General features: G+C 56.1%; 54 protein-coding genes and 1 pseudogene (1 of these 55 only partly in view). 31 read left to right on the forward strand and 24 right to left on the reverse strand.

The features are described from left to right. Positions 1–831, forward strand: the 3' portion of a protein-coding gene (locus SK50_RS04750; protein ID WP_048229129.1) for an isovaleryl-CoA dehydrogenase. 792 nt of this gene lie to the left of the window's left edge; the window shows 831 of its 1623 coding nt (coding positions 793–1623); the start codon falls outside the window, past its left edge; its stop codon occupies positions 829–831. Here the strand turns inward: SK50_RS04750 and SK50_RS04755 are convergent. The 3 genes from SK50_RS04755 to bsmA form a co-directional block, all read right to left on the reverse strand. Beyond that, positions 828–2759 (reverse strand): methyl-accepting chemotaxis protein, encoded by a 1932-nt coding sequence (locus SK50_RS04755; RefSeq protein WP_045344383.1) that lies wholly within the window; start codon positions 2757–2759, stop codon positions 828–830. The genes SK50_RS04750 and SK50_RS04755 overlap by 4 nt on opposite strands. 170 nt (positions 2760–2929) lie before the next feature. After that, positions 2930–3205 carry a DUF1471 family protease activator YjfN gene (gene yjfN, locus SK50_RS04760; protein WP_017694671.1) on the reverse strand — a complete coding sequence of 92 codons (276 nt, stop codon included), beginning with the start codon at positions 3203–3205 and terminating at the stop codon, positions 2930–2932. A 148-nt stretch (positions 3206–3353) separates the two neighbouring features. Then, a complete protein-coding gene (gene bsmA, locus SK50_RS04765; protein ID WP_048229131.1) occupies positions 3354–3683 on the reverse strand; it encodes a biofilm peroxide resistance protein BsmA in 330 nt (109 codons plus the stop codon). Positions 3684–3820: 137 nt separating this feature from the next. Here bsmA and yjfP point away from each other — a divergent pair, with 137 nt between their 5' ends. Further along, positions 3821–4543 (forward strand): esterase, encoded by a 723-nt coding sequence (gene yjfP, locus SK50_RS04770; protein WP_045344386.1) that lies wholly within the window; start codon positions 3821–3823, stop codon positions 4541–4543. Here yjfP and ulaR read toward each other — a convergent pair. Together ulaR and ulaG are read right to left on the reverse strand one after the other, a co-directional pair. Beyond that, positions 4540–5295 carry an HTH-type transcriptional regulator UlaR gene (gene ulaR / locus SK50_RS04775; RefSeq protein WP_003856014.1) on the reverse strand — a complete coding sequence of 252 codons (756 nt, stop codon included), beginning with the start codon at positions 5293–5295 and terminating at the stop codon, positions 4540–4542. The two genes, yjfP and ulaR, sit on opposite strands and share 4 nt — an antisense overlap. Before the next feature lie 110 nt (positions 5296–5405). Beyond that, complete coding sequence (ulaG, locus tag SK50_RS04780) at positions 5406–6470, reverse strand: L-ascorbate 6-phosphate lactonase (protein ID WP_033487877.1); 1065 nt, start codon at positions 6468–6470, stop codon at positions 5406–5408. 359 nt (positions 6471–6829) lie between these two features. On the opposite strand from ulaG, the gene ulaA reads away from it, so the two are divergent. The 6 genes from ulaA to SK50_RS04810 are packed head-to-tail and all read left to right on the forward strand — an operon-like array spanning position 6830 to position 11237. Further along, complete coding sequence (gene ulaA, locus SK50_RS04785) at positions 6830–8230, forward strand: PTS ascorbate transporter subunit IIC (protein ID WP_003856019.1); 1401 nt, start codon at positions 6830–6832, stop codon at positions 8228–8230. Positions 8231–8242: 12 nt separating this feature from the next. After that, the gene (ulaB, locus tag SK50_RS04790; protein ID WP_003856022.1) at positions 8243–8548 is read left to right on the forward strand and encodes a PTS ascorbate transporter subunit IIB; all 306 of its coding nucleotides are present in this window, start codon (positions 8243–8245) and stop codon (positions 8546–8548) included. Between the two features lie 9 nt (positions 8549–8557). Continuing rightward, complete coding sequence (gene ulaC / locus SK50_RS04795) at positions 8558–9025, forward strand: PTS ascorbate transporter subunit IIA (protein WP_023302961.1); 468 nt, start codon at positions 8558–8560, stop codon at positions 9023–9025. Positions 9026–9037: 12 nt separating this feature from the next. Beyond that, positions 9038–9688, forward strand: a complete 651-nt coding sequence (gene ulaD, locus SK50_RS04800) for a 3-keto-L-gulonate-6-phosphate decarboxylase UlaD (protein ID WP_017694667.1) — start codon at positions 9038–9040, stop codon at positions 9686–9688. 9 nt (positions 9689–9697) lie between these two features. Next, positions 9698–10558: an L-ribulose-5-phosphate 3-epimerase gene (locus SK50_RS04805; protein ID WP_015572478.1), complete on the forward strand. Its 861-nt coding sequence runs from the start codon at positions 9698–9700 to the stop codon at positions 10556–10558. After that, a complete protein-coding gene (locus tag SK50_RS04810; protein ID WP_017383945.1) occupies positions 10551–11237 on the forward strand; it encodes an L-ribulose-5-phosphate 4-epimerase in 687 nt (228 codons plus the stop codon). Before SK50_RS04805 ends, SK50_RS04810 begins: the two co-directional genes overlap by 8 nt. 135 nt (positions 11238–11372) lie before the next feature. On the opposite strand, the gene yjfY is transcribed toward SK50_RS04810, so the two are convergent. Then, the gene (yjfY, locus tag SK50_RS04815) at positions 11373–11648 is read right to left on the reverse strand and encodes a DUF1471 family protein YjfY (protein WP_017383944.1); all 276 of its coding nucleotides are present in this window, start codon (positions 11646–11648) and stop codon (positions 11373–11375) included. Positions 11649–11987: 339 nt separating this feature from the next. Between yjfY and rpsF the strand changes: the two genes are divergently transcribed. From rpsF to SK50_RS04840, 5 genes are all read left to right on the forward strand, one after another. Then, the gene (rpsF, locus tag SK50_RS04820; RefSeq protein WP_003856034.1) at positions 11988–12383 is read left to right on the forward strand and encodes a 30S ribosomal protein S6; all 396 of its coding nucleotides are present in this window, start codon (positions 11988–11990) and stop codon (positions 12381–12383) included. Positions 12384–12389: 6 nt separating this feature from the next. After that, a complete protein-coding gene (gene priB, locus SK50_RS04825) occupies positions 12390–12704 on the forward strand; it encodes a primosomal replication protein N (RefSeq protein ID WP_003856035.1) in 315 nt (104 codons plus the stop codon). Positions 12705–12708: 4 nt separating this feature from the next. Further along, positions 12709–12936: a 30S ribosomal protein S18 gene (gene rpsR / locus SK50_RS04830; RefSeq protein WP_000135199.1), complete on the forward strand. Its 228-nt coding sequence runs from the start codon at positions 12709–12711 to the stop codon at positions 12934–12936. A gap of 41 nt (positions 12937–12977) precedes the next feature. Next, entirely contained in the window at positions 12978–13427 is a 450-nt protein-coding gene (gene rplI / locus SK50_RS04835; protein WP_006810372.1) for a 50S ribosomal protein L9, read from the forward strand. Positions 13428–13579: 152 nt separating this feature from the next. Next, positions 13580–14509 (forward strand): DMT family transporter, encoded by a 930-nt coding sequence (locus tag SK50_RS04840; RefSeq protein WP_017383942.1) that lies wholly within the window; start codon positions 13580–13582, stop codon positions 14507–14509. Positions 14510–14555: 46 nt separating this feature from the next. Here SK50_RS04840 and SK50_RS04845 read toward each other — a convergent pair whose 3' ends face one another. Beyond that, positions 14556–15194, reverse strand: a complete 639-nt coding sequence (locus SK50_RS04845; protein WP_015572481.1) for an OapA family protein — start codon at positions 15192–15194, stop codon at positions 14556–14558. A 231-nt stretch (positions 15195–15425) separates the two neighbouring features. Here SK50_RS04845 and fklB point away from each other — a divergent pair, with 231 nt between their 5' ends. Together fklB and cycA are read left to right on the forward strand one after the other, a co-directional pair. Further along, on the forward strand, positions 15426–16046 hold the full coding sequence (gene fklB, locus SK50_RS04850; RefSeq protein ID WP_045344388.1) for an FKBP-type peptidyl-prolyl cis-trans isomerase: 621 nt from the start codon (positions 15426–15428) through the stop codon (positions 16044–16046). Between the two features lie 314 nt (positions 16047–16360). Beyond that, the gene (cycA, locus tag SK50_RS04855) at positions 16361–17770 is read left to right on the forward strand and encodes a D-serine/D-alanine/glycine transporter (protein ID WP_015572483.1); all 1410 of its coding nucleotides are present in this window, start codon (positions 16361–16363) and stop codon (positions 17768–17770) included. Between the two features lie 86 nt (positions 17771–17856). Here the strand turns inward: cycA and ytfE are convergent, their stop codons facing one another. Beyond that, positions 17857–18519: an iron-sulfur cluster repair protein YtfE gene (gene ytfE, locus SK50_RS04860; RefSeq protein ID WP_015572484.1), complete on the reverse strand. Its 663-nt coding sequence runs from the start codon at positions 18517–18519 to the stop codon at positions 17857–17859. A 245-nt stretch (positions 18520–18764) separates the two neighbouring features. On the opposite strand from ytfE, the gene SK50_RS04865 reads away from it, so the two are divergent. Next, positions 18765–20414: a methyl-accepting chemotaxis protein gene (locus SK50_RS04865; RefSeq protein ID WP_032103134.1), complete on the forward strand. Its 1650-nt coding sequence runs from the start codon at positions 18765–18767 to the stop codon at positions 20412–20414. A gap of 79 nt (positions 20415–20493) precedes the next feature. Here SK50_RS04865 and SK50_RS04870 read toward each other — a convergent pair whose 3' ends face one another. The 3 genes from SK50_RS04870 to SK50_RS04880 form a co-directional block, all read right to left on the reverse strand. Beyond that, positions 20494–21459, reverse strand: coding sequence for a DMT family transporter (locus SK50_RS04870; RefSeq protein WP_032103135.1), 966 nt, complete (start codon positions 21457–21459; stop codon positions 20494–20496). A gap of 75 nt (positions 21460–21534) precedes the next feature. Next, positions 21535–22359 carry an AraC family transcriptional regulator gene (locus SK50_RS04875; protein ID WP_017694662.1) on the reverse strand — a complete coding sequence of 275 codons (825 nt, stop codon included), beginning with the start codon at positions 22357–22359 and terminating at the stop codon, positions 21535–21537. An 81-nt stretch (positions 22360–22440) separates the two neighbouring features. Continuing rightward, entirely contained in the window at positions 22441–23289 is an 849-nt protein-coding gene (locus SK50_RS04880) for an SDR family oxidoreductase (protein WP_017383937.1), read from the reverse strand. 84 nt (positions 23290–23373) lie between these two features. Between SK50_RS04880 and SK50_RS04885 the strand changes: the two genes are divergently transcribed. Then, complete coding sequence (locus SK50_RS04885; protein ID WP_022650268.1) at positions 23374–23760, forward strand: winged helix-turn-helix transcriptional regulator; 387 nt, start codon at positions 23374–23376, stop codon at positions 23758–23760. 93 nt (positions 23761–23853) lie between these two features. Here the strand turns inward: SK50_RS04885 and SK50_RS04890 are convergent, their stop codons facing one another. Further along, positions 23854–25797, reverse strand: coding sequence for a bifunctional 2',3'-cyclic-nucleotide 2'-phosphodiesterase/3'-nucleotidase (locus tag SK50_RS04890; protein WP_045344389.1), 1944 nt, complete (start codon positions 25795–25797; stop codon positions 23854–23856). A gap of 190 nt (positions 25798–25987) precedes the next feature. Between SK50_RS04890 and cysQ the strand changes: the two genes are divergently transcribed. Further along, on the forward strand, positions 25988–26728 hold the full coding sequence (gene cysQ, locus SK50_RS04895; protein ID WP_015572488.1) for a 3'(2'),5'-bisphosphate nucleotidase CysQ: 741 nt from the start codon (positions 25988–25990) through the stop codon (positions 26726–26728). Here cysQ and SK50_RS04900 read toward each other — a convergent pair. Further along, positions 26722–27279, reverse strand: a complete 558-nt coding sequence (locus SK50_RS04900; protein WP_017694658.1) for a YtfJ family protein — start codon at positions 27277–27279, stop codon at positions 26722–26724. The genes cysQ and SK50_RS04900 overlap by 7 nt on opposite strands. 324 nt (positions 27280–27603) lie before the next feature. On the opposite strand from SK50_RS04900, the gene SK50_RS04905 reads away from it, so the two are divergent. Beyond that, positions 27604–27810, forward strand: a complete 207-nt coding sequence (locus tag SK50_RS04905) for a DUF1107 domain-containing protein (protein WP_003856054.1) — start codon at positions 27604–27606, stop codon at positions 27808–27810. A gap of 76 nt (positions 27811–27886) precedes the next feature. Here SK50_RS04905 and SK50_RS04910 read toward each other — a convergent pair whose 3' ends face one another. The 6 genes from SK50_RS04910 to SK50_RS04935 all read right to left on the reverse strand — a co-directional run bounded on the left by SK50_RS04910 (position 27887) and on the right by SK50_RS04935 (position 35479). Beyond that, a complete protein-coding gene (locus SK50_RS04910) occupies positions 27887–29224 on the reverse strand; it encodes a polyamine export protein PaeA (RefSeq protein WP_006810357.1) in 1338 nt (445 codons plus the stop codon). Positions 29225–29417: 193 nt separating this feature from the next. Beyond that, positions 29418–30962, reverse strand: coding sequence for an MFS transporter (locus SK50_RS04915; protein WP_017694657.1), 1545 nt, complete (start codon positions 30960–30962; stop codon positions 29418–29420). Between the two features lie 69 nt (positions 30963–31031). Then, positions 31032–32054 carry a Gfo/Idh/MocA family protein gene (locus SK50_RS04920; protein WP_032103138.1) on the reverse strand — a complete coding sequence of 341 codons (1023 nt, stop codon included), beginning with the start codon at positions 32052–32054 and terminating at the stop codon, positions 31032–31034. 9 nt (positions 32055–32063) lie between these two features. Beyond that, complete coding sequence (locus SK50_RS04925; protein WP_017383930.1) at positions 32064–33131, reverse strand: Gfo/Idh/MocA family protein; 1068 nt, start codon at positions 33129–33131, stop codon at positions 32064–32066. A gap of 2 nt (positions 33132–33133) precedes the next feature. Then, entirely contained in the window at positions 33134–34312 is a 1179-nt protein-coding gene (locus SK50_RS04930; RefSeq protein ID WP_023302971.1) for a Gfo/Idh/MocA family protein, read from the reverse strand. Positions 34313–34327: 15 nt separating this feature from the next. Continuing rightward, positions 34328–35479 (reverse strand): Gfo/Idh/MocA family protein, encoded by a 1152-nt coding sequence (locus SK50_RS04935; RefSeq protein ID WP_015572494.1) that lies wholly within the window; start codon positions 35477–35479, stop codon positions 34328–34330. A gap of 192 nt (positions 35480–35671) precedes the next feature. On the opposite strand from SK50_RS04935, the gene SK50_RS04940 reads away from it, so the two are divergent. Beyond that, complete coding sequence (locus SK50_RS04940; protein ID WP_023302973.1) at positions 35672–36730, forward strand: LacI family DNA-binding transcriptional regulator; 1059 nt, start codon at positions 35672–35674, stop codon at positions 36728–36730. On the opposite strand, the gene msrA is transcribed toward SK50_RS04940, so the two are convergent. Then, a complete protein-coding gene (gene msrA / locus SK50_RS04945; RefSeq protein ID WP_006810351.1) occupies positions 36731–37372 on the reverse strand; it encodes a peptide-methionine (S)-S-oxide reductase MsrA in 642 nt (213 codons plus the stop codon). 224 nt (positions 37373–37596) lie between these two features. On the opposite strand from msrA, the gene tamA reads away from it, so the two are divergent. From tamA to SK50_RS04960, 3 genes are read left to right on the forward strand one after another with little or no spacing between them, the layout of a single operon-like run. Next, positions 37597–39330, forward strand: a complete 1734-nt coding sequence (gene tamA / locus SK50_RS04950) for an autotransporter assembly complex protein TamA (protein WP_032647013.1) — start codon at positions 37597–37599, stop codon at positions 39328–39330. Beyond that, positions 39327–43103, forward strand: coding sequence for an autotransporter assembly complex protein TamB (gene tamB / locus SK50_RS04955; RefSeq protein WP_045344390.1), 3777 nt, complete (start codon positions 39327–39329; stop codon positions 43101–43103). Before tamA ends, tamB begins: the two co-directional genes overlap by 4 nt. A gap of 2 nt (positions 43104–43105) precedes the next feature. Further along, positions 43106–43450: a gamma-glutamylcyclotransferase family protein gene (locus SK50_RS04960; protein WP_017383925.1), complete on the forward strand. Its 345-nt coding sequence runs from the start codon at positions 43106–43108 to the stop codon at positions 43448–43450. A gap of 157 nt (positions 43451–43607) precedes the next feature. Here the strand turns inward: SK50_RS04960 and ppa are convergent, their stop codons facing one another. After that, on the reverse strand, positions 43608–44138 hold the full coding sequence (gene ppa, locus SK50_RS04965; protein ID WP_006810347.1) for an inorganic diphosphatase: 531 nt from the start codon (positions 44136–44138) through the stop codon (positions 43608–43610). A gap of 309 nt (positions 44139–44447) precedes the next feature. On the opposite strand from ppa, the gene ytfQ reads away from it, so the two are divergent. From ytfQ to SK50_RS04990, 5 genes and pseudogenes are all read left to right on the forward strand, one after another. After that, complete coding sequence (ytfQ, locus tag SK50_RS04970; RefSeq protein ID WP_017383924.1) at positions 44448–45404, forward strand: galactofuranose ABC transporter substrate-binding protein YtfQ; 957 nt, start codon at positions 44448–44450, stop codon at positions 45402–45404. A 103-nt stretch (positions 45405–45507) separates the two neighbouring features. Continuing rightward, positions 45508–47007, forward strand: a pseudogene (gene ytfR / locus SK50_RS04975) (galactofuranose ABC transporter, ATP-binding protein YtfR); the annotation flags it as partial. Positions 47008–47020: 13 nt separating this feature from the next. Then, positions 47021–48046 (forward strand): galactofuranose ABC transporter, ATP-binding protein YtfT, encoded by a 1026-nt coding sequence (gene ytfT, locus SK50_RS04980; protein WP_017694652.1) that lies wholly within the window; start codon positions 47021–47023, stop codon positions 48044–48046. Beyond that, on the forward strand, positions 48033–49034 hold the full coding sequence (yjfF, locus tag SK50_RS04985) for a galactofuranose ABC transporter, permease protein YjfF (RefSeq protein WP_017383921.1): 1002 nt from the start codon (positions 48033–48035) through the stop codon (positions 49032–49034). The genes ytfT and yjfF overlap by 14 nt, the downstream gene beginning before the upstream one ends. A 93-nt stretch (positions 49035–49127) precedes the next feature. Beyond that, positions 49128–50696 carry a methyl-accepting chemotaxis protein gene (locus SK50_RS04990; protein ID WP_017694651.1) on the forward strand — a complete coding sequence of 523 codons (1569 nt, stop codon included), beginning with the start codon at positions 49128–49130 and terminating at the stop codon, positions 50694–50696. Positions 50697–50733: 37 nt separating this feature from the next. On the opposite strand, the gene fbp is transcribed toward SK50_RS04990, so the two are convergent. Continuing rightward, complete coding sequence (fbp, locus tag SK50_RS04995) at positions 50734–51732, reverse strand: class 1 fructose-bisphosphatase (protein ID WP_048229133.1); 999 nt, start codon at positions 51730–51732, stop codon at positions 50734–50736. A 179-nt stretch (positions 51733–51911) separates the two neighbouring features. Between fbp and mpl the strand changes: the two genes are divergently transcribed. Beyond that, positions 51912–53285 carry a UDP-N-acetylmuramate:L-alanyl-gamma-D-glutamyl-meso-diaminopimelate ligase gene (gene mpl / locus SK50_RS05000; protein WP_017694649.1) on the forward strand — a complete coding sequence of 458 codons (1374 nt, stop codon included), beginning with the start codon at positions 51912–51914 and terminating at the stop codon, positions 53283–53285. A gap of 105 nt (positions 53286–53390) precedes the next feature. Here the strand turns inward: mpl and yjgA are convergent, their stop codons facing one another. Then, positions 53391–53942 (reverse strand): ribosome biogenesis factor YjgA, encoded by a 552-nt coding sequence (yjgA, locus tag SK50_RS05005; RefSeq protein WP_003856072.1) that lies wholly within the window; start codon positions 53940–53942, stop codon positions 53391–53393. Positions 53943–54037: 95 nt separating this feature from the next. Between yjgA and pmbA the strand changes: the two genes are divergently transcribed. Together pmbA and cybC are read left to right on the forward strand one after the other, a co-directional pair. After that, positions 54038–55390, forward strand: coding sequence for a metalloprotease PmbA (gene pmbA / locus SK50_RS05010; RefSeq protein ID WP_015572506.1), 1353 nt, complete (start codon positions 54038–54040; stop codon positions 55388–55390). A gap of 43 nt (positions 55391–55433) precedes the next feature. Next, entirely contained in the window at positions 55434–55820 is a 387-nt protein-coding gene (cybC, locus tag SK50_RS05015; protein ID WP_010427378.1) for a cytochrome b562, read from the forward strand. A 70-nt stretch (positions 55821–55890) separates the two neighbouring features. Here cybC and SK50_RS23055 read toward each other — a convergent pair whose 3' ends face one another. Further along, on the reverse strand, positions 55891–56046 hold the full coding sequence (locus SK50_RS23055; protein ID WP_017383916.1) for a Hok/Gef family protein: 156 nt from the start codon (positions 56044–56046) through the stop codon (positions 55891–55893). Positions 56047–56216: the final 170 nt, after the last annotated feature.

The raw sequence follows: 56216 nt of genomic DNA on the forward strand, positions 1-56216 counted from the left end.
TCAAATGCCAGCAGTGAGGCTGAGTTCCTTGATGCTTACGGCTGGCTGCTGGGCGAAGAGGGTGAAGGTGTCCGGCAAATTCTGAAGATGGGCGGGCTGACGCGCTTTGACTGTGCGCTTGGCAGCCACGGATTGATGCGCCGTGCGCTCTCGGTGGCGCTTTATCATGCCCATCAGCGGCAGACCTTCGGCAAAAATCTGATCGACCAGCCGTTAATGCGCGACGTGCTAAGCCGTATGGCGCTGGTGCTGGAGGGACACACGGCACTGCTGTTCCGACTCGCCAGGGCGTGGGACAACCGCACCGACCCGCAGGAGGCCGCATGGGCGCGGCTTTTCACTCCGGCGGCAAAATACAGCGTCTGCAAAGCGGGCATACCGTTTGTGGCAGAGGCAATGGAGGTGCAGGGCGGTGCAGGCTATTGCGAAGAGAGTGAACTTCCGCGGTTGTACCGTGAAATGCCCGTCAACAGCATCTGGGAAGGCTCTGGCAATATTATGTGCCTGGATGTACTGCGCGTGCTGGCGAAGCAGTCGGGCATTCTCGACCTGCTCGCCGATGATTTCGCGCAGGTCAAAGGTCAGGACAGGCACTTCGATCGCAGCTGGCGGCAGCTACAGCAGAAGCTGCGTAAACCGCAGGAAGCGCAGGGCAGGGAGATCGCGCGGCAGCTCTTTTTACTCGGGGCCGGAAGCCAGATGCTGCGGCACGCATCGCCGCCCGTGGCGCAGGCGTGGTGCCGCATGATGCTGGATACCCGAGGCGGCACGCTGATGAGCGAACAGGTGCAAAACGACCTGCTGCTGCGCGCCACGGGCCGGGTCGGTTAAGCCTTCAGCTGGAACAGGCTCACCAGCCGGGTGAGATGTGAACCCTTCTCGCGCAGCGTCTGTGCCGTCTGCTCGCTGCGCGAGATGCGATCGGCATTGATGTGCGATGCCTCACCGATGTGCGTCATCGCCAGATTCACCTGACCAATCCCCGCAGACTGCTCGCGGGAGGCGTGGTTGATCTCGGTGACAAGCTGGCTGATGTTATCGATATGAACAATGATGGTATCCATCGCCAGACGCGTCTGCTCAGACAGCGCATGGCCTTCGCTCACCTTGTTCAGCGTGTCGCCAATCAGCTGTTCAATCTCTTTTACCGCGTTGGCGCTGCGTGCGGCCAGGGCGCGCACCTCTTGCGCCACCACGGCGAAACCTTTCCCGTGCTCGCCCGCCCGCGCCGCTTCAACCGCCGCATTGAGCGCCAGGATATTGGTCTGGAAAGCGATGGACTCAATCACGCGGGTAATGTCTTCAATGCGTTTCGATGCATCACGAATATCATCCATGGTGGAAACAGCGTGGGTCACCGTCTCTCCACCCTGATGCACCGCGCGTGAGGTTTCCCCCACCAGCTGCTGAGTTTGCTCCATGTTGGCGGCATTTTGCTGCACGGTGGCGGCTAATTGCTCCATGCTGGCGGAGGTCTCCTCAACGCTGCTGGCCTGTTTGTTGATCTGTTCAGAGATCTCGCCGGTGTCTGAAGCCAGCGCGTTAGTCCCCAGATGGATTTCGCTTGCGGCCTCGCGGACCTGCAACACAATTTTTTGCAGGCCGCCCCCGATCCCGTTGATGGCATCAATCAGCTGGCCGACCTCATCCTGGCGGGTTACCGGCAGGCTGGCGCGCAGATCGCCTGCGGCATACTGCCGGGCAAGCGCGATCACTGCGCGTAGTGGGCGGGTTAGCATCCGGCGAATGAGGATAACGAACAGGCCCGCGAAGAGCGCGGATAGCACCATGCCCGCCATCAGGAAGCGATCGCGCAGCGTGGTGACGCTTGAAAGCAGTACGGCTTTATCCACTTCACCCACGATGGTCCAGTTCCAGCCCGGCAGCGGCGTGTAGGCAACTTTGAGCGTACGGCCATCTGCGCTCACGCGCTCCAGCGTGCCGGCTTTATCACTCAGAAGCTGCTGCTGTGTCGCCGTGTCCCAGTTGGGCAGTTTGCCCTCATCGCTGGCATGGAACAGATACTGTCCGCGCGTTTTGCCGCTGCTGCGATCCAGTACAAAGAAGTGGCCGCTCTCGCCCAGACGACGGTTAAGGATTTTCTCGCGCATGACGTTCCACGAATGGGTGATGTCCACGCCGACAAAGATAATCCCGATAACCTGGCCTTCCGCATTTTTAACAGGCTGGTACTGCGTGATATAGCGCTTGCCGAACAGAAGCGCGAGGCCACGATAGACCTCCCCTTTGGTGACAGCCGCAAATGCCGGGCTGGTGGTATCAAGAACGGTTCCGATGGCGCGGTCGCCATTCTCTTTGCGCAGCGACGTGGCCACGCGGATAAAATCGTTACCGCTGCGGACAAACAGCGTCGAGATGGCGCCCGTTCGGCTCAGGAAGTCATCAGAAAGCGTATTGTTTTCATGCAACTCCGTTTCGCCGCCTTTCAGCAGAGGAACGGTAAGCCCGTTTATGGTCCGGCTCTGGCTGCTGTCGCTGTTCAGCGGCTGTGGCAAAAAGGTGGTGAACAGACGGGTATAGCTTTCAACCTCTTCGCTCAGGCTGGTGTTGAACATCTCTACCATATCCACCATGCCGGTGGACTGGTTATGCAGGTCTTCAACCGCAAGATCTTCAAGCTGCTGGCTGGCGTTGTGGCTCAACAGAAAAGTGAACAGCAAAAAAAGCGTGGCGACACTTGCACCTGTTAGCAGCGATAGCTTCGTGCCCAGACCTGCCCGGCGGAAAAAGGTGATCATAAATTGCTCATTATTGAAAAGTGATGGCTGTTCAACGGCAGAGCGAAGAGAACGTTTATCTGTTTAATGTAACTGAATGTTACATATTTGTTTTTATTAAGTTTCGGGAGAGGTAAAAAATTTGCAAAAGTGAAAAGCCACTAAAATTAAGTGGCTTTTATCGGAAGGGATTATGCATAAAGAATGGCCTGCACGCGCCAGTGATTAACATGGTTATCTTCCTGCATCTGGACGATGCGATACCAGGATGCGCCCTGTTCATCGGCCTTCAGGGCGACGACACGTTCAACGTCTTGCGGACTTCCCGTGATATTATTGACGGAGATCTGACCAATCTCGTTCAGGCCCGTGACGCAATCCGCGCTGGCAAATTCGGCCGACTGCGCCGTGGTGCTCAGCAGGCCCGCTGAAAGCAATAGCGTCGTTAAAGCAAGGGTTCGTTTCATCGTCAGCTCCTTTTCACGTGTCTCCGGTATCCGCCGGGCAATCCTTCGCGAATAAACTCATTTCCATTGTTGCTGGCATGGAGTTTATTGTGGACAGGAAAATGTCTACGGACGCAAAGCAGTGTAAAAGTCGTTCAAATGATGATGCTTACTTACGGTACAAAATTCCCTGGGCGTACCACTGTCCCGTAATAATGGTTTCATCAATCATCGTGATGACGTAATAATCTGCTTTTGCGGCAACGGCCTTTGCTTCAATTGCGTCTTCTGCATCATCCGGGGAACCACGAACCATCGCGGATACGGTACTCAGGCGTTGTAATCCTTCCGTCTGATTACGACGAATTTCCTGAGGATGATCGGTAACCGGCGGCGCCGGTTCTGGCGTACCCTGCAATATGGAACATCCGCTGAGCAGTGAGACCAGCAATAAAGCCGTAAGCCTGCGCATAAACCTGTCTCTTTTCCTGATAGCCATAGTGTAGTTGTCTGCGAATTTAGTTTTGGGGGAATGTTCCCGAAGTGTTATCTGGGACGTAGATTTCGAATGAAAATATCGTGAAACCGTAATCCAGCTCTCAACATTATGAATCATTCATCAGCACAGGATCGACAATGATTGAAATTGAAACTCGCCAGCTGAGTGGGCATGAAATCATCCATGCTTTTTCGGCTGGTAAAGGTGAACAGCCGCTGCCGACGGTAGTTTTCTATCATGGCTTTCTCTCCTCGAAGCTGGTCTACAGCTATTTTGCCGTCGCGCTGGCGCAGGCCGGTTTCCGGGTGGTCATGCCTGATGCGCCGAATCATGGGGCACGCTTTACGGGCGATGAGCAGGCGCGGCTGGGGCTGTTCTGGCAAACGCTGCACGGCAATCTGACCGAGTTCGCCGGGCTGCGTGACGCGCTCTTGCAGGCCGGGCTGGTGGAGGGGAAACGGCTGGCGGTCGCAGGCGCATCAATGGGCGGAATGACGGCGCTGGGGATCATGGCCAGGCATCCGGAGGTGACGTCTGTCGCTTGCCTGATGGGATCGGGCTACTTTACGTCACTGGCAAAGACGCTGTTCCCGCCGCAGGCCCCTCAGGAGATTGAGGCCCTGTTGTCTGAATGGGACGTCAGCCATGCGCTTTCGCCGCTGGCCGATCGTCCGCTGCTTCTGTGGCATGGGGACGCCGATGACGTCGTACCGCCCGGTGAAACGTTCCGCCTGCAACAGGCGCTACAGCGCGAAGGGCTGGACAGCAATCTGACCTGCCTGTGGGGAGCAGGTGTCCGGCACCGTATTACCCCGGCCGCGCTGGAGTCAACCGTGGAATTCTTCCGTCAGCACCTTTAAACGCGCAGCACTGTGACACCCTGATCCTCCAGCTTGCTGAGGATCTCGGGGTTGGCGTTTTTGCCGGTGATCACCATGCTGATTTGCTCGGCGCGGCTGAAAAGCATGCCGGCGCGTTCACCGACCTTGCTGCTGTCGACCAGCACCACCAGTTTGCCCACTACGTTAAGCATGTTCTGTTCTGCCATTGCGGTGAGCATATCGGTTTTATACAGGCCATCCGCCGTCAGACCTTTGCCGCTGGTAAACATCCAGTGCCCGGCGTAGAGGCTGTTTTCACTGTCCTGCGGGCTAAGGGTGATGGACTGGCTCTTGTTATACTGGCCGCCCATGATCACCACGCTTTCATGTTCCTGGTCAATGAGATAGTTGGCCAGCGGCAAATAGTTGGTGATGATTTGCACCGGCTTGCCGCACATCTCACGGCCCAGCAGAAACGCCGTCGAACCGCAGTTGATCACCACGCTTTCTCCAGGATTTACCAGCTGTGATGCCGCTCTGGCAATCCGCACCTTTTCATCGTGATTCTGCGCCTGGTGGATGTTCATCGGCGTCCAGCGTGGACGCTGCTGGCTGATGGCCTCTGCACCGTTGCGGACTTTTTTCAGCTTGCCGCTCTCATCCAGCTTGTTAATGTCCCGCCGCGCGGTAGCGGGGGAGATCCCTAAACGTTCGATCACTTTCTCGACGGTGATAAACCCTGTTTGCGCCAGGAGTTCCAGTAAAATTTGATGCCGTTGCGCTTCCGTCATGAGCTATTCCGATAAGAATTGATTTGAAAAGATGATATTTGAAATAGCGTGAAATTACTAAGATAAATATGACATCGCCAGACGCAAGGTCTGGCGATTGGGCCTCAGAATCAGAGGAAGGATTTGAACGGCAGATCGGGTTCAATCGTAAAGCAATCATCGAAACCACGCGGGTAGTGGTACTCAAGATTGTCTTTATCCAGCGGCCAGGTGAACTTGCCGCCAACCTGCCAGATGAACGGCTTGAAGCCATACTTGAGGCGGTCTTTTTTCATCTCCCACAGGACGCGGATCTCTTGCGGATCGGCCTGGAAGTTTGACCAGATATCGTGGTGGAACGGGATCACCACTTTGGTGTTCAGCGCTTCGGCCATACGCAGCATGTCTGCGCTGGTCATTTTGTCGGTGATCCCGCGCGGGTTTTCACCGTAAGAGCCAAGCGCCACGTCAATCTGATGCTCGTTACCGTGCTTCGCGTAATAGTTGGAGTAGTGGGAGTCACCGCTGTGATACAGGGAACCGCCAGGCGTTTTGAACAGGTAGTTCACCGCGCGCTCATCCATCCCGTCTGGCAGTACGCCTGCGGCTTTCTGGTCGGCAGGCAGGGTGATCAGCGCGGTACGGTCAAAGGCATCCAGCGCGTGAATTTCAATGTCTTTGATTTTCACTACGTCGCCCGGCTTCATCACGATGCAGCGCTCTTTTGGCACGCCCCAGCCAATCCACAAATCCACGCAGGTCTGCGGCCCAATAAACGGTACGTCGTCCGCGCAGTTTTGTATTACCGCTGCCGCCACGTTCACGTCGATATGATCGTTGTGATCGTGGGTAGAGAGTACGGCGTCGATCTGACGAATGGCAAAAGGATCCAGCACGAAAGGCGTGGTGCGCAGGTTCGGCTGGAGCTTTTCAACGCCGGCCATACGCTGCATCTGGTGGCCTTTTTTCATCAGTGGATTGCCGTGGCTCTGTTTGCCGGTGCCGCACCAGAAATCAACACAAATGTTGGCGCCGCCTTCTGATTTCAGCCAGATCCCGGTGCAGCCCAGCCACCACATCGCAAATGTGCCAGGAGCAACCTGTTCCTGCTCGATCTCTTCGTTCAGCCAGCTACCCCACTCCGGAAAGGTACTCAGAATCCATGATTCACGGGTGATGGTTTTCACTTTACTCATCGTTTGACTCCTGGTTTTAATCAAAAGTAATCGCTATGTGACTTGTTGTGATTAATGCTGGCACTGTTTTAATCGATTTGCAATGGCTGATTTGCGGAAAATTCCCCTCGCCACCTCACAGAAAAAACTTCATGACGTTGTTAAGATAACCATTATAAATGATTAATGTATTGAAATTTAAGAATTTATTTATTTGGTTGGATTGGTAGTGAAAATCATTACTAATATCATGGAAATAAATTGCGTGATCCGTCACAAATAATCAAATGCAATCTTGTGATGATTATTTGTGATTAATAGAGTGATGACACCAACCACACAGGGATTGCCCCTCGTGTTCTCATTTTCTGGAGAGAGTTATGGAGATCCTCTACAACGTCTTTACCGTGTTCTTTAATCAGGTAATGACCAACGCCCCGCTGTTGCTGGGTATCGTGACGTGCCTGGGGTACATCCTGCTGCGCAAAAGCGTCAGCGTGATTATCAAAGGCACCATCAAAACCATCATTGGTTTTATGCTGTTGCAGGCGGGGTCTGGCATTCTGACCAGCACGTTTAAGCCGGTTGTTGCCAAAATGTCAGAGGTGTACGGCATTAACGGCGCCATCTCTGACACTTACGCGTCCATGATGGCCACCATCGATCGTATGGGGGATGCGTACAGCTGGGTTGGGTATGCGGTACTGCTCGCGCTGGCGCTGAACATCATTTACGTGCTCCTGCGCCGCATCACCGGTATTCGCACCATCATGCTCACCGGGCACATTATGTTCCAGCAGGCGGGGCTGATTGCCGTTTCTCTCTATATCTTCGGCTACCCAATGTGGACCACGGTCATCTGCACGGCAGTGCTGGTCTCGCTTTACTGGGGCATCACCTCCAACATGATGTATAAGCCAACGCAGGACGTTACGGACGGCTGTGGCTTCTCCATCGGTCACCAGCAGCAGTTTGCCTCCTGGATCGCTTACAAAGTTGCGCCGTACCTGGGCAAAAAAGAGGAGAGTGTTGAAGACCTCAAATTGCCTGGCTGGCTGAATATCTTCCACGACAACATCGTCTCCACGGCAATTGTGATGACCATCTTCTTCGGTGCCATCCTGCTCTCCTTTGGCATTGACGTGGTGCAGGCAATGGCGGGTAAAACCCACTGGACGGTCTATATCCTGCAAACCGGTTTCTCCTTCGCTGTGGCTATTTTCATCATCACCCAGGGCGTGCGTATGTTCGTCGCCGAACTGTCGGAAGCGTTTAACGGCATCTCCCAGCGTCTGATCCCTGGCGCGGTGCTGGCGATTGACTGTGCGGCTATCTATAGCTTTGCGCCAAACGCCGTCGTCTGGGGCTTTATGTGGGGCACCATCGGCCAGCTGATTGCGGTTGGCATCCTGGTGGGCTGTGGCTCCTCAATCCTGATTATTCCTGGCTTTATCCCGATGTTCTTCTCCAACGCCACCATCGGCGTATTCGCTAACCACTTCGGCGGCTGGCGCGCAGCGCTCAAAATCTGTCTGGTGATGGGCATGGTTGAAATCTTCGGGTGCGTGTGGGCGGTCAAGCTCACTGGCATGAGCGCCTGGATGGGCATGGCGGACTGGTCAATTCTGGCGCCGCCGATGATGCAGGGCTTTGCGTCCGTCGGGCTGGTCTTTATGGCCGTCATCATCCTGATTGCCCTGGCTTATATGTTCTTCGCTGGCCGTTCGCTGCGGGCTGAAGAAGATGCAGAAAAACAAACAGCAGAAGTGTCTGCTCATTAAGGAGTTTCGATTATGACCGTACGTATCCTGGCTGTGTGTGGCAATGGGCAAGGTAGCTCCATGATCATGAAGATGAAAGTGGACCAGTTTTTAACCCAGTCAAACATTGACCACACGGTGAACAGCTGCGCAGTGGGTGAATACAAAAGTGAACTGAACGGCGCGGACATCATCATCGCCTCAACGCACATTGCCGGCGAGATTAGCGTGTCGGGCAACAAATACGTGGTAGGCGTACGCAACATGCTGTCGCCTGCGGATTTCGGGCCAAAGCTGCTGGAAGTGATCAAAGAACACTTCCCACAAGACGTGAAGTAAGGATGCCACATGAAACTACGTGATTCGCTGGCAGAGAATAACTCCATCCTTTTACAGGCCGAAGCCAGCACCTGGCAGGAAGCGGTGAAGCTGGGCGTGGACCTGCTGGTTAAGGCGGACGTTGTCGAGCCGCGTTATTACCAGGCCATTCTGGATGGCGTGGCGCAGTTTGGACCCTATTTTGTGATTGCCCCGGGGCTGGCAATGCCGCATGGCCGTCCCGAAGAGGGCGTCAAGAAAACCGGTTTTGCGCTGGTGACGTTGAAAAAACCACTGGTGTTCAACCACGAAGATAACGACCCGGTCGACATTCTGATCACCATGGCGGCTGTCGATGCCAACACCCACCAGGAGGTGGGGATCATGCAGATCGTCAATCTGTTTGATGATGAAGCTAATTTTGACCGTTTACGCGCCTGTCGTACCGCGCAGGACGTGCTGGATTTAATTGATAACGCCACTGCGGCGGCCGTTTAAGAGGAATTGAAAATGTCATTACCAATGTTGCAGGTCGCGCTGGATAACCAGACTCTGTCTCACGCTTACGAAACCACCCGTCTGATTGCGGAAGAAGTGGACATCATCGAAGTCGGCACCATTCTGTGCGTGGGCGAAGGCGTTCGTGCGGTTCGTGACCTGAAGGCGCTCTATCCGCATAAAATCGTGCTGGCGGATGCCAAAATCGCCGACGCGGGCAAAATCCTCTCTCGCATGTGCTTTGAAGCCAATGCCGACTGGGTCACCGTGATCTGCTGTGCGGATATCAACACCGCGAAAGGCGCGCTGGACGTGGCGAAAGAGTTCAACGGCGACGTGCAGATTGAACTGACTGGTTTCTGGACCTGGGAGCAGGCGCAGGAGTGGCGCGAAGCGGGTATCCAGCAGGTGGTTTATCACCGTAGCCGTGATGCGCAGGCCGCAGGCGTGGCGTGGGGCGAAGCCGATATCAGCGCGATCAAACGTCTGGCCGATATGGGCTTCAAAGTGACCGTCACCGGTGGCCTGGCGCTGGAGGATCTGCCGCTGTTCCAGGGTATCCCGATTCACGTCTTTATTGCCGGTCGTAGCATTCGTGATGCTGCGTCTCCGGTGGAGGCGGCGCGTCAGTTCAAACGCTCAATCGCTCAGCTTTGGGGTTAAGGAGCGGGTATGTTGTCAAAACAGGTCCCGCTTGGCATCTATGAAAAGGCACTCCCTGCGGGGGAGTGCTGGCTGGAGCGGTTGCAGCTGGCGAAGCAGCTGGGTTTCGATTTTGTCGAAATGTCTGTGGATGAGACGGACGAGCGTCTTTCTCGCCTGGACTGGCGCCGCGACCAGCGTCTGGCGCTGGTGAGCGCCATTGCCGAAACCGGCGTGCGCGTGCCATCCATGTGCCTGAGCGCTCATCGTCGTTTTCCGCTTGGCAGCGAAGATGATGCTGTACGTGCCGAAGGGCTGGAGATCATGCGTAAAGCCATTCGCTTTGCACAGGATGTCGGCATCCGCGTGATCCAACTGGCGGGTTACGATGTTTACTATCAGGAAGCCAACGATGAAACGCGCCGTCGTTTCCGGGAGGGCCTGAAAGAGAGCGTTGAGATGGCAAGCCGTGCGCAGGTGACGCTGGCGATGGAGATCATGGATTATCCGTTGATGAACTCCATCAGCAAGGCGCTGGGCTATGCGCACTATCTGAACAACCCATGGTTCCAGCTTTATCCGGATATCGGAAACCTGTCGGCATGGGATAACGATGTACAGATGGAGCTTCAGGCGGGCATCGGGCATATCGTGGCGGTGCACGTTAAAGATACCCGTCCTGGCGTGTTTAAAAACGTACCGTTCGGCACCGGGGTGGTGGATTTCGAACGGTGCTTCCAGACGCTCAAACAGACAGGTTATTGCGGGCCTTACCTGATTGAGATGTGGAGCGAAACCGCGGACGACCCGGCGGCAGAAGTGGCGAAAGCCCGGGACTGGGTGCGCGAGCGCATGGCGCGGGCAGGGCTGATGGAGGCGGAACATGCTTAAGCTGAAACAGCAGGTCTTTGAAGCCAATATGGATCTCCCGCGCTATGGACTGGTGACGTTTACCTGGGGCAACGTAAGCGCCATCGATCGCGAGCAGGGGCTAGTGGTGATTAAGCCGAGCGGCGTGGCCTATGACGCCATGAAAGCGGACGATATGGTGGTGGTTGACCTGGAAGGACACGTCGTTGAAGGCAAATGGCGCCCTTCTTCAGATACGGCAACCCACCTGGCGCTGTATCAGCGTTACCCGTCTCTGGGTGGCGTTGTGCATACCCATTCCACGCACGCCACCGCCTGGGCACAGGCCGGGCTGGCGATCCCTGCTTTGGGTACGACGCACGCAGATTACTTCTTCGGCGATATTCCCTGCACGCGAGCGTTAACGCAGGCTGAGGTCGAAGGCGAGTACGAACTTAACACCGGCAGGGTCATTATCGAAACGCTGGGTGAGACGGAACCACTGCATACGCCGGGTATTGTGGTGTACCAGCATGGTCCGTTCTCCTGGGGTAAAGATGCGCATGATGCCGTGCATAACGCGGTGGTGATGGAAGAGGTGGCCAGAATGGCGTGGATTGCGCGCGGCATTAACCCACAGCTTCAGGGCATTGATGATTACCTGATGAACAAGCATTTCATGCGTAAGCACGGCCCGAATGCTTACTACGGGCAGAAGTGAATAAGTGCTCTGGAATACCGAAACAGTTGTAACCGGTGGTATTCCGGAGCCATTCATAAAAAAAGCCCCCGGGCAGGGGGCAAATTATATATGGCTTTGATTTTCGTTGACTTTCCTGGTGCTAGCGATAAAGCGTTACTGATAAATATCTGCACTGGCGTGCATATTACCGTTGCTGCCGGGCTCACGTGTCAGCATGACGTGATAGTATTTTGCGCCCTGCGCATCGGTTTCTTCATTAAGCGCCTGATCTGCTTCACTTTCAGTGGCGAAGTTATGATTGATGTAAATAACGCCTAAGCTCTGCACATCATCCATGTTTCTGGCCTGTTGGCTGTCTATTCTGATGGCTGCCATCGCGTTTGCACTGAGCAAAAGCGCAGCCAAAATGGCGATTGCGATTCTTTTCATGATATGCGCTCCACGACTGCGTGCTGTGATACGGGGTAATGTCTCCTTCTCTGTTCAGTGTCTCTGATTAAAGTGTAATCGCTACCCGGGTTGCGATGGGTGACCATTTCTGATGGTGTTGTTCAAAAAAACAGCGCTTCTGATGAGTGCGATTTTAAATCACCCACTTAGAACAGCTTTACCCTTTGTGCGAATTATTTGTGCAATCAGCTTGAGTTTCCTGGGGGGCGCAAGTATTATGACGCGTCAATTTTTCAGCCGACCTTTAACACGTTCCTTGCCTCCCCGGGCCTCGGCTGACCCAGACAGGAGGCTGAATAATCCGTAAGGAGCAATTCGATGCGTCATTACGAAATCGTTTTTATGGTCCACCCTGACCAGAGCGAACAGGTTCCGGGCATGATCGAGCGTTACTCTGCTGCCATCACTGGTGCAGAAGGCACGATCCACCGTCTGGAAGACTGGGGCCGCCGTCAGCTGGCTTACCCGATCAACAAACTGCACAAAGCACACTACGTTCTGATGAACGTTGAAGCTCCGCAGGAAGTGATCGATGAGCTGGAAACTACCTTCCGCTTCAACGATGCCGTTATCCGCAGCATGGTTATGCGTACCAAACACGCAGTGACCGAAGCATCTCCGATGGTTAAAGCGAAAGACGAGCGCCGTGAGCGTCGCGATGATTTCGCAAACGAAACCGCAGATGATTCTGATGCTGGGGATTCTGAAGAGTAATTTCTGATGACCAACCGTCTGGTGTTGTCCGGCACCGTGTGCAGGACCCCCCTTCGAAAGGTCAGCCCATCAGGAATTCCGCATTGCCAGTTCGTGCTTGAGCATCGTTCTGTGCAAGAGGAAGCCGGGTTTCACCGGCAGGCGTGGTGCCAAATGCCCGTGATTATTAGCGGACACGAAAACCAGGCCATTACTCACAGTTTAACGGTCGGTAGTGCAGTAATCGTTCAGGGGTTCATTTCTTGCCACAAGGCAAAGAACGGCCTGAGCAAAATGGTTCTGCATGCCGAGCAGATTGATTTGATAGATTCTGGAGACTAGCCATATGGCACGTTATTTCCGTCGTCGCAAGTTCTGCCGTTTCACCGCGGAAGGCGTTCAAGAGATCGACTATAAAGATATCGCAACGCTGAAAAACTACATCACCGAAAGCGGTAAGATTGTCCCAAGCCGTATCACCGGTACTCGTGCAAAATATCAGCGTCAGCTGGCTCGCGCTATCAAACGCGCTCGCTACCTGTCTCTGCTGCCGTACACTGATCGTCATCAGTAATCGGGCACGGTCCATTAATACGACTTTAAGAGGATAAGGTAATGCAAGTTATTCTGCTTGATAAAGTAGCAAACCTGGGCAGCCTGGGTGATCAGGTAAACGTTAAAGCGGGTTACGCTCGTAACTTCCTGGTTCCACAGGGTAAAGCTGTTCCAGCTACTAAGAAAAACGTAGAGTTTTTCGAAGCACGTCGTGCTGAACTGGAAGCCAAACTGGCTGACGTTCTGGCGGCTGCTAACGCTCGCGCTGAAGCAATCAACGCACTGGGCACCGTTACTATCGCGTCTAAAGCTGGCGACGAAGGTAAACTGTTCGGTTCCATCGGTACCCGCGATATCGCTGATGCAGTTACTGCGGCAGGCGTTAAAGTGGCTAAGAGCGAAGTTCGTATGCCGAACGGCGTTCTGCGTACCACTGGTGAGCACGAAGTTGACTTCCAGGTTCACAGCGAAGTGTTCGCTAAACTGGTTGTTAACGTAGTAGCTGAGTAATTTTTTACTCTGCTCGCGTCGAAGCGCCGGCATTGTGCCGGCGTTTTGCTTTTTAGCGTGACCCTGCGTCATCTTTTGCTCTTGTAAGGTCGCTATTCCTGACGCATTCTCTGATAATAAATTGAAACGCAATTTTATTTATGAGATTTGTCATGGATACTGCTCTGCCCACGCCCGTCTTTGCCCGTCGCAATGTGGCCTATGCCTGCGCCACGCTCTGCTGTCTGCTTTGGGGAAGCTCGTACCCGGCCATTAAAAGTGGCTACGAACTCTTTCAGATCGCGACCGATGATATCCCCTCCAAAGTCGTCTTTGCCGGATACCGTTTTCTGTTTGCCGGCGCGTTGCTGCTGCTTTTTGCCCTGGCCCAGCGAAAGCCGATTGGCAGGCTCACGCCCACGCAGTTTGGCCAGCTCACGATCCTCGGACTGACGCAGACCTCCCTCCAGTACACCTTCTTTTATATCGGCCTGGCCTACACGACCGGGGTGAACGGCTCCATCATGAATGCCACCGGGACCTTCTTCAGCGTGCTGCTGGCGCACTTTATCTACCACAACGACAAACTCAGCTATAACAAAACGCTGGGATGTGTTCTGGGCTTTGCCGGGGTTATGCTGGTGAACTTCCACAGCGGGTTAAGTGAGTTCCAGTTTGTCTGGAAAGGTGACGGATTTGTGGTGCTGGCCGCCTTTATTCTCTCTGCGGCCACGCTTTACGGGAAACGCATTTCCCAGACCGTTGACCCGACGGTGATGACTGGCTGGCAGCTGGGGATAGGCGGGGCGGCACTGGTTGCGGGAGGCTATGCCACGGGCGGGACGCTGGAGGTGCACAGCATGAAAGCCGTCGCCGTGCTGGGGTATCTGACGCTGCTCTCATCCGTGGCGTTCGCCCTGTGGAGCGCGCTGCTGAAAGTAAACCGCGTGAGTATGATTGCCCCGTTCAACTTTGTCATACCTGTAGCAGGGACGGTGCTCTCCGCCATCTTCCTCGGCGAAAACATTCTGGACATCAAATACGCGATTGCGCTGGTGCTGGTCTGCTCGGGGATCTGGTGGGTGAATAAACGGCGTGCCTGAGAACAAAAGTGCCGGGTGGCGGCATCGCCTTACCCGGCCTGGGCCATTAACGTGCTCTGATGAAACTGCCGTCCGGCTGACGGGTAAACAGTACCTGCTGCCCGTTTCCGGTATCGATCGTTAACCCGGTCACCACCCCGCTGGCATTCTGGCGGATCTGCACCATCTGACCATTTTGCAGGTTGCTGAGCGGTTTGCCTGCCCCCTCGACTTGCGCCATGGCATACACATCCGTTGCTGGCAGATTGTGGTCGCGGAACAGCTGGGCAAGAGTTTTCCCAGGCTCTACGCGATACGAACGCCACTGCTGCTCAATGCCGGTGGGCTGTTGCGCCTGTGGCTCTGAAGGGGCGGCGGCCTGCTCCTGATCTTCCTGAACCGGTTCAGGTTCAACCGGCGCAACCTGGCCCGGATCGTTAGACGGTGTGACCAGCTGCGTCTGCATCGGCTGTGAATCAGGCTGCGGCTGGCTTTGCGACTGGATATCCAGCTCAGCATTCCGGCTGACCGGCGCGGTATCAACGTTGTCACTGCCGGAAGGAAGCAGGAAGCCGATGACGATCAGCAACGCGCCGATAATAATGCCTCTGCGGTGCAAAGGCGGCAGCGGGTCCATGATGCGAAAGTTATCCGGCGCATGCCAGATTTTCGCCAGGGTAGGTTTCAGTTCAAATCGCCCGGGCATCGCTCTCCTCCTGCTCCGCGTCTTTTTATCCTGTCCTGAGAAGTGTAGTTTGCTAACTGCCTGATGGGCGTAACAAAGCCAGCTTTCGTGACATATATTAGGGAAAATCCTGACGGCTACTATTGTTTCCGTTTCGTCGCAGTTTGTCACCTTTACTTAAGACAAAGTTTTACCCATAAGGGCATGGCTGATATGCTGCCCGCTACTTTAAATGTGATGGAAGGAAAACCCATGACCACCCCGACTTTTGACACTATCGAAGCGCAGGCAAGCTACGGCATCGGCTTGCAGGTAGGACAGCAGCTGAGCGAATCCAGCCTGGAAGGTCTGTTACCGGAAGCGCTGGTGGCGGGTATTGCTGACGCGCTGGAAGGCAAGCAGCCCGCTGTGCCGGTTGACGTTGTGCACCGTGCGCTGCGTGAAATCCACGAACGTGCTGACGCCGTACGTCGCGCGCGTTTCGAAGAGATGGCGGCAGAAGGCGTGAAATATCTGGAAGAGAACCGTGAGCGTGAAGGCGTGAACAGCACCGAGTCCGGCTTGCAGTTCCGCGTAATCAATCAGGGTGATGGCGCAATCCCGGCGCGTACCGACCACGTTCGCGTACACTACACCGGTAAGCTGATCGACGGTACCGTGTTCGACAGCTCCGTCGCACGTGGCGAACCGGCTGAGTTCCCGGTCAACGGCGTTATCGCAGGCTGGATCGAAGCCCTGACCCTGATGCCAGTAGGTTCCAAATGGGAACTCACTATCCCGCACAACCTGGCTTACGGCGAGCGTGGCGCTGGCGCGTCCATTCCGCCATTCAGCACCCTGGTGTTTGAAGTCGAGCTGCTGGAAATCCTGTAATCGGTTTTTCTTATTTTCCTCTCTCCGATCGGGGAGAGGAAAATAGCGATAAAACCCGGAGTTACGACGAAATCAACATTTTGTATTGCAAACGAAACTGTTACGTGTATTTTTGTGAGCTGTTTCGCGCTGTATGAGTGATATGACACTCACTTTCAACATATTATTAACATAATATTCAAATCATAGTATTCATCCCGCCGATTCTTACCTACTATCGATTAGTCCTTACACAGGGGCCGTCATTTATTTGGCGTATATAAAGGCCAGAAGAGCCTTAACAACACAGACAGGCATAAACAGGAAAATATCACATGGTAGATCAGGTCAAAGTCGCCGCCGCAGAAGAGGCGACGTCTGAACAGTCGCTACGGCGAAATCTCACGAACCGTCACATTCAGCTTATTGCCATTGGTGGAGCCATCGGCACCGGGCTGTTTATGGGCTCGGGCAAAACCATCAGTCTTGCCGGCCCGTCGATCATCTTCGTTTATATGATCATCGGTTTTATGCTCTTTTTCGTGATGCGTGCAATGGGTGAATTGCTGCTCTCGAATCTCGAATACAAATCCTTCAGCGACTTCGCGTCAGACCTGCTCGGCCCGTGGGCGGGCTATTTTACCGGCTGGACCTACTGGTTCTGCTGGGTGGTTACCGGCATGGCGGATGTTGTCGCTATTACGGCCTACGCCCAATTCTGGTTCCCCGGCCTGTCGGACTGGGTGGCTTCGCTGGCGGTGATTGTTCTGCTGCTGAGCCTGAACCTCGCCACCGTTAAAATGTTCGGTGAGATGGAGTTCTGGTTCGCGATGATCAAAATCGTCGCCATCATCGCGCTGATTGTCGTCGGGCTGGTGATGGTGCTGACGCACTTCCAGTCGCCAACCGGCGTACAGGCCTCGTTTGCCCATCTGTGGAATGACGGCGGCTGGTTCCCGAAAGGTATCAGCGGCTTCTTTGCCGGCTTCCAGATTGCGGTGTTTGCGTTTGTCGGGATTGAGCTGGTCGGTACCACGGCGGCGGAAACCAAAGATCCGGAGAAATCCCTGCCGCGTGCGATCAATTCCATTCCGCTGCGTATCATCATGTTCTACGTGTTCGCGCTGATCGTCATTATGTCCGTGACGCCATGGAGCTCGGTGGTGCCAACCAAGAGCCCGTTCGTCGAGCTGTTCGTGCTGGTGGGGCTGCCTGCTGCCGCGAGCCTGATTAACTTCGTGGTGCTGACCTCTGCGGCCTCTTCCGCGAACAGCGGCGTCTTCTCCACCAGCCGTATGCTGTTCGGCCTGGCGCAGGAGGGCGTTGCTCCGAGCGCGTTTGCCAAACTGTCTAAACGCGCGGTACCAGCGAAAGGGCTGACCTTCTCCTGCATCTGTCTGCTGGGTGGTGTGGTGATGCTCTACGTCAACCCGAGCGTAATCGGCGCGTTCACCATGATCACCACGGTGTCGGCGATCCTGTTTATGTTCGTCTGGACCATCATCCTCTGCTCGTACCTGGTGTACCGCAAGCAGCGTCCACACCTGCACGAGAAGTCGATCTACAAGATGCCGCTGGGCAAGCTGATGTGCTGGGTGTGCATGGCGTTCTTTGTCTTCGTGCTGGTGCTGCTGACGCTGGAAGAAGATACCCGACAGGCGCTGATGGTCACGCCGCTGTGGTTTATCGCGCTGGGGCTGGGCTGGCTATTTATCGGTAAGAAACGTATGGCGGGCATGCGTTAAGCATGTTGCCGGGTGGCGCTGACGCTTACCCGGCCTAGGTTCGCGGATGTTGTAGGCCCGGTAAGCGCTAGCGCCACCGGGCTTTTTTATTTACCCGATAATGCACGCGGGAACAGAACGTTATTCTCAAGACTAATGTGTTCCATCAGATCGTCGATCATCTCGTTAATGCCGTTGTACATGGCTTTCCAGGTGGTGCACGCTTCTGGCGGCGGTGTGACGTTGTTGGTGGTGTGTTTGATCACTTCCAGCAGTTCGCCGGCGTCATCATGTTCGCTTTCCATCACGCTGATGGGCCCCATAGCCTGGCTGCCCATGCCCTGTTTGATCATCGGGAAGAGGATCTGCTCCTCTTTCATCATGTGGCTGGAAAGTTCTTCGTGCAGCATGGTCAGGTATTTCGCCAGGCCGCGCGGTACGGAAGGTTTATCGGCATGAACGCGTTCAACTTTGGTCGCCTGTAAAATCAGCTCCGGCAGCTGCTCGCGGTGACGGTCGTGGTAACGCACAATGATATGGTCGATGATTTCAGCCAGCGGCGCGGTGCGCCAGTCTTTGTCGACAGGCTGTTCAGCCAGCTGAGCCAGCTCCGCTTCGATAGCCTCCACATCCAGCTCTTTACGCGACGCTGCGCGCGCCAGCGTTTGCTTACCACCGCAGCAGTAATCCATATCGTATTTACGGAACAGCGCAGAAGCGCGAGGGATGGAGAGCGCCAGCTCGCCTAAGGGTTGGTCGCGGAAGGCCATAGCAGTTACCTCATCATCAGGAATATAAGGTGCATTTTAAATGCATCTTTAAGTGGATACTATAACCCTTTAGAGGCAAGGGTGAAAATGAGAAGGGGATCACAAAAAAAGCGTGCTTTTAACTTGCTGATTGAATGCAGAAAAGAGCTTTCGAAAGTTTTTAAAGGTGGAGAAACAGTAAACAACCTGCCGCGCGTGCCGATAGATACAGGTCAGACAATACCTGTATATAAAAAAGGCAACGCATGTTTAAACGTATAAAAGTCATTACTCTTTTGATTTCGGTGCTGCTTGTGCTCGGCATCATGCAGCTGATCTCCGCTGGCATTTTCATTAACGCACTCAATAACGATAAAGAGAACTTCACCGTTTCTCAGCTTTCCAGCCAGAACGTCGCGGAGTTTACCGACGCCTGGATCAGCCTGAACCAGGCGCGCGTCACTCTCAACCGCGGTATGCTGCGCCTGCAAAGCAGCATGGCGTCGCAGATTAACGGCGGGCAGCTGAACGAGCTGGTCAATACCGCGAAAAACCTGCTGGCCGATGCCCAGACCCATTACGATAAATACTACGCGCTGCCGGAAACGCCGGGTATGGACGAGCACCTGGCCGATCGCCTGGAAGAGCAATACCGCGTCTACTCCGCCACGCTGACGCAAATGAACGTTCTGCTGGGGCAGGGCAATCTGGAAGATATGTTCAAACAAAATGCCGAACAGAAGCAGACCGCGATGCAAAAGGTTTATCGCGAGTGGCGTGAGGCGCAGGCCGCGCTGACCGCCAAAGGGATCCGGGACAATGAAAGCGACTACAAACGCATTCTGTGGATCCTTTCTGCGGTGATGCTGCTGGTGATCGCGGTGATTATTTCCAGCTGGATTGCGATGCGCCGCGTGCTGCTGCTGCCGCTGGAAGAGGTGATCAACCATATCCGCGCCATTGCCGCAGGGGATTTAACCCAGCCGATTCAGGCTGAGGGTAAAAATGAAATGGCGATCCTGGCGCGCAACGTTCAGGAGATGCAGACTGCGCTGGCCAACACGGTGGGCGTGGTGCGTGAAGGCGCTGATACCATCTACACCGGCGCGGGTGAAATCTCGGCGGGCAGCAACGATCTCTCCTCTCGTACCGAGCAACAGGCCGCTTCTCTGGAAGAGACGGCAGCCAGCATGGAACAGTTAACCGCCACCGTGAAGCAAAACGCCGATAACGCGCGTCAGGCGTCGCGTCTGGCGCTGGACGCCTCCTCCACCGCGAAGAAGGGCGGTAACGTGGTCGAGGGCGTTGTGCGCACCATGGACGAAATCGCCACCAGTTCCAGCAAAATCGCGCAAATTACTAACGTGATCGACGGCATTGCTTTCCAGACCAATATTCTGGCGCTGAACGCGGCGGTAGAAGCGGCGCGCGCGGGCGAGCAGGGACGTGGCTTCGCGGTTGTCGCGGGCGAGGTGCGTACCCTTGCCCAGCGCAGCGCGCAGGCGGCGAAAGAGATCAAAGCGCTGATCGATGATTCCGGCGAACGCGTCAACGCGGGTTCTCAGCTGGTAAATGAAGCGGGCGCGACGATGGCGGAGATCGTCAATGCGGTTACGCGCGTGACGGACATCATGGGTGAGATTGCGTCGGCCTCCGACGAACAGAGCCGCGGTATCGACCAGGTGGGTCAGGCGGTGGCGGAGATGGATCGCGTCACCCAGCAGAACGCCTCGCTGGTGGAAGAGTCTGCGGCGGCAGCGGCGGCGCTGGAAGATCAGGCTGCACGCCTGAACGACGCGGTGGCGGTGTTTAAGATCACCCGCAACCAGGCGGTGAAAGCCGCGCCGGTTAAGACCTATGCACCTAAAGCGCAGCCCGTCGCGGCGGCGTCTGAAGCGAACTGGGAAACGTTCTGATACTGTGCCGGGTGGCGCTTCGCTTACCCGGCCTACGGTTTTGTAGGCCCTGCAAGCGAAGCGCCTCTGGGCGAAAAGCTCACCCCTCCGACGCCGGAACGACCATCGGTTTTTCCGGCTTCGCTCTCACCGCAATCACCACCCCAACGACCAGCAGCGCGATCCCGCAGGCCGTTAGCAGCGGCGGCACGCTCTGACGCATCAGGAAGGTATAGAGCAGCCCTGCCAGTGTCTCAAAGACAATCAGCGGCCCCAGTATCACCGTCGGCAGCTTCTGGCTGGCAATGTTCCAGCACAGCGCGCCCACCCACGAACAGAGCACGGCAATGGCGACCATTAGCCCGACGAATATCCACGGGCGCGGTCCGAAGGGCAGGGTAAATGCCGGTTGCTGGCTACCCAGCCAGACACACGCGCCCACATAGCCCAGCAACGAGACAGGGAGGGTGACCAGCGCCTGCGCCGTCGCCCACATCATCGGATGTTTATCCGGGTTTTCCCGCAGCCAGCGTGCGTTGCGCAGGGCATACCAGGCCCAACAGACAACCGAGATAAACGCCAGAAAGATCCCTGAACCGTAACGCCACAAGCTGAAGTTTTCGAGGCCGTGGCGAAGCTCGGCAATATTCACGCACACCAGCCCCACGGCGATGCAGACCAGAGCGGGCGCCATTTTTGACCACGCCAGTTTGCCGTCACGCTGGCTGTAAAGCAGGTTCGCGAAAACCGGGATGACCACCGGCAGCGTGCCGATAATCATGGTGGACACCGGCGCACCGGTGCGCTGAATGGCGCTCGCCAGACAGACGTAGTAGATCAGATTACCCATCATGGTCAGCGCCAGCGCGGTGAGCCAGTCCTGGCGGCCTAGCTGACGCAGACGCGCGCGCCCCAGCCATGCCAGCGGCACGGCAATCAGCCCCAGCGCCAGGTAACGTCCGGTCGACTGCAAAATTGCCGGGTACTCCGGCACAATCAGCGGGCCGACAAAAATCAGCCCCCACATCAAACCCGCAAGCAGGGCATACAACACGCCGCTAATCATTTTTCCATCCATCTTGATTCACTTTGCGATCAGTGTAGGAGGGCAAAACGCGCGCGTATTGTATGAGGTTGCGCATTAGCGCGGCATAACCTGTTTCTGGTAGCGCACGGGCGTGATGCCGTAGCGACGGGTGAAGGCGCGGGTTAAATGCGACTGATCGGTCAGCCCGGTCGCGGCGGCCACCTCGGCGGCAGGCATGCCGTGGGTGAGGAATGCTTTTGCGCGCCACAGCCGGATGGCCATCAGCATCTGGTGGGGCGTAACGTGGAAATGGGCTTTGAACTGGCGCTGAAAATGGTACGGGCTGAGCGAGACAACGTTAGCCAGCTCGTCCAGGGTCAGCGAGCGCATATAGTTGTCGTGCAGATAGTCGCGAACGCGTTCGAAGCGGTGCGCGGCCTCCTGCACCACCGGCGCATGATGGGCCAGTGGCTGAAAAGTCTGAATCAAATCCAGTAGCAGCCCCTTCTGCGCCAGCGGATCGTTGGTGTGCCACAGGCCGTAAATTAACCGGCCAATCTGCTGCGAGCGCAAAGGGTCGTGGCGCGTGACGTCATTAAACCACCAGTGACGCAGGCCGGTGACCTCTTCCAGCAGGTCGGGTTCGATGTAGACCATTCGGTAGCGCCAGCCGCCTTCGGTGGCGGATTCCCCGGTGTGGATCTCGTCCGGGTTCATGGTCACGACGGATTTTTCCGCGGCAAGATGCTGGGTACCGCGATAGCGGAAGCGTTCGGCACCGGTTTCGATGGTGCCGATACCGAAGGCTTCATGAGTGTGAGGCTCAAAGGCGTAGTCAGAGATATGGGCGTGATAAAGCTCCAGGCCCGGCAGTTGCGCCAGATGGCGAAAGCGCGCGCTGTCTCTCTCATCAGTGAACTGTTCCGGTACGCCTTGCACGGTGAGCCTCCTTGTGGGTCATCGCTTCATTATCAGAGATGACCCGAGGGGATGCCACAAAAAATAACCAATTTTTAACAACTACAGGATGGCTTTGACACTTTCCGCCAGTGATGTGGTTGGGCGGCCGATCAGTTTGCTCAGGGTACGGCTGTCGTCGAACAGGCCGCCTTTGGACGCGCCGGTGTCGGAGTCCGCCAGCATCTCCGCCAGCCCGGCAGGCAGACCAACGCCTTTCAGCGCAGCGGCGAAATCGGCTTCGCTGAGGTTCTGATACGTTACCGGCTTACCGCTCTGCTTGCTCAGTTCCGCAGCCAGTTCGCTCAGCGTCCAGGCATTATCACCCGCCAGTTCATACACCTTGCCGGCATGACCCTCTTCAGAAATCACTTTCGCTGCCGCCGCCGCGTAATCCGCACGGGTCGCAGAGGCAATTTTGCCTTCGCCTGCGGCACCCATAAATACGCCGTGTTCCAGCGCTGGCGGCGCGCTTGCCAGGTAGTTTTCGGTGTACCAGCCGTTGCGCAGCAGAGCGTAAGGCACGCCGGAGGCCGCCAGGGCATTTTCGGTTTCGACGTGCTCAACGTGCAGACCCAGCGGAGATTTGTCAGCATGCAGCAGGCTGGTATAGGCGATGAATTTCACCCCGGCGGCTTTGGCGGCGTTTATCACGTTCTGGTGCTGTACGGCACGCTGGCCCACTTCGCTGGAGGAGATGAGCAGCAGTTTATCCACGCCGTTCAGCGCGGTGGTAAATGCGGCTTCATCGGTGTAATCCGCCTGACGCACAACGACCCCTTGCTGACGCAACGCTTCGGCTTTCGCCGGGTTACGCACAATAGCCACGATCTGGCTGGCCGGAACGGTTTTCAGCAGTTCTTCAATAACGTGTTGGCCAAGCTGGCCGGTTGCGCCGGTAATCGCGATCATGATGAATCTCCTTCGTGTTTGTCTGGTGTTGTGGCACACTATCACCATAACTAACTTTTAGTAAGTACGTACATAAAGGTAAGTATGAAAACAACAATACCAACGCTCAGCGAGCAAATGCGCGATGGCAACCTCTTTGCGGAACAGTGCCCGTCACGGGAGGTGCTCAAACACGTAACCAGCCGCTGGGGCGTGCTGATCCTGGTGGCGTTACGTCAGGGGACGCATCGCTTCAGCGATCTGCGCCGCAAGATGGGCGGCGTCAGCGAGAAGATGCTGGCTCAGTCTTTACAGGCGCTGGAACATGACGGGTTTGTCGATCGCGTGTCGTATCCGGTCGTGCCGCCGCATGTGGAGTATAGCCTGACGCCGCTGGGGCGGGAGGTAAGCGAGAAGGTGGCCGCGCTGGCCGACTGGATTGAGGTCAATACGCCGCAGGTGATGGCGAATAGGGACGAGCGTGCGGCGTGAAATGCCGGGTAGCGCTTGCGCTTACCCGGCTTACGGGATTGAGGATTGCGGGTAGGCCGGGTAAGGCGAAGCCGCCACCCGGCACAATCATCGCTACCTGCTCAAATCCACCTGATAAATCGCGAACCCAATATCATCCGTCGCGACCTTTTGCATCGGATACTGCGCCTTATCCTTGATAAACGCGGCTGCTTTATCGGACGGAGATGTCTCAAAGCGAATATCCAGCTTAGTGTCGCTGTGGATCGGCGCAAGTCGCCAGTTGTTATCCACCGCCGGATGAATTTCACCCGTCTTTTTCGACTCCGCGCTGATCCACGCCGCCAGCACCGAACGGTTCTCATCCGGCGAGGCAAAGGCGATGTGGCTGTCACCCGTACCGGCAAACTTGCCGCCATAGGCGCGGTAGTTGTTGGTCACCACCAGGAAAGTGGTATTCGGATCAATCGCTTTGCCGTTGAAGGTCAGGTTTTTGATACGTTCTGCCTGCGGATTAATGGCCTGACATTCGCCGTCATATTTCGCGGGCTGGGTGACGTCAATCTGATATTCCACGCCGTCGATCACGTCGAAGTTGTAGGTGCGGAAACCGTCCCAGTTAATCAGCGACTGCGGTTTGCTGCTGTGCGGATCGATCTGGTTGAACTGCCCGGCAGAGCACTCCAGCCACTCCTTCACCTCTTTCCCGGTAGCTTTCACCACCACGAGGGTGTTGGGATAGAGGTAGAGATCGGCGGCATTACGGAAGGTCAGTTGGCCTTTTTCCACCTCAACGTAGCTGGCCGGATCGTTCTTCCGCCCGCCCACTTTGAATGGCGCCGCGGCAGACAGTACCGGCAGATTTGCCATATCCGGATCGCCCTGAATATAGTGCTCCGCATAGGCTTTCTGCGCCATGTTGACTACCTGCACGGTCGGGTCATCCTGTACCAGCGCGAGGAAGCTGTACATGTTATCAGCCGATTTACCGATCGGCTTGCTGACAAATTCACGCGTCGCGTCGTGGTCATGCTTCAGGACGTCGACCAGCTTTTTATCTTCCCCTGCCAGAGATTTTTTGGCCGCTGCGTCGTAGATCGGACGCGCTTCCGCTTTCGACTGCGTGACTTTCCAGCTTCCGCTGTCGTTATTCAGCACCAGATCCACCACGCCAAGGTGGTCGCCCCACATGCCCGGCATTACCGATGGCACACCGTTAAGCGTCCCTTTTTCGATGTCCGCGCCTTTGATAGCAGCGAAATCTTTGCCCGGGAAGACGGCGTGGGCGTGACCAAACAGGATCGCATCCACGCCCGGCACCTGGCTGAGATAGTACACGGAGTTCTCAGCCATCACCTGATACGGGTCGGCCGAGAGGCCAGAGTGCGCCACGACGACGACCACATCCGCCCCTTTCGCCCGCATCTCCGGCACGTATTTGCGCGCGGTTTCGGTAATGTCGTTGACGGTCACTTTCCCGTCGAGGTTGGCTTTATCCCACGTCATGATCTGCGGCGGCACAAAACCGATATAGCCGATTTTCAGCGTCTGTTTTTTACCGTCCTGGTCGACAACCTCGGTCTCTTTAATCAGATAAGGGGTGAAGAGCGGCTTCTTCGTCTTAACGTCGATGATATTGGCGTTAACGTACGGGAATTTTGCACCTGCCAGCGCGTCGTGCAGGTATTTCAGGCCGTAGTTAAATTCGTGGTTGCCCAGGTTGCCGACGGTATAGTCCAGCGTATTCATTGCCTTATAAACAGGATGGATCTCGCCTTTTTTCAGCCCCTTCGCCGCCATGTAGTCGCCGAGCGGGCTGCCCTGAATTAAGTCCCCGTTATCGACCAGCACGCTGTTTTTCACTTCACCGCGGGCGGCGTTGATCAAACTTGCCGTGCGTACCAGTCCGAATTTTTCCGTAGGGGTATCTTTGTAGTAATCGAAGTCCATCATATTGCTGTGCAGATCGGTGGTTTCCAGAATACGGAGATCCACCGTCGCTGCCTGAACGCTTGCCGCAATCAGCGTTGCCAGGAGCGTTGCGCTAAACTTAATCATCTGAGGAGTCCTTTTTTCGATCCAAGCCACAAAAGAATATGTATGTAGTATTTGTTGCTTACAGAAGTGTGAATGCTGCCAGAAAAAAGGGCGCTGAAACCAGAATTGCTTCACAGATAGCGGAATTGTTCACATTACGATATAACTAAAACAATAAGTTATGCCCACTGCGTTAACGAAGAGGTGGAGAATGTTAGATAAAATTTGTCAGCTCGCACGGGATGCGGGTGATGCCATTATGCAGGTGTACGACGGTGCGAAACCGATGGATGTTGTCAGCAAAGCGGATGACTCCCCGGTGACGGCGGCGGATATCGCGGCGCATGCGGTGATCCTGAAAGGTTTGCAGGCCCTGACGCCGGATATTCCGGTCCTTTCTGAAGAAGCGCCCCAGAGCTGGGATGAACGTCAGCACTGGCAGCGTTACTGGCTTGTCGACCCGCTGGATGGCACGAAAGAGTTTATCAAGCGTAACGGTGAATTCACCGTCAACATCGCCCTCATTGAAAAAGGAAAAGCGGTGCTTGGCGTGGTTTACGCCCCGGTGATGAAAGTAATGTACAGCGCGGCGGAAGGTAAAGCCTGGAAGGAAGAGTGCGGCGTGCGTAAGCAGATCCAGGTGCGTGATGCCCGTCCTCCGCTGGTGGTGATCAGCCGCTCGCACAGTGACAGCGAGCTGGAGGAGTATCTGCAACAGCTGGGTGAACACCAGACGACGTCGATTGGCTCGTCGCTGAAGTTCTGTCTGGTGGCGGAAGGGCAGGCGCAGCTGTACCCCCGTTTCGGGCCGACGAACGTCTGGGATACGGCGGCAGGGCATGCGGTGGCGGCGGCCGCTGGCGCGCATGTGCATGACTGGCAGGGTAAGCCACTGGACTACACCCCGCGCGAGTCATTCCTGAATCCGGGCTTCCGGGTATCACTTTACTGAGTCAGTAGCTTATGCAGCAGGGCAACCACCTGCTGCACCTCATCCTGCGTCAGCGCGCCGTCTTTAACCCACTGTACGCGACCGTTTTTGTCCAGCACGACAATCGCTGAACTCTCTTCTTCCAGCTGCCACGCCTTACGCGTCACGCCGTTGCTGTCGACAATAAACTGCGACCAGGGATAGAGCTTCTTATTGCTCTCAAGGCTTGAGCGCACAAACATCCCGGAGCCGGGAATCGCGTCGTCGGTGTTCACGATGGTGGTGGTCTGGTAGCGATCGTGCGGGAGTTTTGCGGCTTTGATCGCTTCCACGAGGGTGGCATTTTTCTCTTTAGCGGATGTACGTCCGGCAATATGTTGTACAACTCTCACTTTGCCCGCAAGCTGCGCGCTATTCCAGGTTTTATAGCTAAACTTATCATTGTCGAGAATCAATTCTCCCCGGTCAGCAATGCCGACCGGCGGGACACGTTGTCCTTTTTCAATGTTGTGTGCGGAAGCCATCAGCGGCAGCAACAGGCAAGCTGCTGCCAGGAGGTTACGTAGGGTCATGGTGTTTCCTTATTGTTAGCAGGTGATCCGACCACTTGGTCATGCGCTTTTAATCATAAGTGCGATCAATAGGCTTTTCCCGCAATCCCGATGCCAGTTTGCGGGCGAACGCACATATCCATGCAAAAACGACGGCATATACTGCGCTGTATCACGCTTTGCAAAGATTATTCTGAATAATTGTAATCAAACGGTAAATAAACTTATGCACACTGGGTAAGTACGAGGTTCTGGTCTATAGTCATTGGGCATCAAAATTTGCGCTCAGGACAGTCGGGCCGATTGTGGCACCGCAAGAGCGTATGATTCGCAGGAGATACAAGAATGAAAATTTTCCAACGCTACAACCCGCTTCAGGTGGCGAAGTACGTGAAGATCCTGTTCCGTGGACGGTTGTACATCAAGGATGTTGGCGCTTTTGAGTTCGATAAGGGCAAAATCCTTATCCCAAAAGTGAAGGACAAACAGCACTTGTCTGTGATGTCCGAAGTCAACCGTCAGGTTATGCGTCTGCAAACTGAGATGGCTTAACCAACGTGCTATGCAGTAGTAGTTAAAAAGACGGCTCCCGATGGGAGCCGTTGATGTTTATGGGGCATACAAAGGATTACGCCGACACCTTCTCTTCGGCATCCGGCAGTTTCGGCACCAGCACGGTCGGTTTGCTATCAATACGCGTTACCAGCAGCTGGTCGATGCGGTAGTTATCAATATCCACCACTTCAAACTTGAAGCCGGAGAACTTCACCGAGTCGGTACGTTTCGGGATTTTACGCAGCATAAACATCATAAAGCCGCCGATGGTCTCGTAGTTGCCGGACTGCGGGAACTCGTCAATGTCGAGTACGCGCATGACGTCTTCAATCGGCGTACCGCCATCGATGAGCCATGAGTTCTCATCACGCTGCACAATTTGCTCTTCCAGCCCCTGGCCGACCAGGTCGCCCATCAGCGTCGTCATAACGTCGTTGAGGGTGATAATGCCCACCACCAGCGCGTATTCGTTCATGATCACCGCGAAGTCTTCCCCGGCGGTTTTGAAACTTTCCAGCGCTTCGGAGAGCGTCAGGGTATCCGGCACTATCAGGGTGTTGCGGATCTGCACGCCGCTGTTCAGCGCCAGGCTCTGGTTGGCCAGCACGCGGTTCAGCAGGTCTTTGGAGTCCACGTAGCCGATGATATGGTCGATATCTTCGTTACAGACCAGAAACTTGGAGTGCGGATGCTGCGCCACCTTGGTCTTCAGGCTCTGCTCGTCTTCATGCAGATCGAACCAGATGATGTTTTCACGGCCGGTCATGGAGGACGGCACGGTACGGGATTCCAGTTCGAAAACGTTCTCAATCAGCTCGTGCTCCTGCTTGCGCAGCACGCCTGCCAGCGCCCCGGCTTCCACCACGGCATAAATGTCATCGGAGGTGATGTCGTCTTTACGCACCATCGGCAGCTTGAAGATGCGGAAAATGACGTTCGCCAGGCCGTTAAAGAACCACACCAGCGGACGGAACACGTACAGGCAGAAGCGCATCGGGTTGATGATACGCAAAGCCACAGCTTCTGGCGCAATCATACCGATGCGTTTCGGGGTCAGGTCCGCGAATAAAATGAACAAGCCGGTGACCAGGGAGAAGGAGAGGATGAAGCTCAACTGCTCGGCCAGCTCTACGGACATGTACTTAACAAAGAGGCTATAAAACGCCGGAGAAAACGCTGCATCGCCCACGATACCGCCAAGGATGGCGACCGCGTTCAGGCCAATCTGCACCACGGTAAAGAACATGCCGGGGTTTTCCTGCATTTTCAGAATGCGTGATGCGTTGATGTTGCCCTCGTCGGCAAGCAGCTTCAGTTTGATTTTACGGGAGGCAGCCAGCGAGATCTCCGATATCGAGAAAAATGCACTGACGGCAATAAGACAAAGTATTACTAAAATACTGTTTAACATAGTTTATCCGGCTTCTCGCCAGATCCTCAGAAGGGGAGTTGATACCATTCGTGTGAAGACACATTGAACTCAGCTCGTAGCGTTGAGCCGATTATTTCAGCGGTAGTATAGCGTAAAGACGTGTAAACCTGCCAGAGGTCACGTTTTCGGCAAAAAAAGCCGGGCCGGCATGGGGCCGATCCGGCGAGAGGGGCTATTTCACGGTGGATAAGTTTTCGCCCACAGCCAGGCGTGTGGCATCGCCGCCCCAGACCTGATCGTACTCATAGCCTGTCAGCTGTTTGATGACCATGCGGGTGCTGGCGTCGCAGTCGCGATAGTCGCCACCGAGCTTCCGACGCGCGATCTCCTTGAGCAGCACCTTATGCGTCTCGCGGGTCAGCTTAAATTTGTAGGTCGCGAAGAAGCTCACTGCCAGCAGCGCGGCGGTGGCAAAAATCATCAGGCCAATTATTGCTCCCAGCGCGCTTTCAGGCTGTGCGCCACTGCCTTTCACAAAACCGGACTCCTGCAACACCAGGCCGATAATCATAATCGCAATGGCGACGGTGCTTTTGCGGGTCAACACCATTACGCCAGCGAAAATGCCTTCCCGGCGCTGCTGCGTGACGATCTCGTCGATATCCGGAATAAAGCTATAAATATTCCACGGAATGTAATAGAGGCCGGAACGGGCTGCACCCAGCAGGATGAAGACGGCGGAGAACAGCAGCGTTGGCACCTCTGTTTTGGTGAGATAAACCGTAAACAGGAATGCCAGCACCAGGAAAATGCAGCTATACGAAAGGCGCAGTGCGGCGGAAGGGGTCATGTTCAGCCTGTTGAGTAACAGCATAAATCCGTACGTGCCGGGCACGGAGGCAAAAGCCGCAATACTTAGCCAGCCGGACACTGCTGCCGCATCCTGACTCAGGCAATACACCACGTAATAGGTAAAGACTGAACCAAATACGTCCATCGCGGTGAAGGAGAAAATATAAATAAGAATATGCAGGCGGAAAGCGCGAATACGAAAAGAAGAGAAGAGATCCAGCACCAGATATTTGAGGTGATTAATTACTCCGCTGCTGCGCTGGGTATCAACTTTGAAGTCATACTCCTGATGCACATCTTTTGCTTCCCAGGTGCTGTACCAGGTAATAAATACCGCGATGCAAAAGACGCAGGAAAATATCAGTCCGGTTAGCGTGTAGGTAAAGGAATTATCTTTGCCGGTAAATTGCATAATCACGCCCGGAACCGACACCGCAAGAAAACCGCCCAATTGCGAGCAGATCATCCGTACGCCCGACAGGCGGCTGCGCTCTTCATAGCGGTTGGTCATCTCCGCGGCGAGGGTTTCCCACGGCACCAGCACCATCGCTGAAAGCAGTTCGATGGAAAGATAGGTGCCCAGGTAATACCAGTAACCCATGTCCGTCAGCCACAGCAGAGCATAGAGGAACATTAAGGGAGAGCTGAGTAATAAGAAGAAACGGCGACGGCCAAATTTACGCCCAAGCCAGGTGTCGCCGAAATTGTCGGTGATGTAACCCATTATCGGGCTTAATACCGCGTCAATGACGCGGGCAATAGCAAATATAGAGCCGGCTTCCACGACGGATAATCCGCAATAGGTGGTGTAAAAAAATAACAGCCAGGTGCCGATAATGGCGAAAGCGCCTCCGCCAAAGAGGTCGGTTATGCCGTAGCCAAGCGCCACGCCATAACCCACTCTGCGTTCAGTTGGTTTAACCATAATAATATCCAGTGTAGGGTAGATGTAGAGGTTGTATTTTTATTGCACTGCTGGACTACACGTGACGTTCTAATTATTAATATCTATCCATTGTCTTAACTGAGATGACCGATAAAAAGCCTCCACAATCTTGAGTGATTTTCCGGCGGTACAAATATCGGTAAAATCCGTACTCTCCGGGTGATGAATAGCGTGATAAAAACGGCGGATCGCCTGCTGGTGTCCTAATCCCCAGTAACTTTTTGCGGTGCCATCAGGAGAGGCATCGCTTTCCAGGCGAAATCGTTCGCCGGGCGTTATGCGCCAGAGCGTGTTGTCGTTGAGCAGCAGTGAGCCGCGCTCGCAGTGGATCTCCAGACAGAGGGGGGAATCCGTGGTGTGGCAGTTGCTGGCATAAAACAGACCGCGCGCACCGTTGGTAAAGTGAAGCGTGGCCATCGCGCTGTCTTCCCCTTGCGTGACGTCAGCCAGTTCCCCGCTGTCGACTACCCCCTTCAGCCGCGTGACGCCACCCGCGAACCACTGCATCAGATCGAGGGTATGGATCGCCTGGTTGATTAGCAGGCTTCCACCTTCCGTTGCCAGCTGCCCGCGCCACGGGCTTTCCGTGTAATACGCCCCCGAGCGGGACCAGGTCAGCACAGCTTTGATACTTAACATCTTTCCCAGTACGCCTTCCGCCAGCTCCTTGCGAATGCGCAGGCTGGTCGGATTGAGCCGGTTCTGGTAGCAGACGCCGAGCCTGCCGGGTGCCTGCGCGGCGGCAGAGGCAATGTCGGCAAGCTCGCTGCTGTTCATGCCCACCGGTTTTTCGCAAAAGACATGTTTCCCGGCGGCCAGCGCCGCCAGAATCATGTTTTTGTGCTCGAAGTGGGGCGTGCAGATATGCACCACGTCGATGCTGTCATCCAGCAGCATTTCCCGGTAATCCTGATAAAAGCGGCACTGATAGTTCATCGCCAGCTTCAGTCCTTTGACGCTGTCGATATCGACCAGCGCGCGCAGCGCGACATTGGGGATTTGCCTCAGGGCATTCACATGGCAACTGTGAATAGCCCCGGCACCGATAATCGCCGTGTTCAGGATGTTCATGTCGTCCCCTTAGTCAGCTGCGTTTGCGAGCATTTGTGCTTTCACGCACAGTTCGGCAGCTTTGAAAGCATGCGCCTGAGTCATGGCATTTTCGGTGCGGTGCAGGCAGTCGAGGATCAGTTCGCCAAAGTACGGGAACCCAACCTGCCCGGCCACAGGATAGCGGAACTCGCCCTCGTTATTGACGAGGTAAACGACATCCTGCTCACCCCGGGTGAGATCGACATATTTACGGATCTCGATATACCCGTCGGTACCGAGCAGCGTCAGGCGACCATCGCCCCAGGTGGAGAGCCCGTCAGGAGTGAACCAGTCACAACGGAAATAGCCGCTGGCGCCGTTTTCTCCTTTGAGCATGGCGTCGCCAAAATCTTCGAATGCGGGATACTGCGGGTGGTTAACGTTGCGCACCTGGCTGGCGACCACGGTGGCGTCGCGGTTGCCGGTATAAAACAGGAACTGCTCGATCTGGTGGCTGCCGATGTCGCACAGGATGCCGCCGAAATAGCGACGATCGTAGAACCAGTCCGGGCGGCCAGTCCCTTCCCGGTGCGGCCCCATGCCCAGGGTTTGCACCACGCGACCAATGGCGCCTTGCTGTACCAGCTGCCCGGCAAAGACCGCGCTTTCCACGTGCAGACGCTCGCTGTAGTAGACCGCGTATTTTTTCCCGGTTTTCTCCACCATCGCTTTGGCGTCTGCCAGCTGTTCAAGGGTGGTGAGCGGCGCTTTGTCCGTGAAGTAGTCTTTGCCAGCCGTCATCGCCTTCAGCCCCAGCGCACAGCGTTCGGAGGGGATGGCCGCCCCGGCCACCAGGCGCACGTCGCCATCGGCGAGAATAACGTCCAGGGAATCAGCCACCTTCACCTGCGGGTACTGCTGAACAAACGTGTCCACTTTCGCCGGATCGGGATCGTAAACCCACTTCAGCGTGGCACCTGCTTCAATCAGGCCATTACACATTCCGTAGATATGGCCGTGGTCGAGCGCGGCGGCGGCAAATACAAATTCACCCGCCTGCACCACCGGCTGCGGTTTGCCCACCGGCGCGTAGTTCATTCCGTCATTCTTGTTCATGGTTACAGTCCTCGATCCAGATCTTTACCCAGAGGGATAGCGCCCACTTCGCTGAAGTTGGCGACGCTTGCGGATTTTTCATAAAAACGGGGGGCGAGAGCGTTCGTCCCGCCGGTACGGTAAAACGGATCATCGCGGCTAACAGGCAGGGAAACGACACTGCGGGTAATGGCTGATTTATACATCGCAGTAATCAGCTCCAGCGAGCGCTTACCCTGCACGCCGTCCACCAGCGGGGCCGTACCGCGCTCAATGCTCTGAAGCAGGTCGTTAATCTGCCCGGTGTGCAGAGTCCATTCGAGCCTGGGCGTCGCCTGGAAAACGGCATCAAGCAGGGCTTCTCGCTCAATATCATTGGTCTCCTGCGGGAAGCCGTTGTCAGCACTCACGCTGGCATAAGCCTGCCATGGGGCGGAGATGCGCGCTTTATCACCCTGGATAATGATCTTCTGATCTTCCCCGTGGTGTACTACCGAGGCGGTAAGCTGGGTGAGTGCGCCGCTGGGGTATTTGAATATCGCGGCGCTAAGGTCTTCCACTTCGGCGTTGTCATGGGCCACGTTAGTCATCATCGCCACCACCTCAGACGGGAAGCCGAGCATCCACTGAATGGCGTCAATATGGTGCACCGCGTGGTTCAGCGTGCAGCCGCCCCCTTCCTTTTCCCACGTGCCGCGCCACCACAGGTCGTAGTAGCAATGTCCGCGCCACCAGAAGGAATCCACCTGCGCATGGCATATTTTTCCGGCGAGGCCGGAATCCAGCGCCGCTTTTAAGCGCCAGAAGGCATCGGTAAAGCGGTTCTGGGCAATAATGGAGAGCGTTTTTCCGCTGGCCTGCTGGGCGGCGATCATCGCATCACACTCCTCCAGCGAGGCGGCCATCGGTTTTTCACACAGTACATGGCAGCCGGCATGAAGCGCATCAATGCTGATCTCCGCATGGACATAGGGCGGGGTGCAGACGTCAACGATATCGATGGGAAGCGCATCCTCCAGCAACTGCCGGTGGCTGGCGTACACGCGGGCGTCCGTCAGGCCGTAACGCGCTTTTTTCTCTTCCGCTTTCTCCGGATAGATATCAACCAGCGCAACGATCCGGCAGCGCTGTCCAAACTGCAAATAACCCTGAATATGGTTATGGGAGATATTTCCTGTTCCCACAATGGCGACATTTAACATCGATTTTCTCCGGTGTTACCAGGTACCCGCGGCATCCAGCGTGATGCTGGTGGCCCCTTTATCTACAGAGGTGCTGATGCGCTGCTGAAGCAGGCGCAGGTATTGCTTTTCGTTCAGCGGTAGCTCAACCCAGTCGTCCGTCCAGGTGGAGAGGTGCATGGCGTTAGAGAGGGTTAAACCGCGAATGCCGTCCAGACCCGGTGCAATCAACGGCTCGCCGCGCAGCACGGCGGCGCAGAAGTTGGCGGTGATGACGTGGTGCTCGCTGTATTCCGGGGCAACAGGGACAGAAACCTCCCAGCATTCCGGCTCACCGAAGCCATTCTGCCAGCGAGCGTTAAACTCGGTTTCCGATTCGCGCAGCCGCCAGTAGCGCAGTTTGCCCTCGTCGACGACCACTTTACCGCGATCGCCGACAATCTCCAGGCGGTTGGTGCCCGGCGTTTCCGCGACGGTGGTGATGAACACGCCGGTCGCACCGCTGGCGTATTCGGCGTAGGCGGTCACCTCGTCTTCCACTTCGATATCGCGATGCTTACCGAACTGGCAAAACGCGCGCAGACGAACCGGCATACCCACCAGCCACTGCCAGAGATCGAGCTGGTGCGGGTCCTGGTTGAGCAGCACGCCGCCGCCTTCCCCTTTCCAGGTGGCGCGCCAGCCGCCGGAGTTGTAGTAACTCTGCGAGCGATACCAGTTGGTGATGATCCAGTTGGAGCGGCGGATCTCGCCCAGCTCGCCGCTGTCGATCAGATCTTTCACTTTCTGATACAGCGGGTTGGGCCGCTGGTTATACATGATGCCGAACACCACGTCGCACTCCCGGGCGCAGGCGTTCATCTCCTGGACCTGCGCGGTGTAGACGCCTGCTGGCTTCTCACACAGGGTATGAATGCCGTGGCGCATCGCCAGCATCGACAGGTGCGGGTGATCGTAATGCGGCGTGGCGACAATGACCGCATCGATAAGCCCGCTCTGGAGCATCTCCTGCGCATCACTGAACAGCGGAATGCCGCCAACCAGCTGCCGAATGGCCGGATGCTTTTCCGGCGCGTTATCGCACACCGCCGTAAGGCAGGCGTCGCTGACGGTTCCGGCCAGTAAATAGCGTGCGTGGACCGTACCGATATTACCTATACCAATAATGCCAAAACGTACCTTCTCCATGTCTCACCTTAATTTCAGTAAAAAAGCGTGATGACCGAAAAATAGGAAAGGCGAGACGTAGCGACAATGTGTTTTTGTGAGAATACTCGCAAGGTGAATAAGTAAACTCCAACCATTTTGAAATTTGGTTTTAAAATCAAAGCGCTGTTTCTGCAAATATTTGCAAAAACTGATTGAGAGCGAGGTCACACTATGCCGGGCAAGTTAAAAATGGAGGAGATCGCATCCCTGACGGGATATTCCGTGAGCACGGTTTCCAGGGTGTTGAGCGGCAAGTCTTATACCAGCGATAAGGCCCGGGAAGCCATTGTCCGCATCGCACGGGAGCTTGGCGTGCTGGAGTCGATGGCGAGCGGACGGCTTTTAATTAACGGAATCGCTGTATTTGCGCCTGAAAGAACGTTTCAGGGGCGTGGGGATATTTTTTATCTGGAAGTGACCAAAGGCATTGCGGAAGCCAGCGCGCCACATAATGTCTGGATCAGTTATTGCGGATTAGAGGAACAAAATGCGGACGTGAAATTATTTATGGAAAAGGCAAGCCATAAAAATATTAACGCAATAATTATCATTGGTACGGATGATTCCACCATATTTAAGCTGGCCAGCACGCTGAATAAACCCTGTGTATTAATTAATTCCGTCGACCGGGACCGGGTGCTGGATTCGGTTTCCCCCGATCATCGCGCAATCGGCTTTACCACGATGCAATATCTTTTCGAGCAGGGGCATCGCCGGGTGCTGACCATCACCTGTTTACGCCGGGACACGCTCTATGCCCGGCTGGATGGAATTAAAGAAGCGTACCGGCATTTTCATGTGGCGTTTGAGCCGCAGCGGGATTTACTGGTCACGGAGTGGTTTACCGCTGAAGAGGCTGAGCGCGAGCTGGATGCGTGGCTGTTACGTCACGACAGAGCGCAGTGGCCTGAGGTCATTTTTCCCAACAGCACCAGCATGACCGAGGGTGTGCTGAAGGCGTTACAGCGGCATGGGCTGCGCGTGCCGGAAGACATCTCCATCATCACCACCGATTTTGCGTGGAATTTAGCAAACCGGCTTGAAAAGCCCATTACGGGGATCACGGTGCCCTGTCGGGATTTGGGTATAGAAGCGGTGCATTTGCTGCAAACGCGGCTCAACCGACCACAGGCGCCAGTGTTTAACCTGCTGTTGCAGGGGAAAGTCATTGATTACGGCTCGGTGAGTAATGCCACGCGCCACGCGGCTCGCGTGGCGCTGATGCAGTAATCAGGCCTGCTGTGGAGGCAGGCAAACGCCGATGCCGCCAATGCCGCAGTAGCCATACGGATTTTTATGCAGGTACTGCTGGTGGTCGTCTTCGGCATAGTAGAACGGTTTCGCGGTAGCGATTTCCGTCGTGACCTGACGTTTATCACCGGCCGCCTGCATCGCTTCCTGGAAACGCGTCAGGCTGGCGTGGGCGGCGGCCTCCTGCTCTGGGGTGAGCGGGTAGATGGCCGAACGGTATTGGGTGCCGTGATCGTTACCCTGACGCATGCCCTGCGCCGGGTCATGGTTTTCCCAGAACACCTGGAGCAGCTGTTCATAGCTAATGACGCTCGGGTCATACACCACACGCACCGCTTCAGCATGACCGGTCTCACCGGAACAGACTTCGCGGTAGGTTGGGTTAGGCGTATATCCTCCGGTGTAGCCCGCAGCGGTGCTGTACACGCCCGGCAGTTGCCAGAACAGGCGTTCTACGCCCCAGAAGCAGCCCATGGCAAACAGGGCGATCTCCATTCCATCAGGAACGTTTGTCATTGAATGGTTGTTTACGGCGTGTAATGTTGCCACTGGCATAGGGGTGTTGCGTCCCGGTAACGCATCGGCTTGTGATACCAGATGCTTTTTATCGAATAAACTCACGGTGGGGCCTCCCGGGTAGCGTTGTTTCGGTTAAGGTTGTCACGAAGCGTTTAATTGAACACAATAAATGCGATGAATGAGTCTAGATTTAATCATAAGAAATATTTGGGTGTTACACCCTTTTTCAACCCGTAATTTGGGTTTTTGGCTTTCAGGCCGTATTTTGCCGCGGAGCGGCACTGCATTTGCTTCCAGGGTGGAAACAGGGATATTCAGGAGAAAACGTGACAAAGATCCGCCAGTTATGTTTAGTCAGCTTACTGCTGACCAGCGGGATTGCCAGCGCGGCGAATGTCCGTTTGCAGGTTGAGGGGTTATCCGGGGCGCTGGAAAAAAACGTGCGTGCGCAGCTTTCTACTATCCAGAGCGATGAGGTCACGCCGGATCGGCGTTTTCGCGCGCGCGTGGATGACGCCATCCGCGAAGGCTTAAAGGCGTTGGGGTACTACGAACCCACCATCGATTTCGATTTACGCCCGCCGCCGGCGAAAGGACGCCAGGTGTTGATTGCCCGCGTCTCGCCGGGCGAACCCGTCCTGATTGGCGGCACGAACGTGGTGCTGCGCGGCGGTGCGCGCACCGATCGGGACTACCTGGATCTGCTCAGCACCCGTCCGAAAGTGGGCACCGTGCTCAATCACGGGGATTACGATCGTTTTAAAAAATCCTTAACCAGCGTTTCGCTGCGCAAAGGCTACTTCGACAGCCGGTTCAACAAAAGCCAGCTGGGCGTTGCGCTTGAGCGACGTCAGGCATTCTGGGATATCGATTACGACAGCGGCGAGCGCTACCGGTTTGGCGATGTGACCTTCGAAGGATCGCAAATCCGTGACGAGTATCTGCAAAATCTGGTGCCGTTTAAAAAGGGCGACTACTACCAGTCCAGCGACCTGGGCGAGCTGAACCGTCGTTTGTCCGCGACGGGCTGGTTTAACTCCGTGGTGGTAGCGCCGGAATTTGATAAATCCCGTAAAACGAAAGTGTTACCGCTGCATGGCGTGGTCTCTCCGCGCACCGAGAACACCATCGAGACCGGTGTCGGCTACTCCACGGACGTCGGCCCGCGCGTGAAAGCCTCGTGGAAAAAACCGTGGATGAACTCCTACGGCCACAGCCTGACCACCAGCGTCAGCCTGTCTGCACCTGAACAGCAGCTGGACTTCAGCTATAAAATGCCGCTGCTGAAAAATCCGCTTGAGCAATACTACCTCGTGCAGGGCGGCTTTAAGCGTACCGATTTGAACGATACCGAGCAGGACTCGACGACTCTTGCGGTATCACGCTTCTGGGATCTCTCCAGCGGCTGGCAGCGCGCCATTAACCTGCGCTGGAGCCTCGACCACTTTACCCAGGCAAACGTCACCAACACCACCATGCTGCTTTATCCGGGCGTGATGATCAGCCGTACCCGCTCGCGCGGTGGCCTGATGCCGACCTGGGGCGATTCTCAGCGCTACTCCATCGATTACTCCAACACCGCCTGGGGCTCCGACGTAGACTTCTCCGTCTTTCAGGCGCAAAACGTCTGGATCCGCACGCTGTACGACAAACACCGCTTTGTGATGCGCGGTAATCTCGGCTGGATCGAAACCGGTGATTTCGAACGCGTCCCGCCGGATCTGCGCTTCTTCGCCGGGGGCGACCGCAGCATTCGCGGGTATAAGTACAAATCGATCTCACCTGAAAACGACAAAGGCCAGTTGACCGGGGCGTCAAAACTGGCGACTGGCTCGCTGGAGTACCAGTACAACGTCAGCGGCAAGTGGTGGGGAGCGATGTTCGTTGACGGCGGTGAAGCGGTGAACGATATCCGCCGCAGCGATTTCAAAACCGGCGCGGGCGTAGGCGTGCGCTGGCAGTCACCGGTCGGGCCCATCAAGCTCGATTTCGCCGTTCCGGTGGGCGACAAAGACGAACACGGTTTACAGTTTTACATCGGTCTGGGGCCTGAATTATGAGTTTATGGAAGAAGATAAGCCTCGGGGTGCTGATTTTTATCGTATTACTGCTCAGTACGGTGGCGTTTCTGGTGGGCACCACCACGGGCCTGCATTTGCTGTTTAACGCCGCGAACCGCTGGGTGCCGGGGCTGGAAATCGGCCAGGTCACGGGCGGCTGGCGCGATCTGCGCCTGAAAAATATCCGTTATGAACAGCCTGGTGTGGCGGTGAACGCGGGCGAGTTTCATCTGGCGGTCAAGCTCGGCTGCCTGCGGGACAGCCAGCTATGCGTAAACGATTTGTCGCTAAAAGACGTTAACGTGGCGATAGATTCCAAAAAAATGCCGAAGTCCGAGCCTGTCGAAGAAGAGGACAGCGGCCCGCTGAACCTCTCCACGCCGTACCCGATTGCGCTTTACCGGGTCGCACTGGATAACGTGAATATCAAAATCGACGACACGACGGTATCCGTGATGGATTTCACCTCCGGTCTGCGCTGGCAGGAGAAAAACCTCACCCTGACCCCAACCTCCCTGCAAGGGCTGCTGATTGCGCTGCCGAAGGTGGCCGATGTGGCGCAGGAAGAGATCGTCGAGCCGAAGATCCAGAACCCGCAGCCGGAAGAAAAACCGCTGGGCGAAACGCTGAAAGATCTCTTCTCGAAACCGGTTCTGCCGGAGATGACCGACGTGCATCTGCCGCTGAACCTCAATATCGAAGAGTTTAAGGGCGAGCAGTTGCGTCTGACCGGCGATACCGATCTGACGGTCTTCAACATGCTGCTTAAAGTCAGCAGTATCGACGGCAACATGAAGCTCGACGCGCTGGATATTGATACTAACCAAGGGTCGGTCAACGCCTCAGGCAATGCGCTGCTGCGCGACAACTGGCCGGTAGATATTACGCTGAACAGCGCCCTGAACATCGATCCGCTGAAAGGCGAAAAGGTGAAGTTGAAAGTCGGCGGCGCGCTGCGCGAGAAGCTGGAGTTCGGCGTGAACCTCTCCGGACCGGTGGATATGGTGCTGCGCGGGCAAACCCAGCTGGCAGAGGCCGGTTTACCGCTCAACCTTGAGGTTGTCAGCAAGCAGCTTTACTGGCCGTTCACCGGCGAAAAACAGTTCCAGGCTGACGATCTGAAGCTGAAGCTAAGTGGCAAAATGACCGACTACACGCTGTCGTTCCGCACGGCAGTGAAGGGGCAGGGGGTACCGCCCGCCGATATAACCCTGGATGCGAAGGGTAACGAGTTGCAGGTTAACCTCGACAAGCTGACCGTGGCGGCGCTGGAAGGAAAAACCGAGCTGACCGCGCTGCTCGACTGGCAGCAGGCGATCAGCTGGCGCGGCGAGCTGAAGCTGACCGGGATCAACACCGCTAAAGAGGTCCCGGACTGGCCGTCAAAACTGGATGGCCTGATCAAAACCCGCGGTAGCCTGTACGGTGGCACCTGGCAGATGGATGTGCCGGAACTCAAGCTCACCGGCAACGTGAAGCAGAACAAAGTCAACGTAGAGGGCTCGCTTAAGGGCAACAGCTATCTCCAGTGGGTGATCCCGGGCCTGCACGTGGCGCTGGGTCGCAACACGGCGGATATCAAAGGCGAGCTGGGCGTGAAAGACCTCAATCTGGATGCCACCATCGACGCGCCAAATCTCGATAACGCCCTGCCGGGTCTTGGCGGCACGGCGAAGGGGTTAGTGAAGGTTCGCGGTACGGTGGAGGCGCCGCAGCTGCTGGCGGACATCACCGCCAATAACCTGCGCTGGCAGGAACTTTCTATTGCCCGCGTACGTGTCGAGGGAGACGTGAAATCCACCGATCAGATCGGCGGAAACCTGGATCTGCGCGTGGAGCGTATCTCTCAGCCGGACGTGAACATCAGTCTGGTCACGCTGGCGGCAAAAGGTAACGAAAAGCAGCACGATCTCCAGTTACGCGTGCAGGGCGAGCCGGTCTCCGGGCAGCTGCACCTGACGGGCAGTTTTGACCGCCAGGCGACGCGCTGGAAAGGCGTGCTGGATAACACCCGCTTCAGCACGCCGGTCGGCCCGCTGGTGCTGTCGCGGTCTGTCGCGCTGGATTACCGCAACGCGGAGCAAAAGATCAGCATTGGGCCACACTGCTGGACCAACCCGAATGCTGAGCTGTGCGTGCCGCAGACCATTGATGCGGGCGCGGAAGGACGCGCGCAGATCAACCTCAACCGTTTCGACCTGGCGATGCTGAAACCTTTTATGCCGGAAACCACCCAGGCCAGCGGGGTCTTCAGCGGCAAAGCGGACGTCGCGTGGGACACCACCAAAGAGGGACTGCCGCAGGGCAGCGTTACCCTCTCCGGACGTAACGTGAAGGTGACGCAGGAGGTCAATGACGCGCCGCTGCCGGTGGCGTTCGACACCCTGAATGTGAACGCTGACCTGCGTAACAATCGTGCGGAACTGGGATGGCTGATCCGCCTGACCAACAACGGTCAGTTTGACGGACAGGTGCAAATTACCGATCCGCAAGGGCGGCGCAATCTCGGCGGCAACGTCAATATTCGCAACTTCAACCTGGCGATGGTGAATCCGATCTTCTCGCGGGGAGAAAAGGCGGCGGGGATGCTCAGCGCCAACCTGCGTCTGGCGGGGGATGCGCAAAGCCCGCAGCTGTTTGGCCAGATGCGGTTAAACGGCGTGGACATTGACGGTAACTTTATGCCGTTCGATATGCAGCCAAGCCAGCTGACGATGAACTTTAACGGCCAAAGCTCAACCCTCAGTGGCTCAGTGCTGACGCAGCAGGGACAAATCAACCTGAGCGGTGACGCAGACTGGAGCCAGCTCGACAACTGGCGCGCCCGTATTGCGGCCAAGGGCAGCAGGGTGCGTATCACGGTACCGCCGATGGTGCGGCTGGACGTGTCGCCAGACGTGGTCTTTGAGGCAACGCCGAGTCTCTTCACCCTGGACGGCCGTGTTGACGTACCGTGGGCGCGCATCGTGGTTCACGAGGTGCCGGAAAGCGCGGTTGGCGTCTCCAGTGACGAAGTTATGCTCAATGAAAATCTGAAACCTGTTGAACAGAAGAGCGCTGGCATACCGATCAATAGTAATCTTATCGTGCACGTGGGGAATAACGTGCGTTTGGACGCGTTTGGGCTGAAGGCGAGACTCACGGGTGACCTGAAAGTGGCGCAGGATCAACAGGGGCTTGGCCTCAATGGACAAATCAATATTCCTGAAGGGCGCTTCCATGCCTACGGTCAGGATTTGATTGTGCGTAAAGGCGAGCTGCTGTTCTCCGGTCCACCGGATCAGCCGGTACTCAATATCGAAGCGATCCGTAACCCGGAAGCCACCGAAGATGATGTGATTGCGGGCGTGCGCGTGACGGGCTCCGCCGATGAACCTAAGGCAGAGATCTTCTCTGACCCGGCCATGTCGCAACAGGAAGCGCTCTCTTACCTCCTTCGCGGCCAGGGTCTGGATAGCCAACAGGGCGATGGTGCGGCAATGACATCAATGTTAGTCGGTCTGGGGGTTGCACAAAGTGGTCAGGTTGTGGGTAAAATCGGCGAGACGTTTGGCGTAAGCAATCTGGCGCTGGACACTCAGGGCGTGGGTGACTCTTCGCAGGTAGTGGTCAGCGGCTATGTACTGCCGGGTCTACAGGTAAAATATGGCGTGGGGATCTTTGACTCACTGGCTACACTCACGTTACGTTATCGCCTGATGCCTAAGCTATATCTGGAAGCAGTGTCCGGCGTAGACCAGGCACTTGATCTGCTCTATCAGTTTGAGTTTTAGCAATGCGAATATTTGTTTACGGCAGTTTACGAACCAGGCAAGGCAACAGCCACTGGATGACCAACGCCCAGTTGCTGGGAAATTACACAATCGAAAACTACCAGTTGTACAGTCTGGGCCACTATCCAGGCGCGGTTCCGGGGAACGGAACGGTACAGGGTGAGGTTTATCGTATTGATAATGCTACGCTGGCCGAACTTGATGCCTTGCGCACCAGGGGCGGTGAATACGCTCGCCAGTTGATCCAGACGCCTTACGGCAGTGCATGGATGTACGTGTACCAACGTTCGGTCGACGGGTTAACGTTGATTGAAAGCGGTAACTGGTTAGACAGAGACCAGTTCTGAAAAACGACAACGCCACCGTAAGGTGGCGTTGTCGTTTTGCGCCGTAGGCCCGTGCAAGCGTAGCGCCGCCGGGCGATACTCCTCAATCGCACGGGTTACCTGGAGCGACAGGCACAAAAAAGCCCCGACGCGCGGGGCTTAGTCTCAGCAGTAAGAATTACTTCTTAGCAGCACGCTCGAAGGAGGCGATGATTTCTGCTTTCGCCGCTTCTGCGTTATCCCAGCCTTCAACTTTAACCCATTTGCCTTTTTCGAGATCTTTGTAGTGCTCGAAGAAGTGGGCGATCTGCGCTTTCAGCAGCTCTGGCAGGTCGTTCACATCTTTAATGTGATCGTACTCTTTGCTCAGCTTGGTGTGCGGTACGGCAACCAGTTTCGCATCTTCACCCGCTTCGTCAGTCATTTTCAGCACGCCAACAGGACGGCAGCGAATGACGGAGCCTGGCTGCAATGGATATGGCGTTGGGACCAGTACGTCAACCGGGTCACCGTCCAGAGACAGAGTGTGGTTGATGTAGCCGTAGTTGCACGGATAGAACATGGCGGTAGACATGAAACGGTCAACGAACAGCGCACCGGTGTCTTTGTCGATTTCGTATTTGATTGGATCTGCGTTGGCCGGGATTTCGATCACAACGTAGATGTCTTCTGGCAGTTCTTTACCCGCAGGGACGTTGAGTAAGCTCATGTCGGTGTCCTTTAAAATGGATGGTAAACAAGTGGCAGGTATTATAGCCAACTGGCGCTGAAAGTCTCCGCCTGTTTTCGTCTTCTCTCCCTCACGCCTTCACTTTTCAGACCGTTTCCATGACAGGATAATCCATAAACTCAGCCGCATTTTAAATGTTGAAATGAAAGCGATTACAAACTTGTGATTAACGTTTTATTCACTTTTCTGAAGTGTGATGTAACGCAATCCGTAACATATTCCATTGGCTATAGTTCATCCGCGGAACATCTTTTAACCAACAATAACCTACCCTACGAGGACGTTCATATGTGGAAGCGCTTACTTCTTGTTACAGCAGTTTCGGCAGCCATGTCGTCTATGGCGATGGCCGCACCCTTAACCGTTGGATTTTCGCAGGTCGGATCTGAATCTGGCTGGCGCGCCGCTGAAACGAATGTGGCGAAAAGTGAGGCCGAAAAGCGCGGTATTACGCTGAAAATCGCCGATGGTCAGCAAAAGCAAGAGAACCAGATTAAAGCGGTGCGCTCGTTTATCGCTCAGGGCGTGGATGCCATCTTTATTGCCCCGGTTGTCGCCACGGGCTGGGAGCCGGTGCTGAAGGAAGCCAAAGATGCTGAAATTCCGGTCTTCCTGCTCGACCGTTCCATCGACGTAAAAGACAAATCTCTCTATATGACCACCGTCACCGCCGATAACGTGCTGGAAGGCAAACTGATTGGTGACTGGCTGGTGAAGCAGGTGGATGGCAAGCCGTGTAACGTGGTTGAGTTGCAGGGCACCGTCGGGGCGAGCGTGGCTATCGACCGTAAGAAAGGTTTCGCGGAGGCCATCGCCAAAGCACCAAACATCAAAATCATCCGTTCTCAGTCCGGCGACTTCACCCGTAGCAAGGGTAAAGAGGTCATGGAAAGCTTCATCAAGGCAGAAAATAACGGCAAAAATATCTGCATGGTTTATGCCCACAACGACGACATGGTAATCGGCGCCATCCAGGCCATCAAAGAAGCGGGCCTGAAGCCGGGCAAAGATATCCTCACCGGCTCGATCGACGGCGTACCGGACATCTACAAAGCGATGATTGACGGCGAAGCGAACGCCAGCGTGGAGCTGACGCCAAATATGGCGGGCCCGGCATTCGATGCGCTGGAGAAATTCAAGAAAGACGGCACCCAGCCTGAGAAGTTGACCATCACCAAATCCACGCTCTACCTGCCGGACACGGCGAAAGAAGAGTTAGAGAAGAAGAAAAATATGGGCTACTGATCCAGTGAAATTGCCGGGTGGCGCTGCGCTTACCCGGCCTACGATACGCTCTTTTGTAGGCCGGATAAGCGTAGCGTCATCCGGCCTGATGCAGGGGGAAACCATGACCACCGAACAACACCAGGAAATCCTCCGCACAGAGGGCCTGAGTAAATTTTTCCCTGGCGTTAAGGCGCTGGATAACGTTGATTTCAGCCTGCGGCGTGGGGAGATCATGGCGTTGCTCGGCGAAAACGGGGCGGGGAAGTCGACGCTGATTAAAACCCTGACCGGGGTCTATCACGCCGATCGCGGCGCTATCTGGCTGGAAGGTAACGCCATTTCGCCCAAAAACACCGCGCATGCCCAGCAACTGGGGATCGGCACGGTCTACCAGGAAGTGAACCTGCTGCCAAACATGTCGGTAGCGGATAACCTGTTTATTGGCCGCGAACCCAGACGTTTTGGCCTGCTGCGCCGCAAAGAGATGGAAGCGCGCGCCGCGAAGCTGATGGAATCGTATGGCTTCTCTCTCGACGTGCGCGAACCGCTGAACCGTTTTTCCGTAGCGATGCAGCAAATCGTCGCGATCTGTCGCGCTATCGATCTCTCGGCGAAAGTGCTGATCCTCGATGAACCCACCGCCAGCCTCGATACCCAGGAAGTGGAGATGCTTTTTACCCTGATGCGCCAGCTGCGTAATCAGGGCGTCAGCCTGATTTTCGTGACGCATTTCCTCGATCAGGTTTACGAGGTGAGCGACCGTATAACGGTGCTGCGCAACGGCAGCTTTGTCGGCTGCCGGGAAACCCGCGAGCTGCCGCAGATAGAGCTGGTCAAAATGATGCTGGGCCGCGAGCTCGAGACCAACGCGCTTCAGCGCGCGGGCCGTACGCTGCTGAGCGAAAAACCGATCGCCGCGTTTCACGATTACGGCAGAAAAGGGACCATCGCGCCGTTTAACCTCGAGGTACGCCCCGGTGAAATTGTGGGTCTGGCGGGGCTGTTAGGCTCCGGGCGCACCGAAACCGCCGAAGTCATCTTCGGGATCAAACCTGCCGACAGCGGAACGGCGCTGATCAAAGGCAAACCACAAACGCTACGTTCACCGCATCAGGCGTCGTGCCTCGGCGTGGGCTTCTGCCCGGAGGACAGGAAAACGGACGGGATTATTGCCGCCGCCTCGGTGCGGGAAAACATCATTCTGGCGCTACAGGCCCAGCGCGGCTGGCTGCGTCCGATCCCTAAGCGCGAGCAGAACGCGATTGCCGAGCGCTTCATCCGCCAGCTCGGTATACGTACCCCGAGCGCGGAACAGCCCATCGAGTTCCTCTCGGGCGGTAACCAGCAGAAGGTTCTCCTCTCGCGCTGGCTGCTCACCAAGCCGCAATTCCTGATCCTCGACGAGCCCACGCGCGGTATCGACGTGGGCGCGCACGCCGAAATCATCCGGCTTATCGAAACGCTCTGCGCCGACGGTCTGGCGCTGCTGGTGATCTCATCTGAGCTGGAGGAGCTGGTCGGCTATGCCGATCGCGTCATCATCATGCGCGATCGCAGGCAGGTGGCAGAGATCCCGCTGGATAAACTGTCGGTACCGGCGATCATGAATGCCATCGCGGCGAAAGGAGTCAAATGTGATGTCCCGTTCTCTTTCGCAAACTGGCGAAGCGAAGCGCCGCTTCACCTGGCCGACCGGCACGCCGCAAATCGTGGCGCTGCTGCTGGTGCTGCTGGTGGATAGCCTGGTGGCTCCGCATTTTTTCCAGATCGTCGTGCAGGATGGCCGCCTGTTTGGTAGCCCGATCGACATCTTAAACCGTGCCGCGCCCGTGGCGCTGCTGGCGATTGGTATGACGCTGGTCATTGCCACCGGCGGGATCGACCTCTCCGTCGGTGCGGTAATGGCGATTGCGGGCGCCACCGCCGCCTCGATGACCGTCGCCGGGCACAGCCTGCCGGTGGTCCTGCTGGCCGCGCTGGGCTCCGGCGTGCTTGCCGGGCTGTGGAACGGCATTTTGGTTGCGGTGCTCAAGATCCAGCCGTTTGTCGCGACGTTGATTTTGATGGTGGCCGGGCGCGGTGTGGCGCAGCTTATCACCTCCGGTCAAATCGTCACCTTTAACTCCCCGAGCCTGGCGTGGATCGGCAGCGGTAATTTTCTGTTCTTCCCGACGCCGGTGATCGTCGCGCTGGTGACGCTGGTGATGTTCTGGCTTTTCACCCGCAAAACGGCGCTCGGGATGTTCATCGAAGCGGTGGGGATTAACATTCGGGCCGCGAAAAACGCCGGGGTAAATACGCGGCTGATGGTGATGCTGACTTACGTGCTGAGCGGCGTCTGTGCTGCGATTGCCGGGGTGATCGTGGCCGCCGATATTCGCGGAGCGGATGCCAATAACGCCGGACTCTGGCTCGAGCTGGATGCGATCCTCGCGGTGGTTATCGGCGGTGGATCGCTGATGGGCGGACGTTTTAATTTGCTGCTCTCGGTGGTGGGGGCGTTGATTATTCAGGGTATGAATACCGGTATTTTGCTCTCCGGGTTCCAGCCGGAGCTGAATCAGGTCGTCAAAGCGGTCGTGGTGCTTATCGTACTTATCGTGCAGTCGCCGCGCTTTATCACTCTCATTAAGGGGAACCGCGGTCATGATAAAACGTAATTTGCCGTTAATGATCACGCTGGGCGTGTTCGTTCTGGGGTACCTCTATTGCCTTACCCAGTTCCCGGGCTTCGCCTCCACGCGGGTGATTTGCAACATCCTGACCGACAATGCCTTTTTAGGCATTATCGCCGTCGGCATGACGTTTGTGATCCTCTCCGGCGGGATCGACCTCTCCGTTGGGTCGGTGATCGCCTTTACCGGCGTGTTCCTTGCCAAGGCGATTGGCTTTTGGGGGATTTCGCCGCTGCTGGCTTTTCCGCTGGTGCTGGTCATGGGCTGCGCGTTCGGCGCCTTTATGGGGCTTTTGATCGATGCGCTGAAAATCCCGGCCTTTATCATCACCCTCGCCGGGATGTTCTTCCTGCGCGGCGTGAGCTATCTGGTGTCGGAGGAGTCAATTCCGATTAACCACCCGATCTACGACACGCTCTCCAGTCTGGCGTGGAAAATCCCCGGCGGGGGGCGCCTGAGCGCAATGGGGCTGCTGATGCTGGGCGTGGTGGTGATCGGGATCTTCCTCGCCCACCGTACCCGATTTGGTAACCAGGTTTATGCCATTGGCGGCAGCGCCACGTCCGCGAACCTGATGGGAATTTCCACGCGCAGCACGACTATTCGCATCTACATGCTTTCGACCGGGCTGGCCACCCTCGCGGGGATTGTATTCTCGGTTTATACCCAGGCAGGCTATGCCCTGGCGGGGGTGGGCGTTGAGCTGGACGCCATTGCCTCGGTAGTGATTGGCGGTACGCTGCTCAGCGGCGGAGTGGGGACAGTCCTCGGCACGCTGTTTGGCGTGGCGATCCAGGGGCTGATTCAGACCTATATCAACTTCGACGGCACGCTCAGCTCCTGGTGGACCAAAATCGCCATCGGCATTCTGCTGTTTATTTTTATCGCGCTCCAGCGCGGCCTGACGGTGCTGTGGGAGAACCGCCAGAGCTCGCCTGTTACCCGGGTGAATACATCTTTAACAGAGCGATAACATGCTGAAATTGCTTAAACTCTAAACATTTTCCGGTAGCGGCCGATATTCTTTTTTTATGCCCAGAAATATCTCGCTACCGGAAATAACATCATGCTTAAAACGCTATCGATTCGTACCGGCTTGCTCTCTTTACTGGCCGTTATGACCCTTCTGCTGCTGATTGTCAGCGGCATCGGCATTTATGCCCTTACACAAAGTTCCGCTTCTCTCCAGCGCATCAATCATCTTCAGGGTGAACAGATGGTGCAGCTGAATGCCGGCTATACGCTGATCCTGCGCGCGCGTAACGAAGCGGGGCAGGCCGTCCGCATGATGGAGGTCGGCCTGCTGGACGATGCGGCCAGGGCGGTCAAAACCATTAACCAGGAAGTGGCGCTGGCACAGAAAACGCTGAAGGACGTGATCGGCAGCGGCGTGGCGGATGAGCAGGGGCAAAAGCTGCTGGATAACGTTGCCGCGAGTCTGGCGGTGTACAACCAGCAGGGTATCAGCCCGATGCTGAAAGCCCTGAACGAGCAAAGCGCGGACAGCTATTACGATCTGCTGGAAAACAAGCTGGTCCCGGTGGCGAAGCAGTTTGATAACGATATGCAGGCGTTCCAGGCATGGAGCGAGGCGCGCGGTAAAGCGGAGGTGAGCGCCGTGCAGGCGAGTAAAACCCGCGTGCTGATCCTGATTATCGTCGCGGCGCTGCTGACGGCTGGCATTATCGTGCTGGCCTGGCTGGTGCTGCGCCATATGCTGCTCAAGCCGCTTTCAGCCTCGATTGCCCAGCTGGAACATGTGGCGGCCGGGGATTTAACCCATACCCTGAACGCGCCGGCGAGCCAGGAATTTAATCGCCTTAACGCGGCGATCGAAGGGATGCGCCAGTCGCTGATGGACTCGGTTCTGCGGGTGCGTGACGCCAGCTCGCAGATTGATACCGGCAGCCGCGAGCTGACGGCCGGGAATATGAACCTGGCCCAGCGCACGGAATCCACCGCCACCTCGCTGGAGCAGACGGCCGCCAGCATGGAAGAGATCACCGCCACGGTGAAACTTAACGCCGATAACGCCGAGCAGGCGCACCAGCTGGCGAAGTCGGTCTCCGATACCGCCGATCACGGCAGCGAAATGGTCTGTTATGTCATTGAGAAGATGCGCGACATCTCCGGCAGTTCGGCGCGCATCGCCGATATCCTGAGCGTCATCGACGGCATTGCCTTCCAGACCAATATCCTTGCGCTGAACGCCTCCGTTGAAGCGGCGCGTGCGGGTGAGCAAGGGCGAGGTTTTGCGGTCGTGGCGGGTGAGGTGCGCAATCTCGCCAGCCGCAGTGCTGATGCGGCGAAAGAGATCCGCTCGCTTATCAGCGATTCGCAAACCCACGTGAACGAGGGCAGCGAGCTGGCGCAGCAGGCCGGTGAGACGATGGACGAGATCGCCACCGAAGTACTGCGTATGACCAAACTGATGCGTGAAATTGCGACGGCGTCTCAGGAGCAGAGCCGCGGCATTGAGCAGGTGAATATCGCCGTCAACCAGATGGATGAAACGGCGCAGCAAAATGCGGCGCTGGTGCAGCAATCATCTGCGGCAACACGTTCCCTGGAGGAGCAGTCGCGCGAGCTGATGGAAGCGATGGCCTCCTTCAAGCTGACGACGCAAACGGCCTGAAAAAAAGGGGAGCCTGCCTGGCTCCCCTTTCTACGCGTTACGCGTCCGGGAATTCGAGGATCATGCGTTCAACGTCATCCACCATATGGCGGTTGCCGACGAAGAACGAACGGCGCTGGTGCAGGCTTTCCGGCACGATATCCAGAATACGCTCTTTACCGTCGCTCGCCTTGCCGCCTGCCTGTTCGGCCAGGAACGCCATTGGGTTACACTCGTACAGCAGACGCAGTTTTCCGTCCGGGTGGCTGGCGGTGCTTGGGTAGAGGTAAATACCGCCCTTCAGCAGGTTACGGTGGAAATCCGCCACCAGCGAGCCGATATAGCGCGAGGTGTACGGGCGCTGGGTGGCTTTATCCTCTTCCTGGCAGAATTTGATGTACTTCTTCACGCCGTTCGGGAATTTGATGTAGTTGCCTTCGTTGATGGAGTAGGTGTTGCCCTTCTCCGGGAAGCGCATACGCTCCTGGCACAGGCAGAACACGCCCAGGGACGGATCGTAGGTAAAGGCGTGTACGCCGCAGCCGGTGGTGTACACCAGCATGGTGGACGAGCCATACACCACATAACCGGCAGCAACCTGTTTACTGCCCGGTTGCAGGAAGTCTTCTTCCGTCACCGGTGTGCCAACCGGCGTGACGCGACGGTAGATGGAGAAAATGGTACCGACAGAAACGTTAACGTCGATGTTGGAGGAGCCGTCCAGCGGATCCATCAGAACAACGTATTTCGCGTGTTCACACCCTTCGAATACGACGATCTCATCTTCTTCTTCAGAGGCGATACCCGCAACGATGTCGCGCGCGCGCAGTGCAGCTTTCAGTTTTTCATTGGCGAACAGGTCGAGTTTCTGCTGAACCTCACCCTGAACGTTCTCGGCACCGCTGGCACCCAGGATATCGACCAGACCGGCCTTGTTGATATCGCGGTGGATGATCTTAGCGCCCAGCTTTATTGCCGACAGCAAAGCAGTGAGCTCACCCGTAGCATGAGAGAACTCGTGCTGCTTTTCGACAATAAATTCACCTAACGTTTTCATAACACTTTCCCTGCATCTTATGTTGAGTAAAGCGGTTGATGTCCAACAATCTTAACAAACATTCAAATATTAGCGCAGAGGTGAATCGCGCCAGCAAAATACGGATTTACCTGAAATGCGTTTCACAGCCGCTGACATGTGAGTAAAATGTGCGCCACATTGAAGAAGGATAGTGACGTATGCGCATTCATATATTGGGGATTTGTGGCACTTTCATGGGCGGACTGGCAATGCTGGCGCGCTCGCTGGGCCATGAAGTGACAGGTTCGGACGCCAATGTGTATCCGCCGATGAGCACGCTGCTCGAGAAGCAGGGAATTTCTCTGATTCAGGGATATGACGCCAGCCAGCTGGAGCCGCAGCCGGATCTGGTGATCGTGGGTAACGCCATGACCCGTGGGAATCCATGCGTTGAAGCGGTGCTGGAACGCAATATCCCGTACATGTCTGGCCCGCAGTGGCTGCATGATTTTGTCCTGCGCGACCGCTGGGTTGTCGCCGTTGCCGGGACGCACGGCAAAACCACCACCGCCGGTATGGCGACCTGGATCCTCGAAGCCTGCGGCTACAAGCCGGGCTTCGTGATCGGCGGCGTACCGGGGAATTTCGACGTCTCCGCGCGTCTGGGCGACAGCCCGTTCTTTGTGATTGAAGCGGATGAATACGACTGCGCGTTCTTCGACAAGCGCTCCAAGTTCGTGCATTACTGCCCACGCACGCTGATCCTCAACAACCTTGAGTTCGATCACGCGGATATCTTTGACGACCTGAAAGCGATTCAGAAACAGTTCCACCATCTGGTGCGCATTGTTCCGGGTCAGGGCCGCATTATCCTGCCGGAGAACGACATCAACCTGAAGCAGACTATGGCGATGGGGTGCTGGAGCGAGCAGGAGCTGGTTGGCGAGCAGGGGCACTGGCAGGCGAAAAAGCTCAACGCGGATGCCTCCGAATGGGAAGTGCTGCTCGACGGTGAGAAAGTGGGCGAGGTGAAGTGGGGCCTGGTGGGCGAGCACAACATGCACAACGGCCTGATGGCGATCGCCGCGGCGCGTCACGTGGGCGTACTGCCTGCGGATGCCGCCAATGCGCTGGGCTCGTTTATCAACGCCCGTCGCCGTCTGGAGCTGCGCGGTGAAGCCCACGGCGTTACCGTGTATGACGATTTCGCGCACCACCCAACGGCCATTCTGGCGACGCTTGCCGCATTGCGTGGCAAAGTTGGCGGCACCGCGCGCATTCTGGCCGTGCTGGAACCGCGTTCGAACACCATGAAAATGGGCATCTGCAAAGACGATCTTGCGCCGTCCTTAGGACGTGCCGACGAAGTCTTCCTGCTGCAACCGCAGCATATTCCGTGGCAGGTGGCGGAAGTGGCAGACGCCTGCATTCAGCCGGCGCACTGGAGTGCGGACGTGGATGTCTTAGCGGATATGGTGGTGAAAGCCGCACAGCCTGGCGATCACATTCTGGTGATGAGCAACGGTGGGTTTGGTGGTATCCATCAGAAGCTGCTGGACGGTCTGGCGAAGAAAGCCGCGGCCGCAGAGTAAAAAAAAGCCCGGTGGCGCTAGCGCTTACCGGGCCTACATTTTTTCGCACGACCTTGTAGGCCGGATAAGGCGTTTACGCCGCCATCCGGCGCAAACCCGCACAGATTACTCTTCGTTCTCAGACAGCTCGCGCAGATACTGGAAAATCAGGCGCGCAGACTTCGGCGGCTTATTCCCTTCTTTCTCTTTCTTCGCGTTGCGGATCAGCGATCGCAGCTGCTGGCGGTCGGCATTCGGCCACAGGTTCAGCACTTCAGGTACCGCGTCATCACCCTGCTCGATCAAACGATCGCGGATCTGCTCCAGCTTATGGAACAGCGCAACCTGCTGATTGTGGCGGTTTTTCAGTTTGTCCAGCGCCTGACGGATCGGCTCCACGTCGCGCTGACGCAGCAGTTTACCAATAAGCTGAAGCTGGCGGCGACGCCCTTCTTTCTTGATTTTCTGTGCCAGTTCAATGGCATCACGCAGATCCTGGTCGAGCGGGATCTTATCCAGCGCGTTTTTACCCAGTTCTACCATTTCTGCGCCAAGCTGTTTTAACTCTTCGGCGTCACGTTTAATTTCACTTTTACTGACCCAGATGATCTCATCATCTTCGTCTTCGATGTCATCACCGGGAACGTCGTCGAGCCAGTCTTCGGGCTGCTTAGTCATGTCAGGCTCCTTAAAAAAAGAGGCTAATGTTACCAGTTAAGACGCGCACTGAAAAACGGTTCTCTGTTAGACTTCACTTAACTCTCTCTTACAGTATGGCATTTGCGATGAAAGTAACCTCACAAGTTGAAGCGCAGCGTAAGATCCTGGAAGAAGCCGTCTCCACCGCGCTGACGCTCGCTTCAGGTAAATCAGATGGCGCCGAAGTGGCGGTCAGCAAAACCACCGGCATTAGCGTGAGCACCCGCTATGGCGAAGTGGAGAATGTAGAATTTAACAGCGATGGCGCGCTGGGAATCACGGTGTATCACCAGAATCGTAAAGGCAGCGCGTCGTCTACCGATCTGAGCCCGGATGCCATCGCCCGTACGGTGCAGGCGGCGCTGGATATCGCGCGTTACACCTCCCCGGACCCTTACGCTGGCGTGGCCGATAAAGAGCTGCTGGCGTTTGACGCGCCGGATCTCGATCTGTTCCATCCCGCGGAAGTGACGCCGGATGAAGCCATTGAGCTGGCCGCGCGAGCCGAGCAGGCCTCTTTGCAGGCTGACAAACGCATCACCAATACCGAAGGCGGCAGCTTTAACAGCCACTACGGCATTAAAGTGTTTGGTAACTCCCATGGCATGTTGCAGGGGTACTGCTCAACCCGCCACTCGCTTTCCAGCTGCGTCATCGCCGAAGAAAACGGCGATATGGAGCGTGATTACGCGTATACCATTGGCCGCGCGCTGGGAGATTTGCAGTCTCCGGAGTGGGTGGGAAAAGCGTGCGCCGAACGCACGCTGTCACGCCTTTCGCCGCGTAAACTCTCCACCATGAAAGCGCCGGTCATTTTTGCCAACGAAGTGGCAACCGGCCTGTTTGGTCATCTGGTGGGAGCGATTGCGGGCGGTTCGGTGTACCGTAAATCGACCTTCCTGCTCGACTCGCTGGGCAAGCAGATCCTGCCGGAATGGCTGACCATCGAAGAGCACCCACACCTGCTGAAAGGGCTGGCCTCTACGCCGTTTGACAGCGAAGGCGTGCGCACGGAACGTCGTGATATCGTGAAAGACGGCATTCTGACCCAGTGGCTGCTGACCAACTACTCCGCGCGTAAGCTGGGGCTGAAAAGCACCGGGCACGCGGGCGGCATTCATAACTGGCGCATTGCCGGACAGGGCCTGAATTTTGAACAGATGCTGAAAGAGATGGGCACCGGCCTGGTGGTCACCGAGCTGATGGGGCAGGGCGTGAGCGGTATTACCGGCGACTACTCTCGCGGTGCAGCGGGCTTCTGGGTCGAAAACGGTGAAATTCAGTATCCGGTGAGCGAAATCACCATCGCCGGCAACCTGAAGGACATGTGGCGCAATATTGTTACGGTCGGTAACGATATTGAAACACGCAGCAATATTCAGTGTGGTTCTGTATTACTGCCGGAGATGAAAATCGCCGGGCAATAATACCCGTAAAAGATTGATTAATAATAAAAAAAGGAAGTGAGCAATGCGTAAACACCTGTTAGCGATCGTCGCGGCTTCAACGCTGGTTCTTGGCTCGTCTGCGTTTGCTGCCGATCTCGAAGACAACATGGACATCCTCAGTGAAAACCTGAAGGTGGTGCAGAAAACGGACAATGCGGCGGACATGAAAGACGCATTGACTAAAATGCGTGAAGCCGCGCTGGATGCGCAAAAAGCGACGCCGCCGAAGCTGGAAAGCAAAGCGGCAGACAGCGCCGAGATGAAAGACTACCGCCACGGTTTTGACGTGCTGGTCGGCCAGATTGACGGCGCGCTGAAGCTGGCGAACGAAGGCAAAGTGAAAGAAGCCCAGGCGGCAGCCGATCAGTTTGTCGCGACCCGCAACACGTACCACAAAAAGTATCGTTAATTGGGTGCCTGAGCTGTACGTCCTCTCCCCGTATGCGGAGGCGCATTATGCGCCCCCGCATCGTTGCTCCCTACTTGCCGGAGCGACAATCCATCCGCGCTGTCACTTCAAGCGAGCCGTTACGAAAACGGATCTCGCACAGTGTTTTCCTCGTCACCAGCGTTAAGATGATTATTGTCAAAGAAATAATCATCAAAACCCCGATACTTGGGTTTCTGCGTTTCATGGATGCCTCCTTGCTTTAAAGCGGGCGAGGTAGCGAACTCCACGGTGTGACGTGTCGTTTCGAGCCCCCGCCCTGATTTTTTATCAGGCGGGGCTTTCCACTTTCCGTCCCATGCCTGAGACGGTCAGTCTCAAGCACCCGCCGCCACTCTAGCGGATCCCCATAAGAAA

Origin of the sequence: Enterobacter sp. BWH64 (assembly GCF_001037645.1) — a bacterium.
Classification (GTDB): Bacteria; Pseudomonadota; Gammaproteobacteria; order Enterobacterales; family Enterobacteriaceae; genus Enterobacter; species Enterobacter hormaechei_C.

Excerpts from the sequence above, each read along its gene's own strand:
- SK50_RS04755 (WP_045344383.1), bottom strand. The coding sequence starts at position 2,759 with ATGATCACCTTTTTCCGCCGGGCAGGTCTGGGCACGAAGCTATCGCTG.
- ulaG (WP_033487877.1), bottom strand. The coding sequence starts at position 6,470 with ATGAGTAAAGTGAAAACCATCACCCGTGAATCATGGATTCTGAGTACC.
- SK50_RS04990 (WP_017694651.1), top strand. The coding sequence starts at position 49,128 with ATGCTTAAAACGCTATCGATTCGTACCGGCTTGCTCTCTTTACTGGCC.
- yjgA (WP_003856072.1), bottom strand. The coding sequence starts at position 53,942 with ATGACTAAGCAGCCCGAAGACTGGCTCGACGACGTTCCCGGTGATGAC.
- ytfQ (WP_017383924.1), top strand. The coding sequence starts at position 44,448 with ATGTGGAAGCGCTTACTTCTTGTTACAGCAGTTTCGGCAGCCATGTCG.
- SK50_RS04865 (WP_032103134.1), top strand. The coding sequence starts at position 18,765 with ATGTTTAAACGTATAAAAGTCATTACTCTTTTGATTTCGGTGCTGCTT.
- SK50_RS04890 (WP_045344389.1), bottom strand. The coding sequence starts at position 25,797 with ATGATTAAGTTTAGCGCAACGCTCCTGGCAACGCTGATTGCGGCAAGC.
- ulaB (WP_003856022.1), top strand. The coding sequence starts at position 8,243 with ATGACCGTACGTATCCTGGCTGTGTGTGGCAATGGGCAAGGTAGCTCC.
- ppa (WP_006810347.1), bottom strand. The coding sequence starts at position 44,138 with ATGAGCTTACTCAACGTCCCTGCGGGTAAAGAACTGCCAGAAGACATC.
- ulaD (WP_017694667.1), top strand. The coding sequence starts at position 9,038 with ATGTCATTACCAATGTTGCAGGTCGCGCTGGATAACCAGACTCTGTCT.
- rpsF (WP_003856034.1), top strand. The coding sequence starts at position 11,988 with ATGCGTCATTACGAAATCGTTTTTATGGTCCACCCTGACCAGAGCGAA.
- SK50_RS23055 (WP_017383916.1), bottom strand. The coding sequence starts at position 56,046 with ATGAAACGCAGAAACCCAAGTATCGGGGTTTTGATGATTATTTCTTTG.
- priB (WP_003856035.1), top strand. The coding sequence starts at position 12,390 with ATGACCAACCGTCTGGTGTTGTCCGGCACCGTGTGCAGGACCCCCCTT.
- rpsR (WP_000135199.1), top strand. The coding sequence starts at position 12,709 with ATGGCACGTTATTTCCGTCGTCGCAAGTTCTGCCGTTTCACCGCGGAA.
- yjfP (WP_045344386.1), top strand. The coding sequence starts at position 3,821 with ATGATTGAAATTGAAACTCGCCAGCTGAGTGGGCATGAAATCATCCAT.
- ulaR (WP_003856014.1), bottom strand. The coding sequence starts at position 5,295 with ATGACGGAAGCGCAACGGCATCAAATTTTACTGGAACTCCTGGCGCAA.
- SK50_RS04935 (WP_015572494.1), bottom strand. The coding sequence starts at position 35,479 with ATGGAGAAGGTACGTTTTGGCATTATTGGTATAGGTAATATCGGTACG.
- SK50_RS04930 (WP_023302971.1), bottom strand. The coding sequence starts at position 34,312 with ATGTTAAATGTCGCCATTGTGGGAACAGGAAATATCTCCCATAACCAT.
- SK50_RS04870 (WP_032103135.1), bottom strand. The coding sequence starts at position 21,459 with ATGATTAGCGGCGTGTTGTATGCCCTGCTTGCGGGTTTGATGTGGGGG.
- SK50_RS04805 (WP_015572478.1), top strand. The coding sequence starts at position 9,698 with ATGTTGTCAAAACAGGTCCCGCTTGGCATCTATGAAAAGGCACTCCCT.
- yjfF (WP_017383921.1), top strand. The coding sequence starts at position 48,033 with ATGATAAAACGTAATTTGCCGTTAATGATCACGCTGGGCGTGTTCGTT.
- SK50_RS04900 (WP_017694658.1), bottom strand. The coding sequence starts at position 27,279 with ATGACCCTACGTAACCTCCTGGCAGCAGCTTGCCTGTTGCTGCCGCTG.
- SK50_RS04840 (WP_017383942.1), top strand. The coding sequence starts at position 13,580 with ATGGATACTGCTCTGCCCACGCCCGTCTTTGCCCGTCGCAATGTGGCC.
- rplI (WP_006810372.1), top strand. The coding sequence starts at position 12,978 with ATGCAAGTTATTCTGCTTGATAAAGTAGCAAACCTGGGCAGCCTGGGT.
- SK50_RS04885 (WP_022650268.1), top strand. The coding sequence starts at position 23,374 with ATGAAAACAACAATACCAACGCTCAGCGAGCAAATGCGCGATGGCAAC.
- SK50_RS04810 (WP_017383945.1), top strand. The coding sequence starts at position 10,551 with ATGCTTAAGCTGAAACAGCAGGTCTTTGAAGCCAATATGGATCTCCCG.
- SK50_RS04920 (WP_032103138.1), bottom strand. The coding sequence starts at position 32,054 with ATGAACATCCTGAACACGGCGATTATCGGTGCCGGGGCTATTCACAGT.
- ulaA (WP_003856019.1), top strand. The coding sequence starts at position 6,830 with ATGGAGATCCTCTACAACGTCTTTACCGTGTTCTTTAATCAGGTAATG.
- SK50_RS04915 (WP_017694657.1), bottom strand. The coding sequence starts at position 30,962 with ATGGTTAAACCAACTGAACGCAGAGTGGGTTATGGCGTGGCGCTTGGC.
- fklB (WP_045344388.1), top strand. The coding sequence starts at position 15,426 with ATGACCACCCCGACTTTTGACACTATCGAAGCGCAGGCAAGCTACGGC.
- cycA (WP_015572483.1), top strand. The coding sequence starts at position 16,361 with ATGGTAGATCAGGTCAAAGTCGCCGCCGCAGAAGAGGCGACGTCTGAA.
- yjfN (WP_017694671.1), bottom strand. The coding sequence starts at position 3,205 with ATGAAACGAACCCTTGCTTTAACGACGCTATTGCTTTCAGCGGGCCTG.
- SK50_RS04845 (WP_015572481.1), bottom strand. The coding sequence starts at position 15,194 with ATGCCCGGGCGATTTGAACTGAAACCTACCCTGGCGAAAATCTGGCAT.
- SK50_RS04905 (WP_003856054.1), top strand. The coding sequence starts at position 27,604 with ATGAAAATTTTCCAACGCTACAACCCGCTTCAGGTGGCGAAGTACGTG.
- SK50_RS04960 (WP_017383925.1), top strand. The coding sequence starts at position 43,106 with ATGCGAATATTTGTTTACGGCAGTTTACGAACCAGGCAAGGCAACAGC.
- SK50_RS04910 (WP_006810357.1), bottom strand. The coding sequence starts at position 29,224 with ATGTTAAACAGTATTTTAGTAATACTTTGTCTTATTGCCGTCAGTGCA.
- yjfY (WP_017383944.1), bottom strand. The coding sequence starts at position 11,648 with ATGAAAAGAATCGCAATCGCCATTTTGGCTGCGCTTTTGCTCAGTGCA.
- SK50_RS04940 (WP_023302973.1), top strand. The coding sequence starts at position 35,672 with ATGCCGGGCAAGTTAAAAATGGAGGAGATCGCATCCCTGACGGGATAT.
- SK50_RS04880 (WP_017383937.1), bottom strand. The coding sequence starts at position 23,289 with ATGATCGCGATTACCGGCGCAACCGGCCAGCTTGGCCAACACGTTATT.
- SK50_RS04925 (WP_017383930.1), bottom strand. The coding sequence starts at position 33,131 with ATGAACAAGAATGACGGAATGAACTACGCGCCGGTGGGCAAACCGCAG.
- cybC (WP_010427378.1), top strand. The coding sequence starts at position 55,434 with ATGCGTAAACACCTGTTAGCGATCGTCGCGGCTTCAACGCTGGTTCTT.
- ulaC (WP_023302961.1), top strand. The coding sequence starts at position 8,558 with ATGAAACTACGTGATTCGCTGGCAGAGAATAACTCCATCCTTTTACAG.
- tamB (WP_045344390.1), top strand. The coding sequence starts at position 39,327 with ATGAGTTTATGGAAGAAGATAAGCCTCGGGGTGCTGATTTTTATCGTA.
- ytfE (WP_015572484.1), bottom strand. The coding sequence starts at position 18,519 with ATGGCCTTCCGCGACCAACCCTTAGGCGAGCTGGCGCTCTCCATCCCT.
- pmbA (WP_015572506.1), top strand. The coding sequence starts at position 54,038 with ATGGCATTTGCGATGAAAGTAACCTCACAAGTTGAAGCGCAGCGTAAG.
- bsmA (WP_048229131.1), bottom strand. The coding sequence starts at position 3,683 with ATGGCTATCAGGAAAAGAGACAGGTTTATGCGCAGGCTTACGGCTTTA.
- fbp (WP_048229133.1), bottom strand. The coding sequence starts at position 51,732 with ATGAAAACGTTAGGTGAATTTATTGTCGAAAAGCAGCACGAGTTCTCT.
- cysQ (WP_015572488.1), top strand. The coding sequence starts at position 25,988 with ATGTTAGATAAAATTTGTCAGCTCGCACGGGATGCGGGTGATGCCATT.
- mpl (WP_017694649.1), top strand. The coding sequence starts at position 51,912 with ATGCGCATTCATATATTGGGGATTTGTGGCACTTTCATGGGCGGACTG.